Origin of the sequence: Tardiphaga alba, from assembly GCF_018279705.1 — a bacterium.
Taxonomy (GTDB): Bacteria; Pseudomonadota; Alphaproteobacteria; order Rhizobiales; family Xanthobacteraceae; genus Tardiphaga; species Tardiphaga alba.
The window spans coordinates 689,342-745,323 of sequence record NZ_CP036498.1 but is presented as its reverse complement, the minus strand read 5'-3'; the positions used below and the strand labels follow the sequence as shown (position 1 = coordinate 745,323).

57 protein-coding genes, 2 tRNA genes and 1 pseudogene (2 of these 60 running past the window's edge) are annotated in these 55,982 nt (G+C 61.3%); 27 read left to right on the top strand and 33 right to left on the bottom strand.

Features of this window, described 5'->3' with window-relative positions; genetic code table 11:
* The 3 genes from RPMA_RS03560 to RPMA_RS03550 form a co-directional block, all read right to left on the bottom strand.
* Nucleotides 1-902: the 5' portion of an AAA family ATPase gene (locus RPMA_RS03560; protein WP_211911567.1), read on the bottom strand. It extends 1,153 nt beyond the left edge of the window; the window shows 902 of its 2,055 coding nt (coding positions 1-902); it begins with the start codon at nucleotides 900-902; the stop codon falls past the left edge of the window.
* A gap of 266 nt (nucleotides 903-1,168) precedes the next feature.
* The gene (locus RPMA_RS03555) at nucleotides 1,169-1,798 is read right to left on the bottom strand and encodes a hypothetical protein (protein ID WP_211911566.1); all 630 of its coding nucleotides are present in this window, start codon (nucleotides 1,796-1,798) and stop codon (nucleotides 1,169-1,171) included.
* A 93-nt stretch (nucleotides 1,799-1,891) separates the two neighbouring features.
* Entirely contained in the window at nucleotides 1,892-2,365 is a 474-nt protein-coding gene (locus tag RPMA_RS03550; protein WP_211911565.1) for a hypothetical protein, read from the bottom strand.
* Between the two features lie 308 nt (nucleotides 2,366-2,673).
* Here RPMA_RS03550 and RPMA_RS03545 point away from each other — a divergent pair, with 308 nt between their 5' ends.
* From RPMA_RS03545 to RPMA_RS03535, 3 genes are all read left to right on the top strand, one after another.
* Entirely contained in the window at nucleotides 2,674-3,792 is a 1,119-nt protein-coding gene (locus RPMA_RS03545) for a PGN_0703 family putative restriction endonuclease (protein ID WP_211911564.1), read from the top strand.
* The gene (locus RPMA_RS03540) at nucleotides 3,785-4,126 is read left to right on the top strand and encodes a DUF2958 domain-containing protein (protein WP_211911563.1); all 342 of its coding nucleotides are present in this window, start codon (nucleotides 3,785-3,787) and stop codon (nucleotides 4,124-4,126) included. Before RPMA_RS03545 ends, RPMA_RS03540 begins: the two co-directional genes overlap by 8 nt.
* Nucleotides 4,127-4,273: 147 nt before the next feature.
* Nucleotides 4,274-4,990, top strand: coding sequence for a metallophosphoesterase family protein (locus RPMA_RS03535; protein ID WP_249225540.1), 717 nt, complete (start codon nucleotides 4,274-4,276; stop codon nucleotides 4,988-4,990).
* Between the two features lie 158 nt (nucleotides 4,991-5,148).
* Here RPMA_RS03535 and RPMA_RS03530 read toward each other — a convergent pair whose 3' ends face one another.
* Nucleotides 5,149-5,475, bottom strand: a complete 327-nt coding sequence (locus tag RPMA_RS03530; RefSeq protein WP_249225539.1) for a helix-turn-helix domain-containing protein — start codon at nucleotides 5,473-5,475, stop codon at nucleotides 5,149-5,151.
* A gap of 100 nt (nucleotides 5,476-5,575) precedes the next feature.
* Between RPMA_RS03530 and RPMA_RS03525 the strand changes: the two genes are divergently transcribed.
* The 4 genes from RPMA_RS03525 (at nucleotide 5,576) to RPMA_RS03510 (ending at nucleotide 8,376) form a co-directional block, all read left to right on the top strand.
* Entirely contained in the window at nucleotides 5,576-6,154 is a 579-nt protein-coding gene (locus RPMA_RS03525; protein ID WP_211911561.1) for a DUF4339 domain-containing protein, read from the top strand.
* A 123-nt stretch (nucleotides 6,155-6,277) separates the two neighbouring features.
* Nucleotides 6,278-7,183 carry a hypothetical protein gene (locus tag RPMA_RS03520; RefSeq protein WP_211911560.1) on the top strand — a complete coding sequence of 302 codons (906 nt, stop codon included), beginning with the start codon at nucleotides 6,278-6,280 and terminating at the stop codon, nucleotides 7,181-7,183.
* Nucleotides 7,184-7,284: 101 nt separating this feature from the next.
* Nucleotides 7,285-7,584 (top strand): hypothetical protein, encoded by a 300-nt coding sequence (locus tag RPMA_RS03515; protein ID WP_211911559.1) that lies wholly within the window; start codon nucleotides 7,285-7,287, stop codon nucleotides 7,582-7,584.
* A gap of 87 nt (nucleotides 7,585-7,671) precedes the next feature.
* Nucleotides 7,672-8,376, top strand: coding sequence for a hypothetical protein (locus RPMA_RS03510; protein WP_211911558.1), 705 nt, complete (start codon nucleotides 7,672-7,674; stop codon nucleotides 8,374-8,376).
* Nucleotides 8,377-9,089: 713 nt separating this feature from the next.
* On the opposite strand, the gene RPMA_RS03505 is transcribed toward RPMA_RS03510, so the two are convergent.
* Genes RPMA_RS03505 through RPMA_RS03495 form a run of 3 tightly spaced genes read right to left on the bottom strand, consistent with a single transcriptional unit; the run spans nucleotide 9,090 to nucleotide 12,441 of the window.
* Nucleotides 9,090-9,827, bottom strand: a complete 738-nt coding sequence (locus RPMA_RS03505; RefSeq protein WP_211911557.1) for an E2 domain-containing protein — start codon at nucleotides 9,825-9,827, stop codon at nucleotides 9,090-9,092.
* Nucleotides 9,828-9,836: 9 nt separating this feature from the next.
* A complete protein-coding gene (locus tag RPMA_RS03500; protein WP_211911556.1) occupies nucleotides 9,837-11,318 on the bottom strand; it encodes an adenylate/guanylate cyclase domain-containing protein in 1,482 nt (493 codons plus the stop codon).
* A gap of 10 nt (nucleotides 11,319-11,328) precedes the next feature.
* Nucleotides 11,329-12,441: a cyclic nucleotide-binding domain-containing protein gene (locus RPMA_RS03495; RefSeq protein ID WP_211911555.1), complete on the bottom strand. Its 1,113-nt coding sequence runs from the start codon at nucleotides 12,439-12,441 to the stop codon at nucleotides 11,329-11,331.
* A 155-nt stretch (nucleotides 12,442-12,596) separates the two neighbouring features.
* Between RPMA_RS03495 and RPMA_RS03490 the strand changes: the two genes are divergently transcribed.
* The 4 genes from RPMA_RS03490 (at nucleotide 12,597) to RPMA_RS03475 (ending at nucleotide 16,441) form a co-directional block, all read left to right on the top strand.
* Nucleotides 12,597-12,905: a helix-turn-helix domain-containing protein gene (locus RPMA_RS03490; RefSeq protein WP_211911554.1), complete on the top strand. Its 309-nt coding sequence runs from the start codon at nucleotides 12,597-12,599 to the stop codon at nucleotides 12,903-12,905.
* A 1-nt stretch (nucleotide 12,906) separates the two neighbouring features.
* Nucleotides 12,907-13,803, top strand: a complete 897-nt coding sequence (locus RPMA_RS03485; RefSeq protein ID WP_211911553.1) for an ImmA/IrrE family metallo-endopeptidase — start codon at nucleotides 12,907-12,909, stop codon at nucleotides 13,801-13,803.
* Nucleotides 13,804-14,364: 561 nt separating this feature from the next.
* On the top strand, nucleotides 14,365-14,949 hold the full coding sequence (locus RPMA_RS03480; RefSeq protein ID WP_211911552.1) for a hypothetical protein: 585 nt from the start codon (nucleotides 14,365-14,367) through the stop codon (nucleotides 14,947-14,949).
* A 118-nt stretch (nucleotides 14,950-15,067) separates the two neighbouring features.
* Nucleotides 15,068-16,441, top strand: a complete 1,374-nt coding sequence (locus tag RPMA_RS03475; RefSeq protein WP_211911551.1) for a hypothetical protein — start codon at nucleotides 15,068-15,070, stop codon at nucleotides 16,439-16,441.
* Here RPMA_RS03475 and RPMA_RS03470 read toward each other — a convergent pair.
* The 16 genes and pseudogenes from RPMA_RS03470 to RPMA_RS03395 form a co-directional block, all read right to left on the bottom strand.
* Complete coding sequence (locus RPMA_RS03470; protein ID WP_249225538.1) at nucleotides 16,438-17,127, bottom strand: DUF7002 family protein; 690 nt, start codon at nucleotides 17,125-17,127, stop codon at nucleotides 16,438-16,440. The genes RPMA_RS03475 and RPMA_RS03470 overlap by 4 nt on opposite strands.
* Nucleotides 17,124-18,725: an adenylosuccinate synthetase gene (locus RPMA_RS03465; protein WP_211911550.1), complete on the bottom strand. Its 1,602-nt coding sequence runs from the start codon at nucleotides 18,723-18,725 to the stop codon at nucleotides 17,124-17,126. The genes RPMA_RS03470 and RPMA_RS03465 overlap by 4 nt, the downstream gene beginning before the upstream one ends.
* Nucleotides 18,726-18,964: 239 nt before the next feature.
* On the bottom strand, nucleotides 18,965-20,509 hold the full coding sequence (locus tag RPMA_RS03460) for a site-specific integrase (RefSeq protein WP_211911549.1): 1,545 nt from the start codon (nucleotides 20,507-20,509) through the stop codon (nucleotides 18,965-18,967).
* Between the two features lie 87 nt (nucleotides 20,510-20,596).
* Nucleotides 20,597-20,672, bottom strand: a tRNA-Phe gene (locus RPMA_RS03455).
* A 145-nt stretch (nucleotides 20,673-20,817) separates the two neighbouring features.
* A complete protein-coding gene (gene yacG / locus RPMA_RS03450) occupies nucleotides 20,818-21,003 on the bottom strand; it encodes a DNA gyrase inhibitor YacG (protein ID WP_211911548.1) in 186 nt (61 codons plus the stop codon).
* Nucleotides 20,993-21,616 carry a Maf-like protein gene (locus tag RPMA_RS03445; protein WP_211911547.1) on the bottom strand — a complete coding sequence of 208 codons (624 nt, stop codon included), beginning with the start codon at nucleotides 21,614-21,616 and terminating at the stop codon, nucleotides 20,993-20,995. The genes yacG and RPMA_RS03445 overlap by 11 nt, the downstream gene beginning before the upstream one ends.
* Nucleotides 21,617-21,850: 234 nt before the next feature.
* Nucleotides 21,851-23,053, bottom strand: coding sequence for an integrase core domain-containing protein (locus RPMA_RS03440; protein ID WP_249225537.1), 1,203 nt, complete (start codon nucleotides 23,051-23,053; stop codon nucleotides 21,851-21,853).
* Nucleotides 23,054-23,273: 220 nt separating this feature from the next.
* Nucleotides 23,274-23,732 (bottom strand): arsenate-mycothiol transferase ArsC, encoded by a 459-nt coding sequence (locus RPMA_RS03435; protein ID WP_211911546.1) that lies wholly within the window; start codon nucleotides 23,730-23,732, stop codon nucleotides 23,274-23,276.
* A 3-nt stretch (nucleotides 23,733-23,735) separates the two neighbouring features.
* A complete protein-coding gene (locus RPMA_RS03430; protein ID WP_211911545.1) occupies nucleotides 23,736-24,233 on the bottom strand; it encodes a UPF0262 family protein in 498 nt (165 codons plus the stop codon).
* Nucleotides 24,230-25,524 (bottom strand): annotated as a pseudogene (gene hisD / locus RPMA_RS03425) (histidinol dehydrogenase). Before hisD ends, RPMA_RS03430 begins: the two are co-directional and overlap by 4 nt.
* Nucleotides 25,525-25,786: 262 nt before the next feature.
* The gene (locus tag RPMA_RS03420; protein ID WP_408056502.1) at nucleotides 25,787-26,200 is read right to left on the bottom strand and encodes a DUF2948 family protein; all 414 of its coding nucleotides are present in this window, start codon (nucleotides 26,198-26,200) and stop codon (nucleotides 25,787-25,789) included.
* 176 nt (nucleotides 26,201-26,376) lie between these two features.
* A complete protein-coding gene (gene murA / locus RPMA_RS03415; protein ID WP_211911544.1) occupies nucleotides 26,377-27,666 on the bottom strand; it encodes a UDP-N-acetylglucosamine 1-carboxyvinyltransferase in 1,290 nt (429 codons plus the stop codon).
* 149 nt (nucleotides 27,667-27,815) lie between these two features.
* A complete protein-coding gene (locus tag RPMA_RS03410; RefSeq protein WP_211911543.1) occupies nucleotides 27,816-28,322 on the bottom strand; it encodes a hypothetical protein in 507 nt (168 codons plus the stop codon).
* A 105-nt stretch (nucleotides 28,323-28,427) separates the two neighbouring features.
* Nucleotides 28,428-28,736: a UBP-type zinc finger domain-containing protein gene (locus tag RPMA_RS03405; protein WP_211911542.1), complete on the bottom strand. Its 309-nt coding sequence runs from the start codon at nucleotides 28,734-28,736 to the stop codon at nucleotides 28,428-28,430.
* Between the two features lie 9 nt (nucleotides 28,737-28,745).
* Nucleotides 28,746-30,398, bottom strand: a complete 1,653-nt coding sequence (locus RPMA_RS03400) for an FAD-dependent oxidoreductase (protein WP_249225681.1) — start codon at nucleotides 30,396-30,398, stop codon at nucleotides 28,746-28,748.
* Nucleotides 30,399-30,485: 87 nt separating this feature from the next.
* Nucleotides 30,486-30,689: a hypothetical protein gene (locus tag RPMA_RS03395; protein ID WP_211911540.1), complete on the bottom strand. Its 204-nt coding sequence runs from the start codon at nucleotides 30,687-30,689 to the stop codon at nucleotides 30,486-30,488.
* 267 nt (nucleotides 30,690-30,956) lie between these two features.
* Between RPMA_RS03395 and RPMA_RS03390 the strand changes: the two genes are divergently transcribed.
* From RPMA_RS03390 to RPMA_RS03350, 9 genes are all read left to right on the top strand, one after another.
* A tRNA-Thr gene (locus tag RPMA_RS03390) sits at nucleotides 30,957-31,031 on the top strand.
* 568 nt (nucleotides 31,032-31,599) lie between these two features.
* Nucleotides 31,600-32,340, top strand: a complete 741-nt coding sequence (locus RPMA_RS03385; RefSeq protein ID WP_211911539.1) for an outer membrane protein — start codon at nucleotides 31,600-31,602, stop codon at nucleotides 32,338-32,340.
* Nucleotides 32,341-32,552: 212 nt separating this feature from the next.
* Nucleotides 32,553-34,694: a methyl-accepting chemotaxis protein gene (locus tag RPMA_RS03380; RefSeq protein WP_211911538.1), complete on the top strand. Its 2,142-nt coding sequence runs from the start codon at nucleotides 32,553-32,555 to the stop codon at nucleotides 34,692-34,694.
* Between the two features lie 130 nt (nucleotides 34,695-34,824).
* Complete coding sequence (bioB, locus tag RPMA_RS03375; protein WP_211911537.1) at nucleotides 34,825-35,838, top strand: biotin synthase BioB; 1,014 nt, start codon at nucleotides 34,825-34,827, stop codon at nucleotides 35,836-35,838.
* A gap of 81 nt (nucleotides 35,839-35,919) precedes the next feature.
* Nucleotides 35,920-36,990, top strand: a complete 1,071-nt coding sequence (locus tag RPMA_RS03370) for an MBL fold metallo-hydrolase (RefSeq protein WP_211911536.1) — start codon at nucleotides 35,920-35,922, stop codon at nucleotides 36,988-36,990.
* A gap of 115 nt (nucleotides 36,991-37,105) precedes the next feature.
* A complete protein-coding gene (gene hemA, locus RPMA_RS03365) occupies nucleotides 37,106-38,335 on the top strand; it encodes a 5-aminolevulinate synthase (RefSeq protein ID WP_211911535.1) in 1,230 nt (409 codons plus the stop codon).
* 128 nt (nucleotides 38,336-38,463) lie between these two features.
* Nucleotides 38,464-38,790: a GlpM family protein gene (locus tag RPMA_RS03360; protein WP_211911534.1), complete on the top strand. Its 327-nt coding sequence runs from the start codon at nucleotides 38,464-38,466 to the stop codon at nucleotides 38,788-38,790.
* A gap of 158 nt (nucleotides 38,791-38,948) precedes the next feature.
* On the top strand, nucleotides 38,949-39,578 hold the full coding sequence (locus tag RPMA_RS03355) for a DapH/DapD/GlmU-related protein (RefSeq protein WP_211911533.1): 630 nt from the start codon (nucleotides 38,949-38,951) through the stop codon (nucleotides 39,576-39,578).
* 164 nt (nucleotides 39,579-39,742) lie between these two features.
* Nucleotides 39,743-43,261, top strand: coding sequence for a PAS domain-containing hybrid sensor histidine kinase/response regulator (locus tag RPMA_RS03350; protein ID WP_211911532.1), 3,519 nt, complete (start codon nucleotides 39,743-39,745; stop codon nucleotides 43,259-43,261).
* A gap of 133 nt (nucleotides 43,262-43,394) precedes the next feature.
* On the opposite strand, the gene RPMA_RS03345 is transcribed toward RPMA_RS03350, so the two are convergent.
* Entirely contained in the window at nucleotides 43,395-44,066 is a 672-nt protein-coding gene (locus RPMA_RS03345; protein WP_211911531.1) for a response regulator, read from the bottom strand.
* 387 nt (nucleotides 44,067-44,453) lie between these two features.
* On the opposite strand from RPMA_RS03345, the gene RPMA_RS03340 reads away from it, so the two are divergent.
* Nucleotides 44,454-46,142 (top strand): MFS transporter, encoded by a 1,689-nt coding sequence (locus RPMA_RS03340; RefSeq protein WP_211911530.1) that lies wholly within the window; start codon nucleotides 44,454-44,456, stop codon nucleotides 46,140-46,142.
* Between the two features lie 211 nt (nucleotides 46,143-46,353).
* Here RPMA_RS03340 and RPMA_RS03335 read toward each other — a convergent pair whose 3' ends face one another.
* Nucleotides 46,354-46,824, bottom strand: a complete 471-nt coding sequence (locus RPMA_RS03335) for a secondary thiamine-phosphate synthase enzyme YjbQ (protein WP_211911529.1) — start codon at nucleotides 46,822-46,824, stop codon at nucleotides 46,354-46,356.
* An 81-nt stretch (nucleotides 46,825-46,905) separates the two neighbouring features.
* Between RPMA_RS03335 and RPMA_RS03330 the strand changes: the two genes are divergently transcribed.
* Nucleotides 46,906-47,067 carry a hypothetical protein gene (locus tag RPMA_RS03330; RefSeq protein ID WP_211911528.1) on the top strand — a complete coding sequence of 54 codons (162 nt, stop codon included), beginning with the start codon at nucleotides 46,906-46,908 and terminating at the stop codon, nucleotides 47,065-47,067.
* 13 nt (nucleotides 47,068-47,080) lie between these two features.
* Here RPMA_RS03330 and RPMA_RS03325 read toward each other — a convergent pair whose 3' ends face one another.
* The 4 genes from RPMA_RS03325 to RPMA_RS03310 form a co-directional block, all read right to left on the bottom strand.
* A complete protein-coding gene (locus RPMA_RS03325) occupies nucleotides 47,081-47,305 on the bottom strand; it encodes a DUF6894 family protein (RefSeq protein WP_211911527.1) in 225 nt (74 codons plus the stop codon).
* A gap of 69 nt (nucleotides 47,306-47,374) precedes the next feature.
* Entirely contained in the window at nucleotides 47,375-47,695 is a 321-nt protein-coding gene (locus RPMA_RS03320) for a hypothetical protein (protein ID WP_211911526.1), read from the bottom strand.
* A 201-nt stretch (nucleotides 47,696-47,896) separates the two neighbouring features.
* A complete protein-coding gene (locus RPMA_RS03315; protein WP_249225536.1) occupies nucleotides 47,897-48,358 on the bottom strand; it encodes a hypothetical protein in 462 nt (153 codons plus the stop codon).
* A gap of 121 nt (nucleotides 48,359-48,479) precedes the next feature.
* Nucleotides 48,480-49,100, bottom strand: coding sequence for a 2-hydroxychromene-2-carboxylate isomerase (locus RPMA_RS03310; RefSeq protein WP_211911524.1), 621 nt, complete (start codon nucleotides 49,098-49,100; stop codon nucleotides 48,480-48,482).
* 383 nt (nucleotides 49,101-49,483) lie between these two features.
* Here RPMA_RS03310 and RPMA_RS03305 point away from each other — a divergent pair, with 383 nt between their 5' ends.
* The 5 genes from RPMA_RS03305 to RPMA_RS03285 all read left to right on the top strand — a co-directional run bounded on the left by RPMA_RS03305 (nucleotide 49,484) and on the right by RPMA_RS03285 (nucleotide 52,102).
* Nucleotides 49,484-49,858 (top strand): AtpZ/AtpI family protein, encoded by a 375-nt coding sequence (locus RPMA_RS03305; protein ID WP_211911523.1) that lies wholly within the window; start codon nucleotides 49,484-49,486, stop codon nucleotides 49,856-49,858.
* 96 nt (nucleotides 49,859-49,954) lie between these two features.
* Nucleotides 49,955-50,704 (top strand): F0F1 ATP synthase subunit A, encoded by a 750-nt coding sequence (locus RPMA_RS03300; RefSeq protein WP_211911522.1) that lies wholly within the window; start codon nucleotides 49,955-49,957, stop codon nucleotides 50,702-50,704.
* Nucleotides 50,705-50,770: 66 nt separating this feature from the next.
* Complete coding sequence (locus RPMA_RS03295; RefSeq protein WP_068732626.1) at nucleotides 50,771-50,998, top strand: F0F1 ATP synthase subunit C; 228 nt, start codon at nucleotides 50,771-50,773, stop codon at nucleotides 50,996-50,998.
* A 69-nt stretch (nucleotides 50,999-51,067) separates the two neighbouring features.
* Nucleotides 51,068-51,610, top strand: coding sequence for a F0F1 ATP synthase subunit B family protein (locus RPMA_RS03290; RefSeq protein WP_249225535.1), 543 nt, complete (start codon nucleotides 51,068-51,070; stop codon nucleotides 51,608-51,610).
* Nucleotides 51,611-51,613: 3 nt separating this feature from the next.
* The gene (locus RPMA_RS03285) at nucleotides 51,614-52,102 is read left to right on the top strand and encodes a F0F1 ATP synthase subunit B family protein (protein WP_211911521.1); all 489 of its coding nucleotides are present in this window, start codon (nucleotides 51,614-51,616) and stop codon (nucleotides 52,100-52,102) included.
* Between the two features lie 167 nt (nucleotides 52,103-52,269).
* Here RPMA_RS03285 and RPMA_RS03280 read toward each other — a convergent pair whose 3' ends face one another.
* From RPMA_RS03280 to thrC, 4 genes are all read right to left on the bottom strand, one after another.
* Nucleotides 52,270-52,947 (bottom strand): hypothetical protein, encoded by a 678-nt coding sequence (locus tag RPMA_RS03280; protein ID WP_249225534.1) that lies wholly within the window; start codon nucleotides 52,945-52,947, stop codon nucleotides 52,270-52,272.
* A gap of 134 nt (nucleotides 52,948-53,081) precedes the next feature.
* Nucleotides 53,082-53,669 carry a GNAT family N-acetyltransferase gene (locus RPMA_RS03275; RefSeq protein WP_211911520.1) on the bottom strand — a complete coding sequence of 196 codons (588 nt, stop codon included), beginning with the start codon at nucleotides 53,667-53,669 and terminating at the stop codon, nucleotides 53,082-53,084.
* Between the two features lie 33 nt (nucleotides 53,670-53,702).
* Nucleotides 53,703-54,992, bottom strand: coding sequence for a M16 family metallopeptidase (locus RPMA_RS03270; protein ID WP_211911519.1), 1,290 nt, complete (start codon nucleotides 54,990-54,992; stop codon nucleotides 53,703-53,705).
* Nucleotides 54,992-55,982, bottom strand: partial view of a threonine synthase gene (thrC, locus tag RPMA_RS03265; protein ID WP_211911518.1) — the 3' portion only. 425 nt of this gene lie beyond the right edge of the window; 991 of the gene's 1,416 nt are visible here — the last part of the coding sequence; its start codon lies beyond the right edge, outside the window; the stop codon is at nucleotides 54,992-54,994. Before thrC ends, RPMA_RS03270 begins: the two co-directional genes overlap by 1 nt.

The window sequence follows — 55,982 nt, the reverse complement described above, 5'->3', positions numbered from 1 at the left end:
TCGAGGCCGCAGAGCTCGATATAGTAGAAGCCAACGAGGAACAGCTGAATCAAACGCACCTTGTTGCGAATGCCGTCCGACCACTGCAGGAAGCTCTCGGTCTGCCGCCTGAGGTCGCCTGCTCCAAGCGCTTCGAAATACTGGATAAGGTGCTCGATATAGTCGACACCGAAGACCGCCGCTACGCGATCACGCGTGATCTCGGTGCCATCACTCAGAAGGCGCATCTTGTCGAGAGCTTGGAGCATGTTGCGCGGCTGGTGCTCGCCGAGGCCCGCTAGAAGCGAGATGGCCTCGGTATGCAGTGTCAGGCCCTCGTCTTTTGCGGTACGGGTCAAAAGACCGACACTTTGCGCATGCGTCAAAGGACGCACTTCGAGCTGGATCGTTCGGGAGCGGAGCGCCTCCGACATTCGCTCCACCGCGGTGGTGGCGAAGCAGAAAGACACGCCCGGCGGCGGCTCTTCGACCTTCTTCAAGAGGAAGTCGAAGCTATCGCGATATCTCGACAGAACGTGCGCCTCATCGAGAAATATGACGGTTCGTCGGCCAGCGGCGGCCGCCGCCTCCAGCACTCGGTCGATCTCGGCCTTGAGGCCGGCAAGGTCTCGGAACTTCGGTGTATCGAGTTCGATAAAGCCAGCATTGTCACCCGAATCCAGCGCCCGGCAGCGGTCGCACACGAAGCATCGGTCACCTGTGGCGGTCGGCGACTGGCAATTCAGCGCGCCCGCATAGATCCGCACCAGCGTCGTCTTGCCCGAACCTACGCTGCCGTGCAGCAATAGGTTGGCACAACTCTGGTTGTTAAGAATCAGCTGGGCGATGATGCGCTTCGGGTATTCTTGACCGATGACGTCTTGGAGAGACTTGGGCCTGTACTTAAGAGCTAGACGTTCCACGCGGGCCTCGGATGATCCAGTAGTGCTTTTCTTGATTCATTTTGGTCGATGAGCGTGGGCAGCGAACCGCGGCCCTCGCTCGTTTTTGGCCTCAATGCGTCATGAAGAACAAGCAGTCCAGCAGTTCGACAGCATCACGACGAGACAGCTTACGAAGCATCAATAGCTCTTCGTTTCATGACTGAACTTCGTCAAACGCTGACGCGAACTTCATCGGAATCGAGCGTCGCGTTGCCAGATTGTGCTTCACTTTAAGTATTGCCTGTTTAGATCTCAGCTCCGATTCGACGAGCGAGGTACTGCGAATAGATGCTGGATCCTGAACATGCACGACGCAGTTCGTCGTGCAGCTCCACGCGGTCCCACCACTCTCCTTTGACAAACTCGATCACCAGCTCGTCGACCTCCATAGCCGCGAATCGAAGTCGGATTTTCTCCATTCCTTCTTCACTGTGTTCATCTTTCATCCCGGCCGCGTCGCCATCGCGTTCGGCAATTATTGCGTGAATGACACTTTCGATTGGGTCGATCCCGGTCGACTCTCCGCATTGGAGATAGCCGCAATCAACTTCGCTGCGACCGACATTCGACCAGTGACGCTTGATTGCAACGCTCAATCCTGAGTCATCGCTGCACGGCGGGACATCAAACTGCATCACGTAATCGGGCGACAATGCGCGGAGTAACTCCCCGCCTCGACCGAGAGAACAAGCCTCAGCGATGCCGTCAAAGCGGAGCAGATCGCCAAATAGATGATTGCGGCAGAGGTGATCGTGCAACAAATACGGGTTGGAGGTGTCGATCGGCTCACTTTCACGGTAAACCTCTAATTGCTGATTTTGCTTTGCAGCTGCCAAATCATTTGCCCAATCGGGCCGTGAGTCGGGTTTCTTCATGTTGGGTCTCGTTGCAAGGCCACCGCGTCAAAGTGCTGGTGGCGCCTAAGAGCGTGTGGGGCCACGATGATTCGTGGCGCCACAATCGGGTGATTAGATCGCGGGGAAAAAGGGGTTTGGATTGACCTGCACACGACCTGCGTGGGTGGCTTCCGCGTTACGAGCCTGCCCGCGGTGCTTCATAAACGGATCCACGACGCCATCCGGGCGCACACGGTTCTCGCTCACAGCGAGGCTCGCCGCATTCGAGCCAAACGGGTTGCATGGCCGCGTTGCCGGCGGCATTGAGTCCACTGCGACCTTCTGACACCCGTCACAAGCGGCCTCATCCGCTTGATCGTCATCGCTGATGAAACTGTTCAGAAGCTGGCCGTCCACCGTGGGCGAAGATGCAGCTCTCGCCGTAAGATCTGCGATCTCCGGATCTGCCCAAGAGCCACCTTGCAAGATTGCGCGGGCAAGCTGATCGCGATCATGAATACTTGCGTAGTAGCTGCGGGTTTCTGAAACTTCGCGACAACGTCCTGCTTGACTAGGAATGGTCGTTTTCTTCTCTTCAGGAGCCATTTGGCCCTCCATAGTTTGGGCCTCAGCACGACTGTGAAGAGTACCCCATATATATAGAGGAACAAATAAAGAACATCGCGTTTGTCATATTCACTCCTTAGTAACAATCGCGCGAGCAGCGAATACGTCTTCATTCCTTCTCAGCGTTTAAGAAGAGATTAGGCCTGGAAAAACCGAATTCAAATTCACTTGGCCCGTCAAAGCGCTATTTTTAGTTGCTGAACGCAAGATCTTCTTCCTTTGCGCATCAACATTCCACGCATCGCTCCGAATCCCTCCGGCACGCTCATGTGCGTCTGGAGATATCGATGTCGTCCTTCCTCACCGCGCCGGCACTGCCGCGCATCCCTTTGGTGCCTCAGAGCCTCCTGAAAGCTCATGGCGTCGATTGCATCGTCGACACGCGCTTCCGCTCTGCCGCAAGGCTGCTGCAGCATCTTTGGCTTCGTGACAACAACATCCCGACCGGCAATCACATCCGCCGGGATCAGGACGGCGATGTCGTTACGCCGCTAGAATCTCTCCTGTCTCGGGAAGCTGCCCGTGCGGGCCGCAATTTCATCTCACAGGCGGTCCACACCTTCGTCCGCCGCGAACTCATCATGCGCGAAGAAGGCGCCTGTTACGAGGAAGAGCGCCTATTTGGGAACGCGCTCTCCTCGATGCCGATGTGCTTCAACATCTTCGCCCCACTAGCGATGGACCTCGACCTCGCCACCGCCACCTTCCAGCTCCTGCTGCCGGGCTTCGTCAAAGTGGTGCACGGCATTCGGTTCGAGACCTCGCCTTGCCGAGACCGTACCGACCCGCGCTTTTTGATGGACGGCTCCGCCCACGACCTCGCTTTGAGCGTGACCACCACCGACGGCGAAGAGGCGACCGTCTTCATCGAAGTCAAGTATTCGGAGACCATGGACGGCCCCGCCGCGCGTTATCGGGACCGCTACGATGCCGCCTCACGCCAAGTCGGCCTCTTCAACGATCCCGACGCTGTGAGCCTTCGGTCACTCGCCCTCGAACAGCTCTGGCGTGAGCACATGCTCGCTCAACTCACGGTCGACGAAGGTATCACACCCCGCGCCATGTTCATTGTGATCGGACCGCGACTTAACCGCCGCGTCCAGGCCGCATGCCGGGTCTACGCCAACGAACTGATTCCAGAAGACGATCTGGACTACGACCGCGTCCGCTTCCAGGCAATTACGCTCGAAGCCGTCATCGACGCCATTCGTCAGGCCGGCGCCCTGGATCTCGCGAAGGTCCTTTGGGGACGATACTGCGACTTCGAACGTGTCTTCCATCTCGCCATGGCGGAATACGCCGACACGGGATCCCCTGAAGCTTCCAGCGAGCGTCCCATCGCCACCCGTCCGATCACCAAGCGCCCCCGCAATCGCCGGCCTGAGTTGGAGACGAACCATGGTTGATACTTCTATCCTCACCGTCGAAGATCGGGTTGCGCTCTTGGTCAATGCCTTGGCCCCGGAACGGGATCACAAGCCAGTCGTCAAGCTGTTCACGCCTGACGCGTCGGCGACTTGGCTCCTCAGTGAGTGTGACCCAGACGAACCCGATCGGCTGTTCGGGCTGTGCGATCTTGGGCTCGGATATCCAGAGTTAGGGTTTGTGAGCTTGAGCGAGATCCTCGAAGTGCGAGGTCGCCTCGGCTTGCCGGTCGAGCGCGATCAACACTTCATCGCGAAGAAGCCGCTGTCGGCTTACGCTGCTCTAGCGCGGGCTAAGGGCCGCATCGTAGCGTAACTAGTCGGCTTCATAATGATTGGAGCGCGGACTGTCCGAAATAGTGCTGGATCGGACCGCGCTTCCCATCATCCTTCGTGCGAATCTTCCCAGAGCAGCGATGAGGGGTATCGGCCCGTGAGGGACCTGGAAACGTGCCGTAGCCTGTTGACTCGCAATGTACGAAGAGGAAGAGCCTCGGCACAGCCGGGGCTACTTCCGCACCAGACACTGACTTATGCCATCGGAGACATTCACGGCTGCTCGAACAAACTCCGTGATCTCCTTGCCCAGTGCGAAGCAGATGCCGATGGACGCCCTGCGACGCTCATTTTTCTTGGCGACTACATCGATCGAGGCCCCGACAGCAGGAATGTCATCGAACTGCTTATGGATCTGCAGCAGGCGCGGCCGGATCAGGCCATCTGCCTTATGGGTAACCATGAGGACATGCTGCTTGCCGCGGCTGACCACTCAGCTTGGGAAGACCGCTGGCTATGCAATGGCGGCACCCAAACGCTCGGAAGCTATGGCGTTTCCGACCCAAGAGACCTGCCAAAGGCCCAGGTCGACTGGCTCCGGCGGCTTCCAAAATTCCATGACGATGGCCGGCGCCTCTTCGTCCACGCGGGTATCCACCCCAACAGAGCACTGGACCTGCAGGACGAAACTGACCTGCTCTGGATCAAAGAGCCTTTTTTGTCTTCCAACAAGGACTTTGGTCGTCTCATTGTTCATGGACATTCGCCGACCAGCGATCGCAGGCCAGAAATTCGCTCAAACCGACTGAACATCGACACAGGCGCGGTCTTCGGTGGCCCACTTGCAGCAGCCGTCTTCAACGTTCTCAACCGAGATCCTCAGGGCTTCTTGTTCGCTGCTTAGCTGAGCCACGACCGACGCCAGACAGAGCGACGTTAGACAACACGTAAGTTGCTCGGAGCCTATTGGGTATGCTTCCAGATTTCGCTCACCGAAAATTGGGCAACCAATCTGCACTTCAGCGCTCAAATCGATTCTAAGAGCGTTAGATAGACGGCTAGCTATCGCTTACTGAGCACCCGCACCATCTCGGCTGGATCAAAGCCCATAATCCGGCCCAGCTCAATTAGCTCGACGACATCGATCCGCCGCTGCCCCGACTCCATATGTGTAACCCAGGATTGGTAAACCCCGAGCTTCTCAGCAAGATCAATCTGACGAAGGTCGGCCTTCTTCCTTGCCTCGACAAGCATCGCTGCAAGCTTCTTCTGAAGGGGTGAAGTAACCGTCTTTGGCATCTGGCCTCCCGCGGGGGCCAGAGAGATAAAACGACTTTTCAGATACCTATAAATTCGGTATTCGTCGTCCGATACATCCTTCGGCTGCATCTGAAGATGTCCGTCTGACGATGAGCGAAACATCGCCTGACGTTAATTGAACCCCAGCTACGTCCATCAGAGGACACTGGCTCGGGAAACTGAGGTAACGATGACCGAGACGACGAACATCAACGATTCGACCTCCCAAGAGTGGTATTTCACCGAGAACGGTCAGCGCAAAGGTCCGTTCCCCGCCGCAGCCCTGCTCGACTTCCTCCAGGCGAACCGCATCAGCGGAGACACTTCGGTCTGGCGAAAAGGCTTGCAGGACTGGCAGCCACTGAAGTCCACGGAGTTAGGTGCCCCGCTTCAGGAAGCTCCACCGCCAGTCGCTCCCTCGAACATCAACAACGCGCTCGTTTGGATTATCGCCATCGCGCCAATTCCCTACGCATTTTTCAGCGGAATTATCGAGGCATTCAAGATGGATGACCCGCTCCAGCCGCACCGAGCGCTCGACATACTCGCCTTCCTCGTCCCGGCATTTATCAATGCTGCTCTGTGTCTCTCGGACGAGCGCCAACTCAAGCGAGCTGGCTACTCGGACAAGTGGTTGACCACTTTCGGATTCATACTCGCGCCTGCTTATCTGTTCATCAGAGCTAAGCGCTTGCGGCATTTTCCGAGCTACGGGATCACCTGGATTGCGACCTTCGCGGTTAGCATCCTGCTGTCGATCCCATACTAGAGACGGCAGCCTCAGCGCGCGATTTGGCTTTTACATCCAAGCGCGCGTGTGACCGTCTGCTGCGAATGCTCTTTGCTATCCTTCGGCATTGACCGAGGTGCCGTCTCCGAAAGGTGAACAGGAATGTATTGCGTACGTGCTGCCGTCCGTATTGCTATGTTGCTGGTGCTCTTTGCCAGCCTCTTACCGGCGGACGCTTGGTCAGAAGCACAACCACCCGCGCAACTCGCTCAAGTAACACCGACTGACCGAGTTCGCCCTGGAGGCTTCGTCGTCGGCGCAGACGCTATAGCCCATTCAGCAAAACCCGGACTGTTCGTTCGCTTGGGTGAAAGAATCTCAAGGCAAGCGCTCAAACGCCGCTTCATCGGATATGATGTCCGCTACACGAAGGAAGAAGGCTGCCTCATCTGCGCAGTTATCACAGGGCCAGATGGACAGTTCGACATCGACTTCGACAAGGATGGCCGCACAGTTGCCCGACTTCGAACGTCCGACGACCGCATCCGTGATGCACAAGGCAATCGTCGCGGATCACCGCTCAGAGATGCGCTCGGAACAGACACCGCCATCTGCGACGCTGGGGAAACCACGACCTGCGTCGCTACCGCCGCGGCGAGTCTCCACTACATGGTCGCTGAGGACGAGCGCTGTGCGATTTCGGTCACAGAAAAGCAGCCGACCAAAATTCCGGCCTGCGCTCGCATTGACGGCTTCCAGCTTGATGCGCCGGAAACCACTCCCAAGAAATCTGAAGACTACACTCTCGTTTGTCGAAGCCAGCTCCATCAAAGCTCAAACCGAGCCGAAATCACAACAAAAGTGGGCATCCCCATCACGGTCAAAGTTCAGTTCACCGGCGGCGAAACCACTTGGATCGACCCTCGCGACAAAACAGAGACGGTTTTCGAAAACCTAACCGCTTCTATCGGCAACCAGATCGTCAGAGGCGGTCAGGTCAAAGGATCCACTTTCGGATCATCAACGTCATACGATAGTTCTTTCGGACCGACCGGGAGGGCAGCGTGAACTGGGGCTACGCAAAGCGCCTCAATGCATACACTCTCACACGCCAGAAGCAGACTTACGTATGCGCAGATGCTTCCTCCAAGGCCTCAAGGAACTGAGAAATGAAGCGCTTTCTGATTGGCGCATTCGCCGCGCTTGTATCATCGTCGGCCAGCGCAGACACCTATAACTACATCTGTAAAGAGAACGGCCAAACGTCTCAGCTGAAGGTCGATGACACGAAGAACATCCTCCAATGGAAAGACGAGACCTATCGCCTTCGAGCAACGGAGGATTGCGCGAAGTACGGCTGGCGCGCTGAAAAGGATGGCATCGCGTTCGACTTCTGCACGGCGACCCAAGGCTACGCAGACTTCCAGTACCGCAGCAAAACAGTCCAATGCAATCTGCAGCGCAAGTAGGCCCCCAAGTGGCTGGCTCCCGAGATCGACGCAACTTCGCGTAGTTTTAACTGAATCCCCGATGGAAATGCGTCGCGGGAGACATCTATGCAACAGAGCATCAACAAACCATCCACCTGGAACGGCAAAGCGCTATCTGGAAAGTGGGACGTAACGCTTAAAGTGGATGGCGTACGAGCTATCTGGCACGACGAATTCGGCTGGCAGAGTCGAGCTGGAAAGCCACTCTATAATATCCCTCGTTGGAATGGTGGCCCGCGGGATTGCGAGCTCTATGTCGGCTCGTTCCGAGATACGATCATTGCCAGCCGCACGCGCGCTCCGACGGACGATACACCCTCCATTCGTCCAGAGCACCTTTACGGCCTTGATCAACTTGATGCCCGGCTCGGCGTCGGCACCCTCCTCAACCCAACCGCCAGGGCTATCCTCCACCAACTCAACCGTGCGCGGTCGCTCGGCTTCGAGGGCCTGGTCCTCCGTCATGAAAACCGTTGGCTGAAAGTAAAACCGTACGAGTCGCATGATGTCCCGATCACGGGCTTTGCAGAAGGCCGCGGCAAGCACATCGGCCACCTAGGCATCGTCACTACCCCGCTCGGCAATGTCGGATCCGGCTTCTCCGATGAGGAACGGATCCAGCTGTGGGCGGACGCTCAAGCTGGCACGCTCGTCGGCCAGATCGTCGAGGTCAGCTGCATGGAATTCACGCCAACCGGCAAGTTTCGTCATCCGGTTTTCATCCGCATGCGACCGGATAAGCTTTCGTCTGCAAAGTCGATGCTTTCATGACCCACACATCGTAGCCCGGAAGCTGAGATCTAAACGTTGTTGAATCTCATGACCTGATGCTTACTGGTCAGTCTCAACTAGGCTATTGAAATGCGATCTGCTTCATATCGCTACCGCTCGAGGATTGGTGGACCTTATAGTGGCTGAACAAGTTGGAAAACACGTCGCCACATTCCTCAATGCAAGTAAGTCATTGGACGGGCCGCCGTCGAACGACCAGCTTATGCCGAATGGCAAAAAGCTCGGCGACTGCGATAAGCGTGATCTTCTGATACTTGGCCATGCATACACGTTGGCCGCCGAGCGTATGGATTCGGATATTTCTCAAGCTCCCAGCCCTCACAGGCGCTCGAAGAATAAAACCTGATGCGTTCATACTCGCGATAGTCGGTCGTGAACGTCGTGGGAGGCCTGACAAATTCCAGAGCTCAAACAACCCATAAACTGGCCATAGACATACTTACGAGCACTCCGACGCTGCCTCTCCGTCGCGATCAAACGTCGCAGCGGATTGAGAGGCCCTGCAATTGGCTTTCGTCATCCATCGGAGCGGTGCCTAAGGAGGTAGATCTTTCGCATTCCGTCTGACGTCGCATGCGCTCCGGCAGACCAACGTTGCTGCACCGTCGCGATATCTCGGGGAGGAAAAGGACAGCGAGGCGGCTCACTCAGGAAGCGTCTTTATCGAATTGACGACGGTCTATCAGTCCGACCTAACGATACAGTTGCCTTCCATCCCTCAGTGGGCATTCGTGCATGGTGCCGCAGCAGACCACATGTCCGCGGAGGGCCTGCCAATACTCGTCGATCATGACGCGCCTTCGATGCTCCAACACGATCGGACAGCCGAGCCCGTCCGCATGGCAGTCTCTTCGGAGCAAAGGTCGTCCGCGCCGATCGGTGCGCCCGCAGACGCACGCGTTTCGTCCGTTCCGGATGAGCCCCGTCTCCGCATTGACCTTCCTTACGCCGGCGGCGACGAGTCCGGTATCGAAAGCGACGGCTTCGCGATAGTCGTCCCGCAGCCCAATCTCGGCCGCCGCCCTCTCTGCGGCGAGCTCCACGTCGCCCGCATCGCCGTGCGACAACTGTGCTTCTCTGGGCCAGAACCCGACCTCGGCTGCCGTCTCCTGCCACAAAGCGAAGGCTTGAAGCTTTCGCCACCAGGCCGGCGCTGTCTCCTCCGAGATGCCCTCGCCAGCGCGCAGCCCGATGCAGAAGGATCCGTCCATGTTAATATGCCGCTCGGGACAGCATGCAGGCAACGTGTTGCCGACGGGGCGCTCGGACACCACGATATTGCCGTGCAACGCGACTACCTTGAACTGAAAAACCCTGGTGAAGGCCTTACTACTGCGCACCGCGACGAGGTCGATCTCAGCTTCATAGGCATGGATCTGCCTAAACTCCGCGCCGATGGGGCAGCTTCGCGCAAGCGCATCGAGCGACATGACGGCGTTTCAGCGTCGAGACGGCTTCGGCGCCGCCGCATGAGAGCGCGCCGCCGGTTCGCCGCGCAGGATCTGGACCGCTGGCGCTTGAGGCGTCATCAACAGATCCGACGCGGAGTCAAACGTCATCAAGCGGCCGCTCGAGAAGTGCTTTCGAATGGTGGGGTCGGCGATACCGGCGGCGATGGTGCCGAGGCGGACACCTCCACCTTCGATGGCCTGCTGCGTGCGCTCCGCGTTGATCGTTGCGCGGCTGGCTGCGCAGCGGACGCTGCCGTCGCCCCGGTGACCTAGACGGGTCATCGGGGTCGGCCCGTATTCGATACCGACGGCGAGATCGATCGCGGCATCCGGCTGGATGGCTTCGAGGCAGAGATCGAACGACGACCTCATCGCCGAGGCGCAAAGAGCCGCCTCGCGGACGCTTTGCGCAGGTTCATCGGCGCGATCGCCCTGTGCGACGCAGCCGTGAATGCAGTCGCCGATGAAGCGCACGCGCTTACCGCCGAAATCGTCCTTGAGGACGGAATTGAGCTCTTCGCGGATGACGTGGACGATCTTGACGGCTTCGCGGATCTTTTCGGATCCACCGTGGATCGAGTGGTCGACGAAATTCGTGAAGCCGTCGATGTCCGCGAAGATCGATGCCATTCCCATACGAATCGAATCCGCGGGCGAGAGTTCGCTGAACTTAACGGATGACAACGGCAACGTAGGCCGCTTGAACCGGAACGTCGGCTCCGAAGTGTCCGAAGCGATGGCCGACGCGGTGCGATCCAGGCCTTCGAAGGCATACCTGCGCGCAACGGTCTCGATATAGGTCTCGTCGAGCGTTGACCCGCCTGCGTGCTTGCGGACCGCTCCGGCGACCGCGCGCTTCTGCGCGGTCTCGGTGAGGAAGATGCCCTGCTCGGCGCGGGACGCGGCGAGCTTGGCCGCGTGGTTCGCGGGCCGACCTAGAAACAGAGTGTCCTTTTCGTGCGCGCCACGCCCGGTCGTCATCGCCAGGCATTTGCCGTGATCGATGCCGAAGCGGATCCGGGACAGGAAGCCGTGAGACTCTCCCACCTTCCGCGCCGCTTCCGTCAGCTTACGGGCAAGTGCCACGACGCGTTCGATCTGCGCAGCGGGGTCCCCGATCGGCGAAGTGATGACGGCATGGAGGCGTGCGCCGTGATAGTCGATCCGGTCGCCATCGTCGCCGTCGACGATGGAGTCCCAGACCCGGTAGTGAATGTTGAGGAAACGCAGCAGACGCCGATGGGCAGCCTCCGTCTCCTGGCCATGCTCCGCCACCAGATCGTCGAAGTCGAGAAGCTGCCCGTAGAGATGGGCGCCTTCGACCACGAACGCTTCCCGCAGCGGCATGCGGCTGAGCAATCCGCGTTTCGTCACGACCGCACTGTCGAGCGCGATGTTGCGGTCGACTTGGGGCACCGTCTTCAGATGTTCGCGGATCCTCGATTTGGCTCGGTCTTGATTCCAGGACATGATCTGCTCCTCAGATGGAAAAGACGTCGAGTTCGACGCCATGCTTCACTTCCACCTTCGTCGGGCCCCGGAAGGTGTTGGGGGATTCGCCTGCACTGAGCATAAGCTCTCGCAGGGTGGGACTGATCCGGATATCACCGATGTCCGGAGACTTGGCCTGTTCGTAACGTGCCGCAGTGTTGACCGCGGCACCGAGCAGCGTTACGGCGATCCTGTTTTCGGCGCCGAAGTCGCCGAAGGAGACGTCGCCGACGTGGAGCCCCATACGCAATCCGAGCGGCAGACCGTGCTGCTCGAAGTACGCCTTGCACACCGACGCGATCTTCCGCACGCAGGCGAGTGCGGCGATCGGCTCGCACTTCTCGCGCTCGCCGGAATCGACGAACCAGTAGGCCATCGCTCCGTCGCCCATGAGCTTGTCGACGTGACCGCCGCCGTCACGCACCGCGTTGATCTGGATGCCGGCGAGAGCGCCGAGATGTCTGGCGACTTCCGCCGGAGCCTTGGAGGTCGACCAGACGCTGAAGCCCGCGATGTCGCTGAAAAGAATGATCGCACGGCGGTTCTGGATGGAGACTTGTTTGCCGCTAGCCGCTATCTTGACCAAGCCGAGTGCGTCGCCTTCCGAAAACCGGCGGAGAAGCAATTCGTGTTGAGTGGCGGAACTGCGCAATCCAGAGCGCATGGCGGTCGCCTGCTCGAGCTTTTCGTTGATGACGTCAGCCAAGGTCAGCGTCCAAGCGACCTTCTCCTTGTCGTCTAGCCTTTCCTGGAAAGAAGCGTCGATGCGGAGCAGCTTGACGGGCCCGACCGCCTTGACGTCGGCGGTTCTGGTGCCAGTCTTGCCGGACAACACGTGGACAAGACCCTGCTCTCCGAAGATCTCGCCCGGCCCGCGATACACGACGACCTGCTCGTCCGCCCGGACCTCTATCTGCCCCTCAAGGACGAGCCAGCAACCGTCGACACGATCTCCCTGCCTGCAGATGGACTCGCCGGGCACGAAGTCGAGTTCGGTACAGAGCTTCGTGCGCTCCAAGGCAGCGAGGATCGCAGCTGGATCCGGACAGAACTTGCCCAGAAAGATGCTCAGCTTCTTGTCGGCAACACCAGGAAGGCCCATGTGCGGTTCCAAATCCGGAACACGAAAATGGAATTTAGAATTCCGCTTTCGCGATATGGTAAGTAAGCCTACTCCGAACATACGAAGGGCTTTGCCGCCAGTCAAGGACTTGTTATGCTGCTACTCCGAACCGAAATCGGACAGGGACACAGCGCGTGACAGAGACGATCCGCGAACGGATTAAGGCTTTAAGAAAAAAAGAGAAATTGACGCTCGATCAAGTCGCCGAGCAGGCCGGGTTGAGCAAATCCTATCTGTGGGAGCTTGAAAACCGTGATTTGCCGCGCCCGTCCGCAGAGAAGCTTGGCGGCCTGGCTCGCGTGTTCAACGTGACGATCGACTACCTCCAGGGCGGCGAGCAGCTGGAGTCCGCGGAGGACAAGGCCTTCTTCCGCGAATACCAATCGATGTCGCCAGAGGCCAGAGCTCGACTTCGCCGTATGGCGAAAGCTCTGGACGAGTGACATGGATTTTGAGGGGTGGGGACTTCAGAGGTGGGCAAACCACTTCAATCAGATGTTGAACAAAGCTAACCCACCTGACCGATACCGGTTCGACGTAGGCGCACTCGCTATCGAAACCACAAGACACATGTTTCCCGGAGATCCAATAACCAAGGTCGAGGAAGATGATCTGGAAGGATTCGCCGGCGCGTTGGTCCCGGCGGACTCGCGCAAGCGGTGGGGCATTTGCTATGGTAAAGGACAGCAACCTGGAAGGCGCAGGTTCACCATCGCCCACGAATTCGGCCATTACCTGCTGCACCGGAAGAAATATCCAAACGGCATCCATTCCAGCGAAGCAGCCGTCGACGGTCGGACGAAGCTCGAAGTCGAGCGTGAAGCGAATGAGTTCGCCTCCTGGCTTCTGATGCCACTCGACGATTTCCGAAAGCAGATCGCACCTAGGGACAAGCCCGACTTCGATGCGATCGGTAGCTGCTCCGACCGCTATGAGGTGTCATTGGTCGCCGCGGTATTGAGATGGCTCAGATATACCGAACGGAGGTCGATCTTCGTCACATCGGTCGACGGGTACGTCAAATGGGCGTGGTCTAGCGACGCGGCTTTCAAGAGCGGGGTCTTCATCCGGACGAGCCGTGGTGATCCGGTCGAACTTCCCGCTGGATCCGCAGTACGGCAGGAACAGTTCACGCCAGAAACTCGCAGCGGCGTCGATCATCCCGTCGGGGTATGGTTCAATCAAGCGGCACGGGAGCATTCGTTCTGGAGCGACAAGTACGAAACGGCCTACACGCTTGTGCATCTCGCCGACGCCGAGCCTAAATTATGGGCCGAAGGAAAACCGCTCGAAGACACGTATGAACGCTTCGAGCGCGGCAGCTCAGAGTTGCCCCGGTGACATCAACGCACCAGCCGTCCCTTTAACCGCCGCGGGCTACATCCTTGCGCGTCACTCGATCCCCTCTGCAAGCAGCAGCCAGTATTGCTGTTCTTTCTGACGCTATCTATTTAGCGCGTCGCCGGTGGGTAGCACCCCGCAGCCTCACAATTTCCTCCAGCAATGCGACGACCTTATCGGCGTCCGCGGGCGTGCCATCCCAGATCGCGATCGCCTTCTCCGAGATGCGTCTTCGATCACGGTCTGATCGAGACGGGGATACGGCAGATGAAAACGGAATGTCTAAAGTCATGCAAATTATGCTGACATTTGAACTGTACGTCTTGAAATTTCCTGCCACGATACGGCTCGTTTGACTTTGATTAACTAGCGTCGCACGAGCCAGATCTGAAATAGACCACCCGCGCTGCTGCAGTGCAGATCGCATTTCTCCCACAAGTTTGATCCGCTGCTGCGTTGTTATTTTCATGCAAAATTGCATAATTAAGGAACGAGCGATTGGCAACAGCGCCATATGCGGGCCCGGGATTTCGGCGTATACATTCGAGGCGGGAGAGGCGAATGGACTGGAAAAGAAACAGGGTAGTCGCCGTAAACGTAGGTGTCGGGCCGACCATCATGCTGCATAGTGGGGCATGGTTTGACTTCTGTGCGCCGGCCGACAGTCAATTCACCATCGAGGACATCGCGCACGGCCTTTCGAACATCTGCCGCTACTCTGGACAATGCCGCAGCTTCTATTCCGTGGCAGAGCACAGTCTTCTCGTTAGCGAGGTGGCTGCGGGCTGCGAGTTTGAGGCCCTGCTTCACGATGCGGCGGAAGCCTTCCTCGGCGATATTACTCGGCCGCTGAAGCAGATGCTGCCGGAATTCAAAAGGATCGAGGCGGAGGTCGAGCGCGCTATTCTGGATCGGTTCGGGGTGGTGGGACCCATTCCGCCTCAGGTGAAGCAGGCCGATCTGCGTGTCCTTGCGGCCGAGCAACGCCAGATAATGCCCGAGGGCACGGACGGTTGGGTGCGCGGGCAGAAAGTCGAGCCGGCGCCAGTCGTCGTCCAATATTTACCGCCAGACGAGGCCAAGACGGCGTTTTTGGATCGTTTTGAGCGCCTGCGACAGGACTATGCGCAACGCAAGGTCCAATAACGCCTCGCAGTGGACTTCGGTGAAAATCAGCGTTCATTGTGGACGCCGTACGGCAGGTGCCTTAGCTCAATCCTTCCCGTTGAACCAAACGTTCCTTCTTGGCGTAAGGAGTATCATCATGTCCTTCAGGAAGGATCACTCGCTGGACGAACTCGCGAAGGTCGGCAATGTGGCCCAGTTCGTGAGTTTTTCTCCATCGACCGGCGGCGCGGAACAGCAGTTCAGCCGAGTGGCGGGGTTTGAACCCAACCATGCGTTCCCGACGACCAGTGACGCGATCTCCGCACTATTGGCCGCAAGCCCGGACGGCACGATCAATCTAAGGAGTTTCACGCCCGATAGCCCCCGCAGCCGAGATTTTCACTACGGCATATCGAGTGCCGACGAAGCGACAACAATTGTCAGCCGCTTGTCGAACGAGGGCCTTTTCGTCATCGCAAACGAGACAGTAGATGTCGCAGACGGAGGCGTGTCCGGTGTCATTCAGGGAGGTGTCATTGAATTTGCGCCGGACGATACGCCGCGCTGCGTCGAAAAGGCCGGTACGGCATCACTTCCGCTAGAACTTGGTTTGCGCATCCTCAAGTCCGTATACGGATTTGCGCCGGATCTGGTGGACGCCGGACGTGGGCGCCTCGAATTTAGCATACATCCAAAGCCGCGCGGCTGGCGGAAGACCCACACCTTGATGTGGGAGTACGAGGCCTCGGATAGCCCGCCTGGCACCAGCAATTTGGTTTGGCCCAACCGGTTCAGCCGTCACATAGGCGACAAGGCGTTTGGCCTTCTTGTCGCGCATGCCGTCGGGCTTCCGGTCCCGCGTACCAGTGTGTTGGCGCGTCGCGTCGCACCTTTCACATTTGGCGCGGAGACGGGATCTTTCGAGGTCTGGACCAGGACCTGCCCGATCGAACAGGAGCCAGGTCGCTTCACGACCGTAAAGGGGTGGATAGATCCTTTCTCGTTGTTGTCTCGCGAGGATCAAGATGGGCAATCGATCGCTTCGGTGCTGTCGCAATCCGCCGTCAAGGCCAGGTTTTCGGGCGCAACGATCACAGATCGTGACGGGAATGCTGTCGTCGAGGGCGCGCGGGGCGAAGGCGATCTGTTTATGCTTGGCCAGCGCCTGCCAGAAGAGTTACCGCGAAGCGTCGTCGATGACGTCCGAGTTCTCTATGCTCAGGCCTCCAGAAGCCTTGGAGCAACGCGATTCGAATGGGTTCACGATGGTGACCGTGTTTGGATAGTTCAGTTGCACAAGGGGGCAACATTGAGTGACGCGACGACCCTTGTGCCGGGTGAACCTGCGCGATGGGCCGTCTTCGAAGTGTCGAAAGGCTTAGAGGCACTCCGTCGCTTTCTTGACGATCTTCCTGCGGACGTCGGCGTACGCGTCGAGGGCGAGATCGGACTGACCAGCCACGTCGCCGATCTGCTGCGCAAGGCCCGAAGGCCTGCCCGGATCGTGAGGCCGGACCTGAAGGCGGCCTAAGGGCCGTCATCCGGACTGGATCCTGGGCGCCTCCACAACTCGGTTGAAACGCCCTTCTCGAAGGAATGGACCGCGACAACGTGATCCGCAATGTCCTTCACACCTCCAGGCACCACCAATTCGACTATGGAGTTGGCCAGATTTCTCTTCTTACGCCATTCCTCGAAAGGATAGTCGGCAATGGACGAGAACGTATTGCGGCCGCGCGGTTGGGGATTGTAGAGCGTCGCCCCACTATTGATCGGACTAAGCTGGACAGTTTCTCTATGGGCCTTCAGGAGAGATTGGGTGTCAACCGTAAGAACGGTCTGCGGCCTGCCCCTGTATGCCTTGGCGCCCAATAGAGTCCGTAGCCTGTCCCTTGACAGCCAAAAGAAGGATCTGTCGTTCAATAGCTCAAACCATTCCTTTGGCGTAATATCCGGATCGAGACATTTCTCGAGGGCGGACGCCGTCATCGGTTTGTTGTCCCGGATGATCGCACCCTCCAAGCCGTCAGCGGTGACCTTCACGGACTCTGGGCGTCGTTCGGATTCGATAGCGGTGCGGGCCATGCCTGTGACCTTGTAAAGGTCCAGGAGCGCGGTTGCGCTCAGCAAGCCATGCTTCTTGATGGATTCCCAGCTTCCCGCCTCCGCCATATGCCAGAGTCGCGGGAAATTGTTGGTCAGATCTGCTTCGTTCAACGCCAGTTCCTCCGGTCGATCACGCCGCCGCGTTCGAACCTCGTCGAGACCAGACTGACGGGCGCGTTAGCCACTTTTTCCACCAACGCAATGAACTCCCGCGTCTCATCGGTCAATTCGTCGAAGCGGTCCGCTTTCCTGTTCTCGATACTGATGTAATCGGAGAACGAGAGCGCGATGTCCGTCGCGCCGTTCAGAACGGCGGATCGTCGCAGTTGCTCCCAGTCAAATTCGGCGACGCGCCGCTGATTGCCCGACACGGATCCGACCTCGGTGCGGAGGATTTCCTCGTATGGCACGCCCGACCGTTCGGACACGATCTTGAAGTCGATCGGGATGTCCATCGGACCGGACTCGCCGCCGACGCGGATCGGATAGCGTCGCACAACCATGACGACCTTCCTGACCCGAGATGATGCGACACCTGCGTCAGCGATACATCCCGACGCTGTCGTCTCGCGCGCGGTGACGTGTGGATAGCTACCGTGCAGCAGACTGAGATCCGTCCCTTGCGTCCCTTCGAGCATGATCTTCGCACCCGAACTATAAGCATCCTCCAATTCGCGACCGACGGATCCTACGAACGGCAGTAGATCCGGATGATGCTTCGCCAGTCTGACGGGACCACCGAGGAGCGGCTTCTCGCCGCGATTGAGGATCTTCCGCGCCAGAGCTGAGCCGGCGCCTTGTTTTGTCGATCCAATCGTACCAAGGCCGCCTTCCGAGCTTTCGAATTCGACGTCCCAGTCCTCAATGACGAGCGCCTGCTCGTCGATGACCACGCGTCCTGCTGCGCCGCACTGCGCGATCTCCCGCAGCATGATCGTGGGTCTGATCGTCGATCCCGCAGCAATGAGAAGCTTGGCATCCGTATTAGACTGGGTCCCCGACGGGAGCTGGCGATAGTTATACTTTGGATACGCTACGTTGTGGCCTGCATTCGGACCACCAACCCGCATGAGCACGTCGTATCCGCCGGCTAGATGCGCGCAGATATGTCCCTTGCCTTCGCTGCCATACTGGCCGCTCACGATCACGTCTACGCACTGCTCCGCGGTCCGAGGATGAAGGCCGAGCCCGGCAACCGCCAGGGCCAGGAGCGAAGGAGGCTCACAATTGACATTTTCGACGATGCGATCGGCAATGCGGTCCAGACCCCAAACCTGGCTTTCGGTGGGGTCAGATCGCACGACATCATACGGAACAGCCTGATCAGATGAACCGGCGCGCTTGTCGTAACGCTCCTTCGCGACCTCGTATGGGACAGAGACGTGTATGTGAACGAACTTGGAGCCATACTCCTGCCGGAGATGCCGAACCTGTGCTGCAATGCGCACCGAGTCCACGATGATTACATCGTGGGTGGCTTCGTGCTGCTGCACATACCTGGCAATGCCGTCGCGAACCCAAGTCCCTTCGGTTTCGGCGTCAAGACGTTTTCCGGTGTCGATCAATGCCTGTCGCTCGTCCGCCGCGCCGGCGTCGAACAATAGCTGGCGGGTAGAAATCCGGTGCGCCTTGAAACGCGCGATGAATTCTTGCGCAAGGGCGGATTTTCCGGACGCGACAGGCCCGGAAATCGCGATCAGATACTTCACGAGAACGCCCCCCAATCGAACTGGCCTCTCTTCTTAGTCTCGTTCGGCCAAGCTTCCTTTTTTGGGTATATTAGATCACGGGGAAGCAACTCAAGCCCTCCGAAATCGAAATTGATCTATCTTTAGGTGCAGTCTTGATAGCGGACCCTTGGCTCACGCTTCATGGCTTGGCTAGGACTTCCGCTTTCAAGATTGGCCGCTGCAGGTTGATTGCTGACTTCGTTCACCTGGGTGAATGCTTATTTCGCAACACCAACGTTTAGCTGAGGCACCTTACAGAGCTCACGGTAGAGCGCTTCAACTGGAAACTCCCCGTATGCGTCAGCCACCGATTTTGATCCGTGGCCGGTCATTGCCTCAAGAATGTCCTTCGCCAGGCCGTGGCGGCGCCCGAGCGTTTTCATCCGGTGGCGCCAAGAATGGCTCGGAGAAATACGCGGGTCGGTGATGCCGAGCTGCCGGACGAACCGTCCAATGACCTTCGTCCCATTGCCCCCACGCTTTCCGAATTTATCTGGCGACAACTCAGGAAATATGGGGCCCGCCTTTTTCTGAAGGGCGAACTTCAGAAACCCGCTCTTATCTAGGGCTGGGTGGACCGGGATAATGCGCTCAGATCCCGCCGTCTTTACTGAGCCGGCCTCGGGCATGATCTTGATGCACCAGATGCCATCGATCTCGACTACGTCCTCGCGACGCAGTTGGCAGATCTCAGACACGCGCGCTCCGGAATAAGCTCCGATCCACGGCACCCAACGCTTCACCGGATCGGAAGACGCCATCGCAGCAGTAAGAACAATTTTGGCCTCTTCGTCTGTGAAGCTGCGCTTTTTCTCATTCTGCTTGCTTCGAGTGTCGAGCGAGATGCCGTCCGCAACATTCGAATTAAGCTTCTTGTTGGCGACGCCCCACTGGAGAATTGCCCGAACCGGCGCGAGTTTGGCATCCTGGATCGTCTTGGGCCGAAGACCTTCAGTTAACATGGCTTCTTTCCAGCGAACCATGTCGTCGCCAGTAAGCGCCCGAGCATTGTCATGCTTTAAGAACGCGACCAGCTGTTTCACGACGCGCGACCATTCATACAACGTTTTCTCAACAGGACGGCGCTCTTTAGCCCAACCATCAACCAGATCGCTGAATGCGAATGGCTCTTGAGAGTGCAACGAAGCGAAGATAGGCGAGCTGCTCGCTGCGATAGGCACTGCCGCACTAACGCCTTGTGCCAGCTGCTGCAAAGCGATACTGGCCCGCTGAACTGCAGCTCCGATCGCCCGAGCCAGTATCCTGTTGTCGTTACCAGCCAACCGATGGCCAAGATTTGACGCGCAGCTGTCGGCCCATTCCAGGCACCACCGCTCCATTTCTCGGACTCGTAGTTCATCCCTATCAAGAACGATGTCAGCGTTGTTGTAGAGGAACTCGTAATTCGCCGAGATCAGACTGGGCTGAAAAAGCCGGAGACCTAAGTCCACGCGCCAATCAGTTTGCTGGCTCGGATTTTCCAGGTATCGCTGCAACCATCGGTCATAGAACGGCGCTGCCAAATGGTGCGCCTCACGCTCGGTCAGACTCTTCTCGCCTGACCTAAGGTTGGCCCATTTCGCCTCGATTTCAGCCAAGGCGGCGGCGTGCTTCACTTTCGCTAAAGCGGGATCCTTTGTCCCGAGCGTACGGAGCTCCTCTCGCTTTCCCACAAGCTTGATGAGCTCGTCTGGGACGCGTTTTCGCAACCAATAGATGCCCGTTTTGGGATGCTTGAAAGGACGAGACATGGCGAGAGGCATTGTGTATCACCCGTGTGTATCACCGGGTAGCTCTCAAGTCATTGTTTTTGCTGGATTGTCTTTGGCGCCAAAGGCTTGGGAAGCCGATGGTGCCCAGGGGCGGGATCGAACCACCGACACTGCGATTTTCAGTCGCATGCTCTACCAACTGAGCTACCTGGGCGCCGCCCGCGGCGAACCGGGGGAGCGGCCGGTTTATAGTCAGGCAAATCGGCGCTGTCCACCCGCATGACAGCGATTTTACAGAGAGAATTTCGCCGTCAAAACAACGCCAAGCAACGGGCCGTCACGGCCCGCGGGCGATGCGCCTATTCGCCGTCCTCGTCATCGGTCGGGCGGCCTGGAATCGCGTAATTGCCCGACAGCCAGCGATTGAGATCGACATCGCGGCAGCGCTCCGAGCAGAACGGTTTTGACGCCGCGACCGATGGCTCGTCGCAGATCGGGCAGGGTTTGGCGCGCGGCACCACGTTGTCCTTGGCCTTAACTGGCATTCAACCAGCCGAACCGGATCGGGAACCCCTCGCCGGCGAGCAGCGTGGTGGTTTCATAGAGCGGCAGGCCGACCACGCTCGTATAGGAGCCGACCATCTTCACCACGAAGGAGCCGGCAATGCCCTGGATCGCATAGCCACCGGCTTTGCCGCGCCATTCGCCGGAGCCGATATAGGTGTTGATGTCGTCTTCGGTCAGCCGCTTGAAGCGGACGCGGGTCTCGACCAGCCGCTGGCGAAAGCCTTCTTTCGGCGTCACCAGGCAGATCGAGGTGTAGACGCGGTGGTTGCGGCCGGACAGCAGCCGCAGGCATTGCGAGGCTTCGTCTACAAGCTCCGCCTTGGGCAGGATGCGGCGGCCGACCGCGACCACGGTGTCGGCCGCGAGGATGAACGACCCGCGCAACTCGTCATCGAGCTGGACCGATTTCAGCGCGGCATCCGCCTTGGCGCGGGCCAGGCGATTGGCGCAGGCGCGCGGCAGCTCACCGCGCTTCGGCGTCTCGTCCACATCGGCCGGCCGCAGCGCATCGGGCTCGATGCCGGCCTGACCCAGCAGGCTGACACGGCGGGGCGAACCGGAGGCGAGAACGAATTTGGGACGGCCGAGCATGCGAGGCGATGATCCTGAAATTGCGGCCGGAACCTATCGGATGCCCCCTGCTTCGACAACCGCGGAAGCTGTTCCACGGGAGGTGAGATGGTGGGACTGAATGCGGCCGCGAGACGAGCAGTTCTTTCTTTTCCTTCCCCGGAGCGAAGCGACTGGGGAGGGTGGCTTGAAGCGAGCGTTCAGCGAGCTTCAAGACGGGTGGGGTGCTGCCACAAACGCTGACGTCACGTGTGTTCAACCGGGATGATAATCGACACTTTGGACCGGGATGATGGTCGACAGTTTTTGGCTTGGTTCCGGGTCAGGCGGGCGGTACGCATTCTCGCGTGGCGGACCGAATCTACGGAAGACACGCAGCCGGTCGATCAGCCCGATATCGTAGTCGCAGAAGCGCACGATATGGTCGCCGGTTTCGAGCTCGGCGATGCCGACCAGCTCCCCCACCAGCGCCAGGCTGATAAAAACGGGCTGCTTGTGCCAGATGATCTCGCCGCTGCTGCGGATCCGCCGGATCTCGTGATCGGCGTCATACCAGGGATCCTCGAGACGATCCGGCATCCGTCGCGTCGATGCCGTGTAAAGATCGGCCGGAGGGACCTGACCGATCGCCTCGTGCGGTCGCTCGTCATTGTAGTGCGCCCTGAAGGCGTCGAACCGGGCCTGCTGCTCTGCCGCAGTGGCGGCCGGTGGTCGGGACGTCTGCCGCTTCAATGTGCGATGCATGCGTTCGTGGCGACCGTTTTCCTGCGGCGAGGCCGGATGCACGAAGTGCGGCACAATGCCGAGTTTGAGCCACCACGCCGACAGCCGGGTCAGTCCACCCGCGCCGTTGGAGCCGAACGGCGCGCCATTGTCGCTGCGGATCGCCAGGGGCAGACCATGGCGCTGGAACACCGCGGTCAATGCCTGGCGCGTGCCGTCGATCGTCATCGGCACGATCTGCACACCAAGCAGATAGCGGCTCGCGCTGTCGGTCAGCGTGAGTGGATCGACCCGCGTGCCGTCACCGGTGCGGAACCAGCCTTTGAAGTCGATCGCCCATTCGTCGTTGGCCACATGGACGGCAGTGAACGGCCGTTGTTGATCGAGCGGGCGCCGGCGTCGCCTGACCGGTGCGATCAATCCGGCCTGCTTCAGCAGGTCGCCGATCGTCGAGGCTGCCGGCCACGCCTGTTCCGGATGGCGACGCTCCAGTATCGCCAGAAGCTTGCGCGGCCCCAGATGCGGAAATCGCCGGCGCAGGGCCACGATGCTCTCGACCCGTGCCGGATCGGTCCGATGCGGACACTGCAACGGCGCATGTGAGCGATCGACAAACCAGTCGCCCACCCCGCTATCGCGGCGTCTGCGCCATTCGTAAAACGTGTCCCGGCCAATGCCGTAGCGACGGCACAACTCCGTCACGCTCCAGTTCCCGCTGGCGTAATCCGACAGCATCCGAACGCGTTCTTCCATACGACAGGTCTCCACGAAAGGCATCGGCGGTCCTCCCTCCGATGCAATCTGACCTGTCGACCATCATCCCGGTCTAATCTGTCGGGAATCTACCCGGATTGTACCGTGGGGAGAGACCCCACCCGGCGCTACGCGCCACCTATGGCGGACGAATTCGTCCGCCAGACCCCACTGCGCCGCTACGCGGCTTGAGGGAGGGAAACTATGGCTTCGGCCGCGAAAACCGCTTCTTTATCCGCAGCATCAACCCATCCATCACCTCCCGATACGCCGCGAGTTTCTGTTCGCGATTGCCTTGCGTATCCGTGGGATCCACCGTCGGCCAGTATTCCACATCCGCCGCCATGGTCCGCGTCAGTTCCAGCGCCTTGTGATGCGCTTCGGGCGACAAGGTGATGATGAGATCGAAATTCATCCCCTCCCAGTCCTCGAGTTCCTCGAAGGTCATGGGCCGGTGTTTCGACAGATCCTGTCCCATCTCGGCCATCACGGCGACGACGAAGGGATCGAGCTCGCCCTTCTTCACGCCGGCCGAGCGGACATAGAGTTTTTGCGGAAACATCTGCTGCAGGAGGCTCGCGGCCATCGGCGAGCGGACGCTGTTCTGCCCGCAGGCAAACAGCACGGATTGTGGCGTTCGCACGACGGGCGGCGCCGACAAGCCTTAACCCTTCCAGTGCAGGACGGAGATGAGGGTGAAGAGCCGCCGCGAGGTCTCGAAATCGACGCGGACCTTGCCGGCCAGGCGTTCCTGCAGCGTGCGCGAGCCTTCGTCATGGATGCCGCGGCGGCCCATGTCGATGGCTTCGATCTTGTCCGGCGTCGCGGTGCGGATGGCCTGATAGTAGCTGTCGCAGATCATGAAATAGTCTTTCACGATCCGGCGGAACGGCGTCAGCGACAGCAGATGCGCAACAACCGGCGTGCCGTCTTCCTTGCGGATGTCGAACATCAGCCGCGAGCCGGTGATGCCGATATGCAGCGTGTAGGGACCGGCCACCGCGCCTTCCGGCGCAAACAGGTTTTCCTCGATCAGGTCGTAGATCGCGATGGCGCGCTCATGCTCGATATCCGGCCCGGAACGGCCGATCGACTCCTCATCGAGCGTCACCGCCACGATGCGATTGTTGGTGTCGTTCCCGGCTGCGGAGGAATCGGTCATTGCAGATTGAGACGTAATCCAACTGAACGTGCGTGGGCATCCAGACCTTCGGCCTTGCCCAGCGTCATCGCAGCCGGTCCCAGCGCTCGCAGCTGATCCGGCCCGCACTTCAGGATCGACGTTCGCTTCATGAAGTCAAGCACGCCGAGGCCCGACGAGAACCGCGCCGAGCGCGCCGTGGGCAGCACATGGTTGGAGCCGCCGACATAATCGCCGATGGCTTCCGGCGTATGGCCGCCCAGGAAAATAGCGCCGGCATTGCGGATTTTGGCCGCAAAGGCCTCGGGATCGGCGGTCATGACCTCGAGATGTTCCGCGGCGATGGCGTTGGCCAGCGGCACGGCGTCGTCAAGTTGTCGCACCAGAATGATGGCGCCGAATTCTTCCCATGAGGCGCGGGCGATATCGGCGCGCGGCAGCGTGGTGAGCTGGGCCTCGACGGCGAGCGCGACATCATCGGCCAGGCGCGTGCTGTCGGTAATCAGGATCGACTGCGCATTGGTGTCGTGCTCCGCCTGGGCCAGCAGGTCGGCGGCGATCCAGTTGGCATTGGCGGTGTCGTCGGCAACCACCAGCACTTCCGAAGGGCCGGCGATCATGTCGATGCCGACGCGGCCGAACACCTGGCGCTTGGCCGCGGCCACATAGGCATTGCCGGGGCCGACGATCTTCGCCACCGGGGCAATGGTATCGGTGCCATAAGCGAGCGCCGCCACGGCCTGTGCGCCGCCGACACGATAGATTTCCGAGACACCGCCGAGCTGCGCTGCGGCCAGCACTAGCGGATTGAGCTTCCCATCCGGCGACGGCACCACCATCACCACGCGATCGACGCCGGCGACCTTGGCCGGCACCGCATTCATCAGCACCGAGGATGGATAGGCTGCGGTGCCGCCGGGCACATACAGGCCGACGGCTTCGACGGCGCTCCAGCGCCAGCCGAGCTCGACGCCGGCTTCATCGGTAAAGCGCTCGTCCTTCGGCATCTGGCGCTTGTGGAACAGCTCGATCCGGTCGCGCGCGAAGCGCAGCGCATCCACGGTCTCGCTGTCGCAGGCGGCCACGGCGGCATCGATCTCGGCGGGCGTGACGCGCAGGCCGGAGGCCTGCAGATCGAGCCGGTCGAACTTGCGGGTGGCCTCCAGCAACGCCTCGTCCCCCGCGCGGCGACATCATCGACGATGGCCCGGGTCGCCGCCTCGATATCGGCGGCAACCTCGCGCTTCATAGCGAGGAAGGCTTTGAATTGCTGAGGAAAATCAGCGCTGGCGGCATCAAGGCGAAGTGGCATTGTGGTATCCCGGCGAAGCCCGACAGCGGCCTCCCCTGCTCAATGGCGCGGGGGATGGATGGCGTCAAGGCTGGGGGCAACGGAACGCCGCGGCGTCTTAATCCCTCCCCCTTGCGGGGAGGGTGGCCGGCCCCCTTGGGCCGGTCGGGTGGGGGTGCCCCAGGTGACGTCAGAGTTTGGGGCAGCACCCCACCCGTCACTCGCTGCGCTCGTGCCACCCTCCCCGCTGCGCGGCTTCGCCGCTTGAGGGAGGGAAAAGAAGCTACGCCTCCAGGTCCGACGCCTCTTCCTCGCCACCCAGCTCGTCCGGCCCCAAATCTGCCAGCTCGCATTCCAGGCATTCGACATCGAGCCGCAGCGCGCCGCGGCCGTCGAACAGCAGCAAGGCGTTGCCGCCCGGCGCTTCGTTTTCGTTGAATTCGATGCCCAGCATCGTCAGCGCCACATCCCCGCTTGCGAGATCGATGTTGCGGGACTTGCAGGCCAGCACGCGATCGAAGCGCAGCGCCGAGATCAACCGGCGCGGCTCCATCTCGCCTGAGATCGTCTGGTCCCAGTCGAGCCGGTTCATGCCGATCACCAGACGCTTCTCGGCAGGCCGCCAGACGATATCGGCCACAACAACGCTGGCGTCCTGCACATGCGCGGAGATCACCGCGAGGTCGTCCGCATCCATGGCTATGAGTTTGCGTCGCCCCGTCACGATGTCCCCCAAAATCCGTCATTGCGAGGAGCCACTTGGCGACGAAGCAATCCAGAATCCAACGAAGAAAGAACTGGATTGCTTCGTCGCTGCGCTAAAGGGAAAGCGAAGGCTTTCCCTGACCTTGCAATGACGAGGTTATGATGGCGCTATCCGCTAATCCGCTCGATCTGCGCGCCGCAGGCCGATAGCTTCTCTTCCAACCGCTCGAAGCCGCGGTCGAGATGATAGATGCGGTTGACCATGGTCTCGCCTTCGGCGACGAGGCCGGCGATCACCAGCGACACCGACGCGCGCAGGTCGGTCGCCATCACGGGCGCGCCACGCAATTTGCCGATGCCGTCGATGGTGGCGGTCTCACCGTCGAGATGAATGCGCGCGCCAAACCGGGCCAGCTCTTGCACATGCATGAAGCGGTTCTCGAAAATGGTCTCGGTGATGTGCGACGCGCCCTTGGCCGTCGTCATCAGCGCCATCAGCTGCGCTTGCAGGTCGGTCGGGAAACCGGGGAACGGCGCCGTTGCAACGTCGACCGCCTTGATGCCGGCGCCGTTGCGCGTGATGCGGATGCCTTCGTTATTCGGCGTCACCGTCGCGCCGGCCTCGACCAGCACATCGAGCGCCGCCTGCAGCAGCTCCGGACGCGCGCCGGACAGCTGCACATCGCCGCCGGTCATCGCGACCGCCATGGCATAGGTGCCGGTTTCGATGCGATCCGGCAGCACGGTGTGGCGGGCGCCATGCAGCCTGGCGACGCCCTTGATGGTGATGGTCGGGGTGCCGGCGCCGGTGATATCAGCGCCCATCTTGTTCAGGCAGTCGGCGACATCGACGATTTCGGGTTCGCAGGCCGCATTGGTGATGACCGTGGTGCCCTTCGCCAAGGTCGCCGCCATCAGCGCCACATGGGTGCCGGACACGGTGACCTTCGGGAAATCGATCTCGGCGCCGGTGAGGCCGCCGGGCGCCTTGGCGATCACGTAGCCGCCATCGATGGTCAGTTCGGCGCCGAGTTTTTCCAGCGCCATGATGAGCAAATCCACCGGGCGAGTGCCGATGGCGCAGCCGCCGGGCAGCGAGACCTTGGCCTCATGCATGCGCGCCAGAAGCGGCGCGATCACCCAGAACGACGCGCGCATGGTCGAGACCAGCTCATAGGGCGCCGTGGTGTCGATGATGTTCTTGGCGGAGATATGCAGGGTCTGGCCCTGATATTCGTGGTCGCCCGGGCGCTTGCCGGCCGACATGATGTCGAGGCCGTGATTGCCCAGGATGCGCTGCACCTGCGCGACATCGGCGAGGCGCGGCACGTTGTCGAGGATCAGCGTCTCGTCGGTCAGCAGAGCTGCAATCATCAGTGGCAGCGCGGCGTTCTTCGCCCCCGAGATCGGGATCGTGCCATTGAGTTTATTGCCGCCGACGATGCGAATGCGATCCATACTGATTCCCGCTGAATGCTGAGCGCCCTATATAGGGCATGACGCCCACCCCGCGCAAAAGCTTCGCATTTACGGCTTTTCGATGGGAACTCCCTCTTTGTTCTCCCTCTCCCGCAAGCGGGGGAGGGAAAACCAGCGGCCGAGCCCGTTCAGGCCACCCCACCGCCCAGCGGCCGGAATTTCCGCACCGCCAGGAATGTCACCACCACGAAGGCCACCAGCACAACGCCCTGCACGATGGCGAAAGGCGGCTCCGCGGGCGGCACGCTTGGCGCCAAGGCATGCAGCACCGGCACTTTCAGGAAGCTCTGGATCACCAGCACGAAGATGTTGAGGTAGAGCGAGGTCATCGCCGTGACCACATAGATCCAGCGCCATGAGCCCGTGAGCTTGCGGCCGTACAGCGCGACGCAGGCGATCGCCAGCAGCAGCAGCGAAATGATGCCGATCACATGGGACGGCAGCAGTTTCTCGACCGGGAAGAAGAAGCCGGTGACGCTGGTGAGGATGGTGGTCAGCAGGAAGATGCCGGTCCAGCCGGGCATCGGCCGCGACGTGAGCAGACCGACCATGGCGATGAGGCCGGTGACGATGCCGATCAGGCTGATGACCACATGCAGCAGCGTGAAGGTCGCGAGACTCATACCCAGAACCATGATGCACCCCTGCGTTAGAACGCCTCAAATCTAGGGTGCGGACATGACATTTGGCAATGTTGAAGCGAGCGGCATTTGCATCAATTAACGGCCGTTTGCGCGACGTCAGTCATAGCGCGGGATCGGTCCGTTATGCGGGGTCATGCGATCGGACAGATCGAACATCACCTCGTCCACATAGCACCAGCCCCAGCCTTCCGGCGGATCATAGCCCTCGATGATCGGGTGTTTGGTGGCGTGAAAATGCTTGGTGGCGTGCTTGTTCGGCGACTGGTCGCAGCAACCGACATGGCCGCAGGTCCGGCAGATGCGCAGATGCAGCCAGGGACTGCCGATCTTGAGGCATTCCTCGCAGCCGAGCGCGCTCGGAGTGACGTCGCGGATGCCGGAGACATGGGTGCATCGGATCGTCATCGCATTCTCCTACAAAGTCGGCCGCGCGCTATCGCCGAGAAAGCCGTGCAGCGCCGCCACCACCTGCGCGCCTTCGCCGATGGCGCCGCCGACGCGCTTCACCGAGCCCGACCGCACATCGCCCACCGCATAGACGCCGGGCACCGTGGTCTCCAGCGCCTGTACCGCACGGCCATCGGTGGGCATGCCAGTGATGACAAAGCCGCCGCGATCCAGCGTCACGCCGCAATCGGCAAGCCAGTCGGTGGCGGGATCGGCGCCGACGAAGAGGAAGAGATTGCGGATCTCCGACGTTTCGTCCTCGCCGGACAGGCGGCTGCGCAATGTCACCCGCGACAGGCCCGCTTCCGTATCGCCATCCAGCGCGACGACTTCGGTGTTGAAGACGAGTTCGATATTGGCCGTGGATTCGATGCGGTCGATCAAATAGCGCGACATCGACGCCGCCAGCCCGCCGCCGCGGATCACCATCCGCACCTTCGCCGCCTGCGACGCCAGAAACACCGCCGCCTGCCCGGCCGAATTGCCGCCGCCGACCAGGATGATCTCCTGCTCCTTGCACAGCCGGCCCTCGATGGGCGACGCCCAGTACCAGACGCCGCGGCCTTCGAAATCGGACAGCCGATCGATGTCCGGCCGGCGATAGCGGGCGCCCGATGCGATCACGATGGCGCGCGCCTTTAGCACCTCGCCATCGTCCAGCGCCAGGCCGAACAGGCCGTCGGTCCGCGCGCAATCGAGCTGCCCCACGGTGACGGGAATCATCACCTCGGCGCCGAATTTCTGCGCCTGGTTGAAGGCCCGCGCCGTCAGCGCATGGCCGGAAATGCCGGTGGGAAAGCCGAGATAATTCTCGATCCGCGCGCTGGCGCCGGCCTGGCCGCCAAAGGCGCGGGAATCGCAGACCGCGATCGACAGCCCCTCGGAGGCGCCATACACCGCCGTCGACAACCCCGCTGGGCCGCTGCCGACAATGGCCACGTCATAGACCTTGTCCTTGTCCATCGGCCGCAGCATGCCCATGGCGTGGGCCAGTTCGGACAGCGACGGGTTCTTCAGCACCGCGCCATCCGGCACCACCACCAGCGGCAGCTCCTGCGGCGACGGCGCATAGCGCGCGACCACGTCGGCAGCGTCCTTGTCTGCCTGCGGATCCAGCAGGTGATAGGGATAGCCATTGCGCGTCAGAAAACCTTGCAGCCGCACCATGTCGCTGGCCACCGGCGAGCCGATCAGCGCGGGACCACCGACGCCGCCCTGCAGGAGATTGACCCGGCGCAGGATCAGCGCCCGCATGATGCGCTCTCCGAGATCGGCCTCGGCCACCAGCAGCGCGCGCAAGCGCTCGGGAGGAATCAGCAGCGTCTCGACATCGCCCTCGGCGCGGCCATCCACCAGCGCCATGCGGCCGGAGAGCTGGCCGATCTCGGCCAGAAACTGGCCTGCGCATTGATCCGCCACCGGCGACACATGACCGAAGCCGTCGCGCTGGGTGACGCAGACATGGCCGGACAACACCACGAACATGCCGGGACCGGGCTTGCCGGTCTCGAACAGCATGTCGCCGTCCTTATAATGCACGACATCGCCGAACCGGCGCATCCGCTCGATCTCGGCCGATGTGAGCGCGGGAAAGGTCTGGTCATAACGCGGCGTCAGCATCGCCGCCTTTTTGTGCTCGGGGATGCTGTTCGGGTCCAAGGTTTTGAGGTCCATTGGGGGTCTCGCCTGCGCGCTGAATGGGGCCGATTATTCCCGGTCGGGCTCGTCTTGTCTTGAACGCTTGTCCGCGTCGCTATCAGGCTCCGATGACACCCCGGCCTCGGCGGCGGCGAGATCGGCACGGCCGCGCAGCTGGGATTTCCGTTTTTTCAGATTATCCCGCAGCGCCTGCCGCAAGCGGGCCTGGCGGGCTTGGTCGCGTTCGTTCAGCGTGGGAGGACGGTCGGCCATCGGACAAGCTTCGCATAACGGGCTGAATGCGGGAATGTCCCCGCGGTTCTAGCACCTCTAGCACCCCGGACGGCCGCGAATAAAACAGGTTTACGGGCGCCACGAGGCTGAAATCGCGGGCGGAACCGGTGCGGATGCGCGATCCCGTACAAATCCTTCATAATGATGCCGCCAGAGGCCGTCTCGCGCTTGCACCAGCGCAGATCGTGTGGCACAGAACGCCTCGCTTGGCGGGCCGCCCTTGAGGCCGATTCCCGCAATCAGCACGCTGCCGTAGCTCAGTGGTAGAGCACTCCATTGGTAATGGAGAGGTCGACAGTTCAATCCTGTCTGGCAGCACCATTTATTTGCACCTGCTTTGTTGGCCGGTCGACAATCGAAGCATCCAGATATCAAGCGCCGAAAAGCTGGCCGCCATCGCGAGTCCTGCGCGTCGGCGAAAGAATGGCTGCCGCGCTCTTTCAGGCTACACATGTGAACGAAGCGCGCCTCAATATGAGCAGAGCTGCCGACTCAGTCGCCGCAAGACTGTGGCGACAACGCGCCCGCCAAGAGCAAACAAGACAGCACGCGGTACCTAAAAACCGGTGCGCGATGCGGGGACAGCTATTGGCGCTTTCTTGCGCTTCACGCGTCGATCACAAGAAATCTACCTAGAGCGAAACCAAATCGTTACGGGTTGCTGCAGGGCGCCTGCGGACAGTCGTAAGTCACTGAAAATTAATAGCTCTTTTAGTTTTAATTAATTTGTCGCTAAGGATGATTTTGCGCTGCGTCTCATTCTGTCGGGTTGTAGGCGGCTGTGGCGAATGGGTGACAGCAATTGGTGCAAAACCTGTCTATCTCGACGCCATAGGACGGAGCCCACCAAGCGTGCTTCGGTCTAAAATAGTTTTCTGGAGAAGAAAAAATGAAGAAGTTCCTGCTGGGCACCGCTGCCCTCCTCGCGATGGGCGCTTCGGCTTCGGCCGCTGACCTCGCCGCTCGTCCCTACACCAAGGCTCCGGCTTACGTCGCTGCCCCGATCTACAACTGGACCGGTTTCTACATCGGCGGTCACGTCGGTGGCGCCTTCAACGGCAACAACGGCTTCGGCGGCACCTCGGACAACTCCGACGGTCGCTTCCTCGGCGGTCTGCAGGTCGGCGCTGACTACCAGTTCGCCCCGAACTGGGTGATCGGTGTTGAAGGTCAGTACAGCTGGCTCGGCAACAACAACACGAACGTCGCGTTCGTGCCGGTTGTGAACGGTCCGGTTTCGTCGACCTACAACCTGAACCAGAAGGGTATCGCTTCGGTGACCGGCCGTCTCGGCTACACCTGGGGTCCCGCACTGCTCTACGTGAAGGGTGGTTGGGCCTATCAGGACGTCAGCGAAACGCTGGTTGCTGGCGTTGCCGGCGCTCCGATCGCATTCGACGGCGGCACCAAGAAGAACGGCTACACCGTTGGCGCCGGTCTCGAATACCTGTTCACCCAGAACTGGTCGGGCAAGGTTGAATACCAGTACTACGACTTCGGCAGCACCACCCTGCAGCCGGCTGCGACTGGCCTCGCGACCGCCGTTTCGTCCAAGAACGACACCCACGTCGTCAAGGCCGGCCTGAACTACCGCTTCAACTGGGGTGGCCCGGTTGTCGCGAAGTACTAAGTTTCGCGCCTGATTTCAGGCTCAGACTTGCGGAAAGGCCGGCGGAAACGCCGGCCTTTTTGTTTGCCCACCGCTTTTACGATTCGCTAACCGCACAAGCGCCGTGGCTGCGGAGAGGCCCCACAAGGGTGCCCGCTTACCCGAATGTTAACTCGGTAACGACATACTCTTCACGCGATCCGCCATGAACCACCGCGGACGCGGGGAGCGTCATGACGTTGAAGTCGTTTTTCGGAAAGTTCGGCCGCATGTCGCGTCCGCGCTTTGGCATCCGCGGTAGCCTGTTTGCCGCTTTCGCTGTCATCGCCGGCATGGCGATCCTGATCAGTGCCGGCGCCGGCGCGATTCTCGGCCAGCTCGGCCAGATGATGACCGACCTGAACGGCCGCGACATCCCGAAACTCACCGCCACGCTCGAACTCGCCACCGCCAGCGAAAGCCTGGCCGGCCAGGGCCCGATGCTGCTCGCCTCCGCCAATGTCGAGACGCTGAAAAGGCGCTCCGAGCGCATGCGCGCGACCCATAAGCTCGCCGTCGAAAAGCTCGACGCTATTACCAAGCTCGGCGCAGACAAGGCCGTGGTCGCCGCGCTCGCTGATTCCGTGAAAAATATCGAGGACACGATCCGCAGCCTCGGCGCCGCGACGCAGGAGAAGATCGACACCGCCGTCCAGCACCAGAAGCTTTATGACGCGCTCCGCGCGGCGGCCAACAACTTCGTCAAGAAGGCCGAGCCGGCCATTGCCGATGCGCAGACCGGCATGGACGCCACTTTGCGCGCCGTCGTGTTCTCGGCGGAAGATTCCGGCGAAGCCTCGCGCATCATCGTGCAGATCGGCAATGTGGTCGCTGACACCAACCTGATCTCATCCGATCTGATGGCCGCGCTATCTGCCGGCACGGGTGAAGCGCTCTCGCCTATCGAGGAGAACTTCAAGACGGCGCAGCAGCGCGTGAAAACGAACCTGACGGCGCTTGAAGGCGCTATCAGCAGCATTCCCGAATTGCGCAAGGCCGCCGAGCAGATCCTCGCGCTCGGCAACGGCAAGGAAAGCGTGTTCAAGATCCGCCAGAAGGAGATCGACACGCTCGAATATGGCGAGCTGATCCTCGACGAAACCCGCAAGCTCAATGCCGGCCTCGGCATCAGCGTCAAACAGCTGGTCGAGAAGGTGCGTGTGGAAACCGACGCAGCCACGGCCAATGCGCAAACCACGATCACGCTGTCCACACAGATCATGCTGGCATTGGGCGCGCTGACCCTGATCGGTTCGGCACTGTTCGTCTGGCTCTATGTCGGCCGCAGCATCCTGCGCCGCATCGCGCAATTGCAGAAGGCGATGCAGCTGCTCTCCAGCGGCGATCTGGAAACCCGGATGGCGCGTAGCAAGCAGCAGGACGAAATCACCGTGATGGCCGACTCGCTGGAAGTGTTCCGCGAGAACATGATCAATGCCCGAAATATGAGCGCGGAGCAGGATCGCGACCGCATCGCCAAGAACGAACGTGCGGCGCGGGTCGAGACCCGCATCCACGACTTCGAAGGCAAGGTGCGCAGCGCGCTCGAAAAGCTGCAGACCGCAGCCAATTCAATGCAAACCACGGCGCAGGACATGTCGGCCACCGCCGATCGCTCCAGCACGCTGGTCAGCGCCGTGGCGGCCGCGGCGGAAGAGACATCGGTGAATGTGCAGACCGTCTCCGCCGGCACCGAAGAACTGACATCGTCGATCGCCGAGATCAGCCGGCAGGTGGTGACGTCCTCGCAGATCGCCGCCAAGGCGGTGAGCGAAGCCGGCGAGACCGACGCCACGATGCAGGGCCTGGCTGAAAGCGCCAACCGCATCAGCGTGGTCATCGACCTTATCCAGACCATTGCCTCGCAGACGAATCTGCTTGCGCTCAATGCCACCATCGAGGCGGCGCGCGCGGGCGATGCCGGTCGCGGCTTTGCGGTGGTTGCCTCGGAAGTGAAGGGCCTCGCCGAACAGACCGCGAAGGCGACGGATGAAATCCGCACGCAGATCGTCGCCATGCAGCAGGTTACCTCTACCGCGGTGGGCGCAATTAGAAATATCGGCCAGACCATCACCGAGATCAACGAAGTCAGCACGGCGATTGCAACGGCTGTCGAGCAGCAAGGCGCAGCGACACGCGAGATCGCGCGAAATATCCAGCACGCGGCAGGCGGCACCAGTGAAGTGTCGAGCAACATCGTCGGCGTCAGCGATGCGTCGTCTCAGGCGGGTGTCGCAGCCAGCGACGTGCTCGGTGCATCCGGCGAACTCCGGCGCGAAGCCGACATACTACGTGGCGAGATTGACGAATTTCTCACCAGCATTCGTGCGGCGTAACACCCGCACAGCCTTGACGCGCAGCGCCTGACAATACGCGCCGCGCGTCCTTGTCTTCGCCATACAATTCATGGACTGCTCCGCGCGCAGTCCATGATCTTCGGGCTGCGCAAGCTGCAAGGACTGCTTCATGCCCACCTCATCCGTCACATCGATTCATCAGCCGCGTCACGACTGGCAACGGCACGAGGCCGACGCGCTCTATGCGCTGCCGTTCTCGGACCTCATCTTCCAGGCGCAAAGCGTCCATCGCAGCAATTTCGATCCGAATCACATCGAGACCGCGAGCCTGCTTTCGATCAAGACAGGCGGCTGCGCGGAAGATTGCGGCTACTGTTCGCAAAGCGCGCATTACAATACGGGCCTCAAGGCTACCAAGCTGATGGACCAGGACGCCGTGGTCGCCACCGCGCAGCGCGCGAAAGATGCCGGCGCCAGTCGCTTCTGCATGGCGGCGGCATGGCGCAATCCGAAGGACAAGGATCTGGATCGCGTCTGCGACATGGTGAGCGCGGTAAAATCGCTCGGCATGGAAACCTGCGCGACGCTCGGCATGCTCACCGACGATCAGGCCAAGCGCCTGCATGATGCCGGGCTCGATTTCTACAACCACAATGTGGACACCTCGCCGGAATTCTACGGCAAGATCATCACCACGCGTACGATGCAGGACCGCATCGACACGCTGTCGCGCGCCCATGATGCCGGCCTCAAGACCTGCTGCGGCGGCATCATCGGCATGGGCGAAGCGGTGGACGATCGCCTCGGCATGCTGCTGCTGCTCGCCAACATGCCGCATCATCCGGATAGCGTGCCGATCAATATGTGGAACGAGGTGAAGGGCGTGCCGGTGAACGACACTGCCGAGCGCCCTGATGCCATTGCGCTTGCCCGCATGATCGCGGTGGCGCGTATCATGATGCCGAAGAGCGTGGTGCGGCTTTCCGCCGGACGGCAATACATGACCGACGAGTTGCAGGCGCTGTGCTTCCTGGCCGGCGCCAACTCCATCTTCATCGGCGACGTGCTGCTCACCACCAAGAACCCGCAGACCGACCGCGACGCCAATCTGCTGGATCGCCTCGGGATGACCTCGGGCATATCAGCAACGGACGCCGCCCCGGCCATGCGCGCCAGCGCATAACAGTATGCCCTGCGCCGGCCCTTTTTGGGCTGGCGCGGGGGTCCTTCGCCCGGTAAGCCGGATGCAAAGGACAAAAAGACGATGACAGACGCCAGCACCAAGCCTTCAGAAGGCAAGCCAGCCGATCCGCTGACCTATCCCATCGAGAGCCACCCCGGCCCCGATCAGGTGGTGGACATCGCCCCCGGCATCAAATGGCTCCGGCTCGACCTCCCCTTTCGCCTCAACCATGTGAACATCTATCTGCTCGAAGATGGCGACGGCTGGGCCATGGTGGATACCGGCTTCGGCAATGACGCCACCATCGCCGCATGGACCAAGCTGTTCGACGGCCCACTCAAGGGCATCACCATTTCGAAGGTGATCGTCACCCACGCGCATCCCGATCATGTCGGCCAGGCCGGCTGGATGGTGCAGCGCTTCGGCTGCCCGTTCTACATCTCGCAGGTCGAATATCTGCAGGGCGTCTATCACCAGAACCGCCGCACCGAAGAGCGTCTGGTGAACATGCGCCAGTTCTTCCTGCGCCATGGCATGGATGCCGACCTCACCGAGCAGCTGCTCGGCCGCGGCCAGGACTATCTGAAGAAGACCGTGCCGCTGCCCGCCGCCTATCGCCGGCTCCGCCATGGCGACACGCTGGCCATCGGCAAGCGCAATTTCGAGATCATCACCGGTGCCGGCCATTCGCCGGACCAGGTCACGCTCTACTCGGCCGCCGACAAGATCTATCTCTCCGCAGATCAGGTGCTGAGCAAGATTTCGCCCAATGTCAGCGTCTGGGCGCATGAGCCCGATGAGAATTCTCTCGGGGCCTATTTGACATCGCTCAATGCCATTGCAGCCGCATTGCCCGAAGATACGCTGGTGCTGCCTGGGCATGGCGTGCCGTTCTACGGCCTCCAGATCCGGATCAAGCAGCTCGCCGACCATCACGAGGAGCGCTGCGGCCTGATCGCGGATGCCTGTCGCACCGAGGCCAAGACGTCAGCGCAACTCGTGCCGGTCGTGTTTCACAAGCACAAGCTGGACGCTCACCAGACCGGCTTCGCCGCCGGCGAATTGATCGCCCACGTCAACTACATGCTGGCCGAAGGCCGGCTGAGCCAGGAACTGTGCAGCGACGGCAAGCTGCGGTTTACAGCCACCTGATCTGTCCTGCCGGCGCGTTGGGCAATTTGCCCAATTGCGCCTCGACAGCCAGACTGGAAAGGCTCTAAAACGCAGACCGAGCTGGGTTTCGGGTTCCGTTTTGGGTGTTTTTCCGATGGATTACAGCAAGTTCTTCAGCGACGCGCTTTCCCGCCTTCATGACGAGCGCCGCTACCGTGTTTTCGCCGATCTCGAGCGCATCGCCGGCCGGTTCCCGCATGCGGTCTGGCACACGCCGAAAGGCCCGCGCAACGTCGTCATCTGGTGCTCCAACGACTATCTCGGCATGGGCCAGCACCCGAAAGTGGTCGGCGCCATGGTCGAAACCGCGACCCGCGTCGGCACCGGCGCCGGCGGCACCCGCAACATCGCTGGCACCCATCATCCGCTCGTGCAGCTCGAGGAAGAACTCGCCGACCTCCACGGCAAACAGGCAGCGCTGCTGTTCACCTCCGGCTATGTCTCCAACCAGACCGGTATCTCCACGCTCGCCAAACTGATGCCGAACTGCCTGATCATTTCGGATGCGCTCAACCATAATTCGATGATCGAAGGCATCCGCCAGTCCGGCTGCGAGCGCGTCGTGTTCCGCCATAACGACGTCGCCCATCTCGAAGAATTGCTGAAGGCCGCCGATCCCGCCCGGCCGAAGCTGATCGCCTGCGAGAGTCTGTATTCGATGGACGGCGACGTGGCGCCATTGTCTGCGATCTGCGATCTCGCCGAGCGCTACAATGCCATGACCTATGTGGATGAGGTGCATGCCGTCGGCATGTATGGCCCGCGCGGCGCCGGCATTGCCGAGCGCGATGGCGTCATGCATCGCATCGACGTCCTCGAAGGCACGCTGGCCAAGGCCTATGGCTGCCTCGGCGGCTATATCGCCGCCAGCAAGGACATCGTCGATGCCGTGCGCTCCTATGCGCCGGGCTTCATCTTCACCACCGCATTGCCGCCGGCGATCTGCTCGGCTGCGACGGCTGCCATCAAGCATCTCAAGACTTCGACCTGGGAACGCGAGCGCCACCAGGACCGCGCCGCGCGCCTGAAGGCCGTGCTCACAGCCGCCGGCATTCCGGTGATGTCCACCGACACCCATATCGTGCCGGTTTTCGTCGGCGACGCCGAACTGTGCAAGAAGGCCAGCGATCTCCTTCTGGAAGATCACGGCATCTATATCCAGCCGATCAACTATCCCACCGTGGCCAAGGGCGAAGAGCGCCTGCGCATCACGCCGTCGCCCTATCATGACGACGTACTGATCGATCATCTGGCGGAAGCGCTGCTGCAGGTGTGGGACCAGCTCGGCATGCCGCTGCGCGCCAAGGCGATGGCGGCGGAATAAGGCTGCGCCTTGTAGCCCGGATGAAGCAAAGCGAAATCCGGGGACCGGCGATATGCTGATGCTCTGATTCCCGGATTGCGCTGCGCTCCATCCGGGCTACGATCACCGCATCAACAGGAAGCACTCCCTTGGACATCATCTGGAAAGGCATTCTCGGCGGCCTGCTCACCGCGCTGATCGCCTTCCTGTCCAAGCGCGGCAATACGCTGCCGGGCATCTTGCCGCTGTTTCCGACCTTCGCGATCATCGCGCTGGCCATTGTCGGCGCCAAGGGCGAGGCGTCCGGGTTTCGCGAGGCCTGTCTCGCCGGTGCCAAGACTATCCCGGCCTATCTGGCCTTTCTCGGCACCTGCTATCTGACCATCGGATCGATCGATTACCGGCTCGCGATTGCGGCCGGGGTCACCGCATGGCTGGTGGTGATCGTGATCAGCTTTCATGCGCTCCCGCAGTAGGGCGGATGAGCGCAGCGTAATCCGCCGCGGAGCCTCCGCCATGCACTCGGCCGGCGGATTACGCTTCGCTCATCCGCCCTACGACTACTATGCGCCATCTCAGCCGTCATCGGACTGACATCCAACCGCCTTACGCGATGCCTTTCGGATCGAGACCCATGACAGATACGCCCAAAGCGCCGAAGCTCGCCAAGACCTTCATCCATCCCACCGCGACATCGCGCGAGGTGGAGATCGGCACGAGTTGCGAGATCCTTGAGAACACCCACGTCGAATACAGCGCGCTGGGCGACTACAGCTATCTCGGCCCCAACTGCATGGTGGCGGATGCGCGGATCGGAAAATTCTGCGCCATTGCCGCTTCGGTGCGCATCGGCGCGCCCAATCACCCGATGGACCGGCCATCGCTGCACCGCTTTACTTACTGCCCCGAATATTACAGCTCCGACGCCACGCGCGACGCCGGCTTCTTCGCGGATCGCCGCACTGACGTCGTCACCATCGGCCATGATGTCTGGATCGGGCATGGCGTAATCGTGCTGCCGGGCGTCACCGTCGGTGATGGAGCCGTGCTCGCGGCCGGCGCCGTGGTGAGCCGCGACGTCGCCCCCTACAGCATTGTCGGCGGTGTTCCGGCAAAACTGATCCGCCCGCGCTTCCCGGCGGAGATCGCCACCCGCCTCGCCCGCATCGCGTGGTGGGACTGGCCGTTCGAGACCATCATGGAACGGCTCGGCGACTTTCAGGGCGCCGGGATCGAGGCGTTCTGCGAGAAATGGGATCGATAGCGGACAATAGGCATCCATTCCGTAGCCCGGATGGAGCGAAGCGTAATCCGGGGACCGGCGATATGCTGACGCCCTGAATCCCGGATTGCGCTTCGCTCCATCCGGGCTACAGGCTACATTCCCGCTCCCGCGCGGACATCCGTCCGCCGCCTGGAGCCAGCCGCATGCTGCACGACTGGGGCGTGATCGTTGCCGCCCTCTGCTATATCGGGTTTCTGTTCTGCGTCGCCTCCTATGGCGACCGGCTCGGCCTGTTCCAGCGCGGTCTTGCCGGCAAGCTGATCTATCCGCTGTCGCTGGCGATCTACTGCACGTCTTGGACCTTCTTCGGCTCGGTCGGCGTCGCCAGCCGCACCAGCGTGGACTTTCTCGCGATCTATATCGGCCCGATCCTGCTGTTCGTGTTCGGCGCGCCGCTGCTGCGCCGCGTGATCCACCTCGCCAAATCGCAGAACATCACCTCCATCGCCGATTTCATCGCCGCCCGCTACGGCAAGAGCCAGGCGGTGGCCGCGACCGTCGCCGTGATCGCCATCATCGGCTCGGTGCCGTATATCGCGCTTCAGCTCAAAGCCGTCGCATCCTCGCTGGAAACCATTTTGGGCGACGACAAGGCCATTGCCGGCGTCCCCATCGTCGGTGACATGGCGCTGGTAGTCACCCTCGCCATGGCGGTGTTCGCCGTGCTGTTCGGCACCCGCCAGGCCAATGCCACCGAGCATCAGCATGGCCTGATGCTGGCGGTTGCCACCGAATCCATCATCAAGCTCGTGGTGTTCATCACCGCCGGCGCTTTCGTCACCTTCGTGATGTTCTCGCCATCGGAGCTCTATGAGCGGGCGATGAAGACGCCGGAGGCACTGCGCGCCATCGAATACTCGCCGTCCATCGGCAATTTTCTCACCATGGTGCTGCTGTCGTTCTGCGCCATCATGCTGTTGCCGCGCCAGTTCCATGTCAGCGTGGTGGAGAACGCCGGCGATGCCGGCGTCGCCCGCGCGCGCTGGATGTTTCCGCTCTACCTGGTCGCCATCAACCTGTTCGTCATTCCGATCGCGATCGCAGGCCTCGTCACCTTCCCGTTCGGCGCTGTCGATAGCGACATGTATGTGCTGGCGCTGCCCATCGAGGCGGGCTCGCATGCGCTCAGCATGGCTGTGTTTATCGGCGGCCTCTCCGCCGCCACCGCCATGGTGATCGTCGAATGCGTGGCGCTGGCCATCATGGTATCCAACGACATCCTGTTGCCTCTGGCGCTGCGCCGCCGCGGCATGCCGCCAAATGGCGAAACCGACTACGGCAACTTCCTGCTCAAGGCACGCCGCTTCGCCATCTTCGCCATCATGGTGATGGCCTATTTCTATTTCCGGGCGCTCGGCAATACGCAGCTCGCCGCCATCGGCCTGCTGTCCTTCGCCGCCATCGCGCAATTCGCGCCCGCTTTCTTCGGCGGCCTGATCTGGCGTCGCGCCACCGCACGCGGCGCCATGGGCGGCATGGTGGTCGGCTTTATCGTGTGGGCTTATACGCTGTTCATTCCGAGCTTCCTCGATACATCGACGGCGGGCGTGCTGTTTCTGCAGCACGGCCCGTTCGGCATCGACGCGCTGCGCCCGCAGGATCTGTTCGGCTCCGACCTGCCGCCCCTGCTGCACGGCACGCTCTGGAGCCTGTCTCTCAACATCCTCACTTACATCGTGCTGTCGCTGATGCGCGCACCGTCCTCCATCGAGCGCCTTCAGGCCGACACCTTCGTGCCGAACACATTGACGCCGATCACGCCATCGTTCCGGCGCTGGCGCACCACGGTCACCGTGCAGGACATCCTCAACACGGTGACGCAATATATCGGCGAGGCCCGCACCCGCGAGAGTTTCGACGCCTTCGCCATGCGTCGCCGCGTCGATCTCGATCCCACAGCCCCCGCCGATTTCGAGACGCTCAAACACGCCGAATATCTGATCGCATCCTCCATCGGCGCGGCCTCGTCGCGCGTGGTGATGTCGCTGCTGCTGCGCAAGCGCACGGTGTCCGCCGAAGCGGCGCTGAAACTGCTCGACGATTCCCATGCCGCGCTGCATTTCAACCGCGAGATCCTGCAGACCGCGCTCAATCATGTGCGCCAGGGCATCGTCGTCTTCAATCCCGACCTGCAGCTGATCGTTTCCAACCAGCATTTCGGCGAGTTGCTCGGCCTGCCGCCGCAGATCGTGCAGATCGGCATTCCGCTGCGGGAGATCCTTGAATTCATCGACATTCACAGCGTGCCGCCTTCGGGCGACTATGAAGCGCGCCTGAAGACGCGGCTGAAAGCCTACACCACGGTCGGCACGCCCTATCTTGAACGGCTGAAAGATCGCCATCTCGTCATCGAGGTGCGCGCCAACAAGATGCCCGATGGCGGGCTGGTGCTGACCTTCACCGACGTCACGCCGAGCTTCGAGGCGGCGGAAGCGCTGGAACGCGCCAATGCCACGCTGGAAAAGCGCGTGCGCGAGCGCACCGAAGAACTGACGCGGCTGAACAGCGAACTGGCGCGCGCCAAGAGCACGGCGGAAGACGCCAATATCTCCAAGACGCGCTTCCTCGCCGCGGCCGGCCACGACATTTTGCAGCCGCTGAATGCGGCGCGGCTCTATGTGACGAGTCTCGTCGAGCGCAAAGGCGGCGGCGAGGATGCGCGGCTGGTCGAGAATATCGACGAATCGCTGGAGGCCATCGAGGAAATCCTCGGCGCGCTGCTCGATATCTCGCGCCTGGATGCCGGCGCCATGATGCCGGCGATCTCGTCGTTCCGCATCGGCGATCTCATGCGGTCGCTGGAAATCGAATATGCCCCGATCGCGCAGGCCAAGGGCATCGAGCTCATCTTCGTGCCGTGTTCGCTGCCGGTGGAATCCGATCGCCTGCTGCTGCGCCGGCTGCTGCAGAACCTGATCTCCAACGCGATCAAATACACGCCGAAGGGCCGCGTCCTGGTCGGCTGCCATCGCCGCGGCGCGGCGCTGCGCATCGGCGTTTATGACACCGGCGTCGGCATCCCGATTCTCAAGCGCGGCGAGATCTTCAAGGAATTCCACCGGCTCGAACAGGGCGCCCGCATCGCCCGCGGTCTCGGTCTCGGCCTCTCCATCGTCAAGCGCCTCGCCCATGTGCTCAATCACGGCATCGCGCTGGATTCCAATCGTGGCGGCGGCTCGTTCTTTTCGGTGACGGTGCCGGTGGCGCAGGCCATCAACCACACCGCCGTGGTGACATCAGCGACGCCGCTGTCGAAGGCGCCGATGTCCGGCACCCTGATCGTCTGCATCGAAAACGATCCGGCGATTCTCGACGGCATGAAGACGCTGCTGCAGGCGTGGGGATCGGACGTCGTCGCGGTGCCCGATCCGGAAGCCGGCATGGAGGCGATCGCCGAGATCCAGGCCTCGGGCCGCCGTCTCACCGGCATCCTGGTCGATTATCACCTCGACCGCGGCAACGGCATCGCCGCCATCCGCGCCATTCGCAACCGTTTCGGCAAGGATATCCCTGCAATCCTGATCACCGCCGACCGTAGCCCGCATGTGCGCTCCGCCGCACGGCAGGAGAAGATCGCGGTGCAGAACAAGCCGGTGAAGCCCGCAAGCTTGCGGGCGCTGTTGGGACAGTGGCGGTCACAGCAGATGGTGGCGGCGAAGTAGACGCGCACTCCGTTGTCATCGACCGCGAAAGCGGGCGATCCAGTAAACACAGTTGTTCGTGATAGAGCCGAAAAGTCGTCACTTACTGGGTCACCCGGTCAAGCCGGGTGACGACAGTTGAGAGAGCGAAGCCTTACGCCGCTCCGTCCTGCTTCCACGGACCGCCGGCGATTTTTGCGGCGGCGATCACGGCTTGGGTGCGGCTTTCCACACCCAGCTTCTGCAGGATCGCCGAAACATGCGCCTTGATGGTCGCTTCCGACACGCCGAGTTCATAGGCGATCTGCTTGTTGAGCAAACCTTCCGACAGCATCATCAACACGCGGACCTGCTGCGGCGTCAGGGTCACCAGACGGTCGCGCAGCTTGCTCATTTCCGGATCGGCTGCGGCGCTCATGTCCACATCCGGCGGAACCCAGACGTCACCGTCCAGCACCTTCATGATCGCATCGCGCAGCGTATCGACGCCGAAGCGCTTCGGGATGAAACCGGACGCGCCGAAATCCAGCGACTGCCGGATGGTACCGACATCGTCGCTCGCCGATACGATCACCACCGGGATCGCCGGATACTGCGCTCGAAGATAGATCAGGCCGGAGAAGCCGGAGATGCCGGGCATCGACAGATCGAGCAGCACCAGATCGACGTCGGAATCTTCTTCCAGCATCCGGGTCAGGTCTTCGAAAGTTCCCGTCTCGTCGATGGTCGTGGTGGGAAGCACGCTGCTCACACCCTGCCGCAACGCTCCGCGGAACAGCGGATGGTCATCGGCAATGATCAGACGCGTGGGAGCAAGTACCGTCATCGAGTTCCGTCAGTGCCAGAGGTCGCCCGAGTCTAACGCCTCAGGGCCACCGTGTTGAGCAAGCACGCCAAAAGCGCATTGGGTTGCAATGTCGCCCGGTCGCACATCCCTTGCAAGCGCGCAATGCTGCCACGCGGTAAAATGGTGAATACGGATTGTGCGACGCAAAATTCCGGTGGACGCGGACGGGTCGGGCAGCGCGCTTCCACACGGGAACTCCGAAAGTCGAATGCCTAAAGTCTTATTGGGTCGCATTTCAACGCAATGTTAGCGTGCACCTCGACGCTCCCTGCAGTGGCTGGCGTAGTTCAGCGCAGCGAGCGAGACGGTCAAGAACTGACCCGCAGCAAAATTATTGCAGCAACGCATTTGGGGAGCGATTCACACATGTCTACGATGGCAGCTACATCCGCGAAGTCCGCGGGGATGACGAAGGACGAACGTTTCGTCATCTTCGCTTCCTCGCTCGGCACCGTGTTCGAATGGTACGATTTCTATCTGTTCGGCTCGCTCGCCGGCGTCATTGGCGCGCAGTTCTTCGGCGTCATCGATCCCGCCACCGGCCAGCCGATGTTCAACCAGGCGACCCGCGACATTTTCGCGCTGCTCGCTTTCGCCGCCGGCTTCATCGTCCGCCCGTTCGGCGCCATCGTGTTCGGTCGTGTCGGCGACATCGTCGGTCGTAAATATACGTTCCTCGTCACCATCCTGATCATGGGCCTATCGACCTTCATCGTCGGAATCCTGCCCAATGCGGCCACCATCGGCATTGCCGCTCCGATCATCCTGATCATTCTGCGCCTGCTGCAGGGCCTCGCGCTCGGCGGTGAATATGGTGGTGCGGCGACCTATGTGGCGGAGCATTCGCCGCACGGGAAGCGCGGCTACTACACGTCGTTCATTCAGACCACGGCGACACTCGGCCTGTTCCTATCATTGCTGGTGATCCTGTTCACCCGCTCGGCACTGGGCGAGCCTGAATTCGCCAAGTGGGGCTGGCGTATTCCGTTCCTGGTCTCGGTGGTGCTGCTCGGCATCTCGGTCTGGATCCGTCTGCGCCTGAACGAATCGCCGGTCTTCCAGAAGATGAAGGACGAGGGCAAGACCTCGAAGGCGCCGCTCACCGAAGCCTTCGGCAACTGGAGCAACGCCAAGCTCGTTCTCATCGCCCTGCTCGGCGGCGTGATGGGCCAGGGCGTGGTCTGGTACACCGGCCAGTTCTACGCACTGTTCTTCATGCAATCGATCCTGAAGGTCGATGGCTACACCGCCAACCTCCTGATCGCATGGTCGCTACTGCTCGGCACCGGCTTCTTCATCTTCTGGGGTGCCCTGTCCGACAAGGTCGGCCGCAAGCCGATCATCCTGGCAGGCTGCCTCATCGCGGCACTGACCTTCTTCCCGATCTTCCGCATGATCACGACCAATGCCAATCCGACGCTGGAAAAGGCGATCGAGACCGTCAAGGTCGAGGTCGTGTCCGATCCCGCCCAGTGCGGCGATCTGTTCAACCCGGTCGGCACCCGCGTCTTCACCAAGCCTTGCGATACGGCCCGCGCCTATCTCGCACAGTCGTCGGTGAAGTACTCGACCGTGTCCGGCCCGGCTGGCTCGCCGGTCAAGGTGATGGTGAACGGCAAGGAGACCCCCTACGTGGATGCCAAGACCTCCAACCCGGCAGTTCTCGCTGCGGTTCAGGCGGCTGGCTATCCGAAGGCGGGCGACGCGCAGATCATCAAGATGGCGCATCCGTTCGACATCTTCCGCTCGCAGGTCGCGGCTGTGATCGGACTGCTGTTCGTCCTGGTGCTGTTCGTGACCATGGTCTACGGCCCGATCGCAGCGATGCTGGTCGAACTGTTCCCGACCAAGATCCGCTACACCTCCATGTCGCTGCCCTATCACATCGGCAACGGCTGGTTCGGCGGCCTGCTCCCGGCAACCTCCTTCGCCATCGTGGCCTCCACGGGCGATATCTATGCCGGTCTCTGGTATCCGATCATCTTCGCGGCGATCACCGTGGTCATCGGCATCTTCTTCCTGCCGGAAACCAAGGACGTCGATATCTCGCGCTAAGCGAAGTCACGCGAATCACAAAGGCCGCGGAGCAATCCGCGGCCTTTTTGTTTTCCTACTTTCTTCACCTCTCCCCTCCGGGGAGAGGTCGTCCGGCGAAGCCGGGCGGGTGAGGGGGCATCCACATACGACGCCGCCCGCGGCTCCCCCTCACCCGCGCGTAAGAACGCGCGACCTCTCCCCGGAGGGGAGAGGTGAAGCACAGTCGGAGCTACCCCGCCTTCCCCACGAATTGCAGCACCACCTCCCGCATATGCGGTCGGGCGCGGTGTTCGATCAGATAGATGCCTTGCCACGTTCCCAGCGCCATGCGCCCCGCCATCACGGGCACATGGAGCGAGGTCGCGGTCAGCATGGTGCGCACATGGGCGGGCATGTCGTCCGGTCCTTCGGTGTCATGAGTCCAGCTGAACGACTGCGGCGCCAGCCGGTCCAGCACTGTCATCAAATCCGCCAGCACTGACGGATCGGCATTTTCCTGGATCGTCAGCGATGCGGAGGTGTGACGGATGAACACAGTCAGCGCGCCCTCGCGCGCGGCGATCTCCGTCAGGAACTTTGCGGTCTCGCGAGTGATATCGATGAAGCCCATGCCCGATGTTTGAACAGTGAGCATGGATGACGCCACCGTATCGACGGTGACGGCAATGGGCGCGCTGCGCGACATCGATTTAGCGGGCATGACGAGCTTCCAGTCGAGAGGGATGGCGGTGAACCAAGTCGCATGCACGGCGTTCCATCGTCAACGCAACTGGAGGACACCATGATGGGAAAAAGTTCGCGAGACCTGCCCGACGAACCGCGAAAGGACAAAGCGCGCGAGCAGGAGAAAGCTGTCATCAAGGATGCAGACAAAACCGACCAGGCCGACCGCGACCGCGTGCATGGCGACGGCGGCGATATCGGCCTGGACGAGAAGAAGTAAAAGAAAGAGCGCGCTACTGATACATCTCTGCTGTCAGTTGCGCGCGATGCACTTCCTCGCCGTCGGCATTGCGGACCTTGATCGCGAAATGATTGCCGCGGAGTTCCGGCCTGATCTTGTAGATATCCCTCGCAAGTTTTTCAGCGACGTGTTTCGCTGCGCCCTCGTTGCGCAGCTCCTGCCCGGTCTCGTCCGACACGTTTTTGCCATCGACCAGATCGAAGAAAAATCTTGGCATCTGAACTCCTTTCGATTCGTCACATGAAAAAGCCCCGGCATGTGCCGGGGCTTCCCAACCTGAGCGCGATCAGCGCATGCCGGCCGAGCCTGAGCCGCTGCCGGCGGAGTTACTTGGATTGGCCGAACTGTTCGAGCCACTCATCGAATTGCCGTTGTTGCCTGCACCAGCTGCGCCTGCATTGGGCGCGGTGCGCGTGGCCGACGAGCCCGTAGTCATGCCACTGCGATCGGCCTTGCCGTCACGGTTCATCTCCTTCGACGTGCCGTTGTTCTGCTTCATCGTCGAACCGGTCGACGGTGTCGACGAGCCCATCGATCCGGACTGGGCCGCCGCAAATGTCGTCGAAAGCGCGAGAGCGAGCGTGGTGGCGATGATGGTCTTTTTCATGTGTTCCTCACTTCGTTCGTCGTGATGTCAGTGAGGCTAACAACGCGCACCACTGCACGTTCCGAAAATATGCTGAGAGGAATGAGGAACGCGGAGGTGAGTGAGATTGTACCTATGCATTCCATCAGCGAAGGCACTCGGCAACCTCTCCCTACGCAAGATGCGGGGAGAGGTTAAGAAGCGTCGTTACATCTGGGCAGCCTAGATCTTCCCGCCATAATCGCGCTGCAGCCGCCCGGCCATCTCCACCAGTCGTCGCCATGCATTCTCAACCACGGACATTGCGCGATCCATGTCCTGGTCGCTCGGCAGCGGGATCTCGATCTTGCGCTCGCCGTTCGGGGCCTCCTTGAGCTTCGGCGACAGATCACTCTTACCAGCCACGCCTTGCTCAGCCAGACGCGCCTTCAGCGCCTCATTGTCTTTCTGCAACCGTCCGATTTCGGCATCGAGCGCCGCGCGCTCATCCGGCACCACGCGGCAGGCCCAGCCGCTGCCGCTATCGGTGCAGGTCGATACGGCGCCCGTGCGCGTGTCGAGGCGCACAACGCCGTCTTTCACCGCCGACAATGTGTAGCGGCCGTTGTCGCTATCGGGCAGCGACTGCGCGGAGGCGCTGGCGATGGTCGCGAACAAGAGAGTTACTGCAAGTGTAGTTCTCATCACCATGCTCCGAACCAAGACTGTGCCGTAGGGCGGATGAGCCGAAGGCGTAATCCGCCGACCGACTTATCACGTAGCTCCGCGGCGGATTACGCTACGCTAATCCGCCCTACGTCCGAGCTTATGGTTGCTTGAACGGCGCGCGTCCTGACTTCAACGCGTCACCCAGCAACTCGATCCGGTCCTGGCCCCAGAACACTTCGCCATTCAGCACGTAAGCCGGCGAACCGAACACGTCGCCTGCCTGCGCGTCTTTCTGATTCTGCTCATACTTCGCCGAGATCTCTGCCGAGGGCGAGCGTTCGACCAGCTGCCTGCCGGGCAGGCCTGCCTCGTCAGCAAGACGTGTCAGCACGGCTGCATCGGCGAGATTATCTTCTTTCTCCCACACCGCCGCATAGGCCTTGCGGAGGAAGGCGTCGGGATCGTGTCCGGCTTCCAGCGCGGCCAGCACAACACCGTCGGCCAGCCGCCCGTCGAACGGCCAGTTCTTCGGCTGCAGCTTGAAATCGAGGCCGCGCTTCTCGCGCCAGCGTTGCAGTTCGAGGAAACGATAGCGCTGCCGTACGGGATGCCGCTTGCCGAGCGGCAGGCCGCCGGTCTCGGCGAACAGCTCGCCCAAGAAAACCGGCTTGTAGTTGACCTTCAGATCATAGGTTTTCACCAGATCCATGAAGGGCTTATGGCCGATATAGGCCCATGGCGAGGGGAGTGAAAAATAGTAATCGATGGATTGGGACATGAAGGCTCCGGCGGATCAAACAACACCGTGAGCGTAGCCCGGATGGAGCGACTTGTCCGCCGTAGCTTGAAAAGCGAAGGCGGAAGCGCAATCCGGGGACCGGCGTTTCGACCGTCTCTCTTGTCCCTGGATTTCGCTGCGCTCCATCCAGGCTACGATCTGCTTCGACCCGCGCTCTAGATCATGTTGAAAGTCGCTCCCGCGCTGCGTCACCGCCGCGCAGCGGGAAACCAATTTCGCCAATAAAATCAAATGAATCAAAGCACTAAGCAGCGATCAGCGAATCTTGACTTGGCATGAGGCGCTAAGTATGGTCCGCGCGGCTTTAGAGGGCGACGGGGCGTTATTTTCCGGGGATTGCAGCATTTTTCGGGTGTCGGAATATGACTAACGGCACTGGAAAACATGGCGGCGAACACGGCAGTGGCGGTTCACCTGACCCCGATGAAGCTGCGCTTTCCGCACGGCTCGGAAGCCTCAATGACCGACTGTCCAGAACCCTGGATGATCGCAAGTTGCAGGCCGATCAGTCTGACGGTGGAAGCGGAAATCCGCAGGCCAGGGCGTCCGCCATGGCTGTCGGGCTCCGCCTCTCGTCGGAATTGGTCGCGGGTGTCGTCGTCGGGACGATCCTGGGCTGGCTCTTTGATCGTCTGCTGTCGACATCACCCTGGGGACTCATCGTCTTCATGCTGCTCGGCTTCGTTGCCGGCGTGATGAATGTGATGCGGTCGGCTGGCGTCGGGAAGAAGCCGTAACTGAATTTCGTGCGCCTCGCGGCGCAGCACGTCGATTGCCGGGCTCCCCGGCGGGGAAACGCCGGATCTTCCGGCCGAGATGAAAGACCGAGCTGGATGGCCGATCCGATCCACCAATTTGAGATCCAGAAGATCTTCACCCTGGGCCATATCGGCAACCAGGAAATCGCTTTCACCAATTCCTCGGCTTACATGTTCGCCGCCGTCGCCGTGGTTTCGGTGCTGATGCTCGGCGGCAGCGCCGGCCGTCACCTGGTCCCGACGCGCTTCCAGTCGATGGCGGAACTGTCCTACGAGTTTGTCGCCAACACGCTGAAAAGCAGCATCGGCGAAGAAGGCATGCGCTTCTTCCCGCTCGTGTTCTCGCTCTTCATGTTCATTCTTACCGCGAACATGATCGGCATCATTCCCTACACCTTCACCACCACCAGCCACCTGATCGTTACGGTCGCCCTGGCACTGCTGGTGTTCCTGACGGTGTTCATCTACGGCATCTACAAGAACGGCCTGAAGTTCTTCAAACTCTTCGTCCCTCACGGCATTCCGATCTACATCCTGCCGCTGATCATGGTGATCGAAGTCATCTCCTTCCTCTCCCGTCCGGTTTCGCATTCGGTGCGTCTGTTCGCCAACATGCTCGCCGGCCACATCACCCTGAAGGTGTTCGCGGGCTTCGTGACCTCGCTCAGCGCGCTCGGTGCCGTCGGCGCCGCCGGTGCACTGCTGCCGCTGGCCATGACCACGGCGCTGACCGGCCTCGAACTGCTCGTTGCCTTCCTGCAGGCCTACGTCTTCACGATCCTGACCTGCATTTATCTCAACGACGCCCTTCACCCCGGCCACTAAGGCCGGGTGCGAAATCCACCCTCAACCGACTTTCTCTAATCTACCTATCCAAGAAGGAGTTTTACCATGGATCCCATCGCAGCTAAGTACATCGGTGCCGGTATCGCTTGCCTCGGCATGGGCGGCGCAGGCATCGGCGTCGGCATGATCTTCTCGCAGTTCCTGAACGGCGCGCTGCGCAATCCGTCGGCTTCGCAGGGCCAGTTCGCGAACCTGATCTTCGGCTTCGCCGTGACCGAAGCGCTCGGCATCTTCTCGCTGCTGATCGCTCTGCTGCTGCTGTTCGCCGTCTAAGCTGACACCTGATCAGACTGCGCGTCTCCGATAATCGGGGGCGCGCATTCGATCGAAAAGGAGACGGCTGTGGCGCAAGGTCAGAGCACATCCCATACCCAGGCCGATGGCGGGCACAAGGCTTCGTTCCCGCCCTTCGAAAGCAGCACCTTTGCTTCACAGCTGGTGTCGCTCGCGATTGCTTTCGGTCTGCTCTATCTGATCGTTTCGCGTCTGGCTCTGCCGCGCGTTGGCGGCATTCTCGCCGCCCGTAAGCAGGTTCTCGACACCGACCTGGCTGAAGCTGCGAAGCTGAAGGCCGATTCCGACGCCGCGCTGAAGTCTTACGAGACCGAACTCGCCAATGCCCGCGCCAAGGCGCAGGCGATGGCCAGCGAAGTCCGTGAGAAGCTCAATGCGGAACAGGATGCGGCCAAGGCCAAGCTCGAAGAGAGCCTGAACGCCAAGCTCGCATCGGCGGAACAGACCATCGCTTCGACCCGCGCGACGGCGATGAGCAACGTCCGCGGCATCGCTTCGGATACGGCTTCTGCCATCGTCGAGCGTCTCACCGGCGTGACGCCGGATGCAGGCGCCGTCAACGCCGCGCTCGACGCGTCGCTGAAAGGATAAACGATGTTCGGTTTGCAAGCTGAATTCTGGGTTGCCGTAGCGTTCTTCCTGCTGCTCGCGCTGTTCGGTTATATGGGCGTTCATCGCACCATCCTGACCGCGCTCGATCATCGCCGTGACCGCATCAAGCAGGATCTCGACGATGCCCGTCGCCTGCGCGATGAGGCCGCTGCTCTGCTCGCGGACTATAAGAAGCGTCATGCTTCGGCGGAACGCGAAGCGCAGGACATCATCACATCTGCCAAGGAAGAAGCCGAACGTATCGCGGCCGAAGCCAAGGTGAAGATGGAAGATTTCGTCGCCCGCCGCACCAAGGCCGCAGAGAGCAAGATCGCGATGGCGGAAGCCCAGGCTCTCGCCGACGTCCGCGCCGCTGCTGCCGAAGCCGCTGTGACTGCCGCCACCCAGGTGCTGTCGCAGTCGGTGAAGGGTGGCGTCGCTGACAGCCTGATCGAAAAAGGCATCGGCGAAGTCCGCGCGAAGCTGAACTAAGCGAAACGATCCAACACAACAAAAGCCGGCGCGATGATCTCGCGCCGGCTTTTTCGTTTTTGCTCGGTCCGTAGCCCGGATGAAGCGTAGCGCAATCCGGGAATCGTCGCTTCAACGGCCTCTATAGTCCCTGGATTTCGCCTCGCTCCATCCAGGCTACACCAGCCTCACCGTCGTTTGCGCACCGGGGCTTGCGGCTTCAAAGCCTGCGGATCGAAGCCGATATAGAACACGTAGGAATCATTGGCATCGGGCGTGGGCGCGGGATAGCCGAAGTCTTCGCCGACCAGGCTGTATTCCACATTGCCCTGGCCATTGAGCGACACCGTCGTCGTGAACACCTTGGTGGCGACCGTCTTCGGATTAACGCCCTCCTGCACGACGGCAATGCGCAGCGGCACCTGCACTGTCTCCGGCGCGCCGGCTGGCCCCACGATGATGCGCCCCTGCACGCCGAGCTTCACATTGACCTGACCGTTGACCAGATCACAGGACCGCGCCGTACGGGTGATGGTCGCCTGATAAGCGAGGTCGTTGCCGACCGCCGGCTTGCCTTGCGCTCCCATAGCGAAGGTCGAGGCGCCCGGACGGATGGAAACGCTCGGACAGGTCAAGTCGCCGGTCGGATCCGGTGGCGCAGTCTGACCCGGCGCCTGGCTGTTGGACCCGAACAACTGGCTGAAGCGATCGCCGAAAGACGGGCTGCTGCCGCTACTGCTGGTCGCCCCGCTGCTGAACAGGCTGCCGCCGCCGCAACCGGCCAGCGAAAGGCTCGCCGCGGTAATCACGAGCGCGTTGCGAAGCATGCGCGAGTCGCGCGTCAGCCTGGGACGAAAGTGTGACATGGTGAAATTTCCCCGGATCGTCAGATAGTTGGCTCCGCCCTCACCCCTGAGGCGACGCCAGCGGCCTTATAACAGCGGAATGGCGGCAATCCAAAGGCCGCAGAGCCGCACCAGGCGGCCCGGACGGCAGATGCTTAACCGCGGAAATCCTCGTGCAGCATCCCGAACAGCAGGTGATCCTGCCAGACGCCATTGATGCACAGATACCGCCGCGCCAGCCCCTCGCGGGTGAAACCGCATTTCTCCAGCACCCGCACCGACGGCGTATTGGTGGGAATGCAGGCTGCCTCGACGCGATGCAGGTTGAGCTCGCCAAACAAGGTTGGCACCAGCACCCGCAGCGCCGTGGTCATCACGCCCTGCCCGGTGAATTGCTGGCCGACCCAATAGCCGATGGTCCCCGCCTGCACGATGCCACGCCGGACATTGGCCAGCGTAATGCCGCCGACCAGCGTGTCATCCGATTCGCGAAACACCAGAAACGGATAGGCGCGATCCGCCGAGACGTCCTCGGCATAACGCCGTAATCGCCGGCGAAAGCCGGATCGGGTGAGATCGTCGGACGGCCAGATCGGCTCCCAGGGCGTGAGATAGGCGCGGCTGCGCTCGCGCAGATCCGCCCATTGCGGGAAATCGCCCATCACGGGCGCGCGCAGCGACAGCCCGTAGCCGCGCGGCGCCAGCGCGGCCGGCGCACTCATGGGGAGCCGAAACAGAGCCATCAGGTCACTCTCCGACGCGGAGCTGCGGGACACTTAGTGTAGCAGCGTCTTGTCCCGTACGCCGGTCAATCCTTCCGCAAAAGCCACCGCCGTGTCCAGCCCCCGGCCACCGCCGAGGGCGGCCACCGCAGGCCGGCTGCGGGTGAGCAGGCCACGCGCGGCATCGCGGGCGGACTCCACGCTAACGGCATCAATGCGCTGGATCAGCTCTTCCGCCGTGAGCGGGCGGCCATAGGCCAGCATGTGTCGCGCCAGCTGTTCGGCGCGCGAGCTGCAGCTTTCCAGCGCCATCAGCAGGCCGGCCTTCATCTGCGCCTTGGCGCGGGCGATCTCGGCTTCGGTCAGCGTCTCCACGGATTCGCGGATGATATCGACGATGACTTCCATCATCTCCGGCGCATCATTCGGATCGGTGCCCGTATAGAGGCCGAAGAAGCCGGTGTCGCTATAGGGCGCGTGGAAGGAATAGATCGAATAGCAAAGGCCGCGCTTCTCGCGGACTTCCTGGAACAGCCGCGAAGACATGCCGCCGCCCAGGATATTCGTGAACACCTGCAGGCTGAACAATTCCTGATGCGCCTGCGGCAGGCCTTCGAGCGCCAGCGTCAGATGCGCCTGTTCGAGATCGCGATGCACGACCTTGGAGCCACCCTTGCCGAACGATGCCGGTTGCGGCTTCGGCCCTGCGGTGCCCTCGAAGCTGGCGAAATGCTTGTGCGCCTCAGCCACGACCTGGCGATGGTTCACCGCGCCGGTGGCTGCGATCACCATGTCCGGGCCGCGATAATGCGTGGAGAGATAGTTCTGCAGCATGTCCCGGTCGAAGCCCTTGAGGGTCTTCGCGGTGCCGAGCAGCGACCGGCCCATGGGCTGGTCGGGATAGCAGAGCTCGTTGAGATGCTCGAACACGACATCGTCCGGCGTGTCCTGCGCAGCACCGATCTCCTGCACGATGACGCTCTTCTCGCGTTCCAGCTCTTCCGGCTCGAATGTCGGATTGGCGAGAATGTCGCTCAGCACTTCGAGGCCGAGCGGCACATCCGCCTTCAGCACGCGAGCATAGAAAGCCGTGGTCTCGGTGGAAGTCGCCGCATTGAGATCGCCGCCGACGGCCTCGATCTCTTCGACGATCTGCCGCGATGAGCGCGTCTTGGTGCCCTTGAAGGCCATGTGTTCGAGCAGATGCGAGATGCCATGCTCGTTCGGCTTCTCGTCGCGGCCGCCGACGCCGGCCCAGACACCGAGTGCCGCGGTTTCGAGATGCGGCATGGAATCGGTGACGACCGTGAGGCCCGAGGGCAGCTTGGTGACTTCGACGGCCATCAGGCAGCTCCCTGCTTCGCAGCGCGGCTGACCGAGCGCACGAATTGTTCGATCTCGCTTTGGTCGTTCTTCACGACCTTGATCGCCTCAGGCTTGGTCATCAGCTCGCCGAGATAGGCCGGCAGATCCGGCCGCTTGCCGCAGGCGGCTTCCACCGCATCCGGGAATTTCGCGGCATGCGCGGTGGACAGCACGATATTCGGCACGTGCATTTCGGTGGTGTCGCGATCGGCGACGGCGAGCGCAACTGCGGTATGCGGATCGATCAGGTCGCCGCTTTCGCGCCAGGCGGTGCGAATGGTGGCGGCGGTCTCGTCCTCATCGGCACGGCCGGATTCGAAATCGCCGCGGATCGCGGTGAGCAGTTTCTCCGGCAGCACAAAGCGGCCCGACTGCTTCAGCGAATCCATCAGCCCGCGCACCAGTGCGGAATCGCGGCCGGAGGCCTCGAACAGCAGGCGTTCGAAATTCGACGAGACCTGGATGTCCATCGACGGCGACGACGAGGCATGAACCTCACGCACTTCGTAGATACCGGTCTTCAGCGTGCGATCGAGGATGTCGTTGACGTTGGCTGCCACGCGCAGCTTGCGCACCGGCAGGCCCATGCGCTTGGCGACGTAGCCGGCAAAAATGTCGCCGAAATTTCCGGTCGGAACGGTGAAATCCACCGCGCGGCCGGGCGCGCCGACAGCGACAGCCGAGGTGAAGTAATAGACGACCTGCGCGACGATGCGGGCCCAGTTGATGGAATTCACGCCCGATAGCGACACGGCATCGCGGAAGGCGTGATGATTGAACAGGCCCTTCACGATGGCCTGGCAATCGTCGAAATGCCCCTCAACAGCGAGCGCATGGACATTCGATGCGCCGGTCGTGGTCATCATGCGGCGCTGAACGTCGGAGATGCGGCCATTCGGGAACAGCACGATGAGATCGACATTGTCGCGGCCGGCAAAGGCATCGACGGCAGCGCCGCCGGTGTCGCCG

Bases quoted from the DNA above. Each gene is read 5' to 3' on its own strand.
- RPMA_RS03555 (WP_211911566.1), bottom strand. From the start codon at position 1,798: ATGAAGAAACCCGACTCACGGCCCGATTGGGCAAATGATTTGGCAGCT.
- RPMA_RS03550 (WP_211911565.1), bottom strand. From the start codon at position 2,365: ATGGCTCCTGAAGAGAAGAAAACGACCATTCCTAGTCAAGCAGGACGT.
- RPMA_RS03545 (WP_211911564.1), top strand. From the start codon at position 2,674: ATGTCGTCCTTCCTCACCGCGCCGGCACTGCCGCGCATCCCTTTGGTG.
- RPMA_RS03540 (WP_211911563.1), top strand. From the start codon at position 3,785: ATGGTTGATACTTCTATCCTCACCGTCGAAGATCGGGTTGCGCTCTTG.
- RPMA_RS03530 (WP_249225539.1), bottom strand. From the start codon at position 5,475: ATGCAGCCGAAGGATGTATCGGACGACGAATACCGAATTTATAGGTAT.
- RPMA_RS03525 (WP_211911561.1), top strand. From the start codon at position 5,576: ATGACCGAGACGACGAACATCAACGATTCGACCTCCCAAGAGTGGTAT.
- RPMA_RS03520 (WP_211911560.1), top strand. From the start codon at position 6,278: ATGTATTGCGTACGTGCTGCCGTCCGTATTGCTATGTTGCTGGTGCTC.
- RPMA_RS03515 (WP_211911559.1), top strand. From the start codon at position 7,285: ATGAAGCGCTTTCTGATTGGCGCATTCGCCGCGCTTGTATCATCGTCG.
- RPMA_RS03510 (WP_211911558.1), top strand. From the start codon at position 7,672: ATGCAACAGAGCATCAACAAACCATCCACCTGGAACGGCAAAGCGCTA.
- RPMA_RS03505 (WP_211911557.1), bottom strand. From the start codon at position 9,827: ATGTCGCTCGATGCGCTTGCGCGAAGCTGCCCCATCGGCGCGGAGTTT.
- RPMA_RS03500 (WP_211911556.1), bottom strand. From the start codon at position 11,318: ATGTCCTGGAATCAAGACCGAGCCAAATCGAGGATCCGCGAACATCTG.
- RPMA_RS03495 (WP_211911555.1), bottom strand. From the start codon at position 12,441: ATGGGCCTTCCTGGTGTTGCCGACAAGAAGCTGAGCATCTTTCTGGGC.
- RPMA_RS03485 (WP_211911553.1), top strand. From the start codon at position 12,907: ATGGATTTTGAGGGGTGGGGACTTCAGAGGTGGGCAAACCACTTCAAT.
- RPMA_RS03480 (WP_211911552.1), top strand. From the start codon at position 14,365: ATGGACTGGAAAAGAAACAGGGTAGTCGCCGTAAACGTAGGTGTCGGG.
- RPMA_RS03475 (WP_211911551.1), top strand. From the start codon at position 15,068: ATGTCCTTCAGGAAGGATCACTCGCTGGACGAACTCGCGAAGGTCGGC.
- RPMA_RS03460 (WP_211911549.1), bottom strand. From the start codon at position 20,509: ATGCCTCTCGCCATGTCTCGTCCTTTCAAGCATCCCAAAACGGGCATC.
- yacG (WP_211911548.1), bottom strand. From the start codon at position 21,003: ATGCCAGTTAAGGCCAAGGACAACGTGGTGCCGCGCGCCAAACCCTGC.
- RPMA_RS03445 (WP_211911547.1), bottom strand. From the start codon at position 21,616: ATGCTCGGCCGTCCCAAATTCGTTCTCGCCTCCGGTTCGCCCCGCCGT.
- RPMA_RS03440 (WP_249225537.1), bottom strand. From the start codon at position 23,053: ATGCTGTCGGATTACGCCAGCGGGAACTGGAGCGTGACGGAGTTGTGC.
- RPMA_RS03430 (WP_211911545.1), bottom strand. From the start codon at position 24,233: ATGACCGATTCCTCCGCAGCCGGGAACGACACCAACAATCGCATCGTG.
- RPMA_RS03420 (WP_408056502.1), bottom strand. From the start codon at position 26,200: ATGGATGCGGACGACCTCGCGGTGATCTCCGCGCATGTGCAGGACGCC.
- murA (WP_211911544.1), bottom strand. From the start codon at position 27,666: ATGGATCGCATTCGCATCGTCGGCGGCAATAAACTCAATGGCACGATC.
- RPMA_RS03410 (WP_211911543.1), bottom strand. From the start codon at position 28,322: ATGGTTCTGGGTATGAGTCTCGCGACCTTCACGCTGCTGCATGTGGTC.
- RPMA_RS03405 (WP_211911542.1), bottom strand. From the start codon at position 28,736: ATGACGATCCGATGCACCCATGTCTCCGGCATCCGCGACGTCACTCCG.
- RPMA_RS03400 (WP_249225681.1), bottom strand. From the start codon at position 30,398: ATGCTGACGCCGCGTTATGACCAGACCTTTCCCGCGCTCACATCGGCC.
- RPMA_RS03395 (WP_211911540.1), bottom strand. From the start codon at position 30,689: ATGGCCGACCGTCCTCCCACGCTGAACGAACGCGACCAAGCCCGCCAG.
- RPMA_RS03385 (WP_211911539.1), top strand. From the start codon at position 31,600: ATGAAGAAGTTCCTGCTGGGCACCGCTGCCCTCCTCGCGATGGGCGCT.
- RPMA_RS03380 (WP_211911538.1), top strand. From the start codon at position 32,553: ATGACGTTGAAGTCGTTTTTCGGAAAGTTCGGCCGCATGTCGCGTCCG.
- bioB (WP_211911537.1), top strand. From the start codon at position 34,825: ATGCCCACCTCATCCGTCACATCGATTCATCAGCCGCGTCACGACTGG.
- RPMA_RS03370 (WP_211911536.1), top strand. From the start codon at position 35,920: ATGACAGACGCCAGCACCAAGCCTTCAGAAGGCAAGCCAGCCGATCCG.
- hemA (WP_211911535.1), top strand. From the start codon at position 37,106: ATGGATTACAGCAAGTTCTTCAGCGACGCGCTTTCCCGCCTTCATGAC.
- RPMA_RS03355 (WP_211911533.1), top strand. From the start codon at position 38,949: ATGACAGATACGCCCAAAGCGCCGAAGCTCGCCAAGACCTTCATCCAT.
- RPMA_RS03350 (WP_211911532.1), top strand. From the start codon at position 39,743: ATGCTGCACGACTGGGGCGTGATCGTTGCCGCCCTCTGCTATATCGGG.
- RPMA_RS03345 (WP_211911531.1), bottom strand. From the start codon at position 44,066: ATGACGGTACTTGCTCCCACGCGTCTGATCATTGCCGATGACCATCCG.
- RPMA_RS03340 (WP_211911530.1), top strand. From the start codon at position 44,454: ATGTCTACGATGGCAGCTACATCCGCGAAGTCCGCGGGGATGACGAAG.
- RPMA_RS03335 (WP_211911529.1), bottom strand. From the start codon at position 46,824: ATGCCCGCTAAATCGATGTCGCGCAGCGCGCCCATTGCCGTCACCGTC.
- RPMA_RS03330 (WP_211911528.1), top strand. From the start codon at position 46,906: ATGATGGGAAAAAGTTCGCGAGACCTGCCCGACGAACCGCGAAAGGAC.
- RPMA_RS03325 (WP_211911527.1), bottom strand. From the start codon at position 47,305: ATGCCAAGATTTTTCTTCGATCTGGTCGATGGCAAAAACGTGTCGGAC.
- RPMA_RS03320 (WP_211911526.1), bottom strand. From the start codon at position 47,695: ATGAAAAAGACCATCATCGCCACCACGCTCGCTCTCGCGCTTTCGACG.
- RPMA_RS03315 (WP_249225536.1), bottom strand. From the start codon at position 48,358: ATGAGAACTACACTTGCAGTAACTCTCTTGTTCGCGACCATCGCCAGC.
- RPMA_RS03310 (WP_211911524.1), bottom strand. From the start codon at position 49,100: ATGTCCCAATCCATCGATTACTATTTTTCACTCCCCTCGCCATGGGCC.
- RPMA_RS03305 (WP_211911523.1), top strand. From the start codon at position 49,484: ATGACTAACGGCACTGGAAAACATGGCGGCGAACACGGCAGTGGCGGT.
- RPMA_RS03300 (WP_211911522.1), top strand. From the start codon at position 49,955: ATGGCCGATCCGATCCACCAATTTGAGATCCAGAAGATCTTCACCCTG.
- RPMA_RS03295 (WP_068732626.1), top strand. From the start codon at position 50,771: ATGGATCCCATCGCAGCTAAGTACATCGGTGCCGGTATCGCTTGCCTC.
- RPMA_RS03285 (WP_211911521.1), top strand. From the start codon at position 51,614: ATGTTCGGTTTGCAAGCTGAATTCTGGGTTGCCGTAGCGTTCTTCCTG.
- RPMA_RS03280 (WP_249225534.1), bottom strand. From the start codon at position 52,947: ATGTCACACTTTCGTCCCAGGCTGACGCGCGACTCGCGCATGCTTCGC.
- RPMA_RS03275 (WP_211911520.1), bottom strand. From the start codon at position 53,669: ATGGCTCTGTTTCGGCTCCCCATGAGTGCGCCGGCCGCGCTGGCGCCG.
- RPMA_RS03270 (WP_211911519.1), bottom strand. From the start codon at position 54,992: ATGGCCGTCGAAGTCACCAAGCTGCCCTCGGGCCTCACGGTCGTCACC.